Source organism: Burkholderia sp. BCC1985 (assembly GCF_905339915.1).
Taxonomy (GTDB): Bacteria; Pseudomonadota; Gammaproteobacteria; order Burkholderiales; family Burkholderiaceae; genus Burkholderia.
Genome location: NZ_CAJPGY010000013.1, coordinates 55,721 through 113,391, shown reverse-complemented (window position 1 = coordinate 113,391; position 57,671 = coordinate 55,721). Strand labels below are relative to the sequence as shown.

Below are 57,671 nucleotides of genomic sequence, written 5' to 3'. Positions count from 1 at the left end.
AGCGGCGCGAAGGCGCGTGTTTACCCGCACGAATTGCGGCCCGGCGGGGTTTCGGCGGGCAAGGTGGACGCGTTTTGGGAAACCGGGTATCCTTGCGGTCTTGTCAATGGTGGGCGGCCAGTTTATTGGGGTCGTTTCACTGTCGTCACTGTCATATGCGCCCGTAGCTCAATGGATAGAGTACTGCCCTCCGAAGGCAGGGGTTGCTGGTTCGATCCCAGCCGGGCGCGCCATCTGGTCCTCCGCTAAATTCTCCTGAAATCCTGAAAAGCCGCTCCGGATAAGACGTTGCGGGAAATTTGCGTCCGGGGAGCGCCGAAGAATTCCCGCGAAATCCGGCGTTTGCATGTACCTGAAGTTGTACCCAAAATGGGTGTTCCTGGATTTTGCCTTTTTGGGTACAACATCATGGGACAACTCACCGACTTGCAGGTCAAGAACGCGGAGCACCGCGCGAAGGAATACTTTCTGGCGGATGGCGATGGGTTGTACCTGCGCGTACGTCCGACTCGCAAGGTCTGGGTCTATCGCTACATGCGAGACGGGAAAAACATCAAGCTGACGCTTGGTCGTTATCCTGTTGTATCGCTGGCGGCGGCGCGCCAGAAGGCCCGCGAGGAAATGGAGCGGCGGGCCGACGGGATCGACCCCAAAGCGGCTCGACGTGAGAAACAGGAGCGGGAGCAGGCGACTCGGCTCAACACGTTTGAATTGGCGGCGCGGGCATGGCATAAAGCGTCAGAGAAGGATCGCCAATGGTCTGCCGGTTACGCTGAGAAAATAATCCGCTACCTGGAACTGCATGTGTTTCCTTGGGTGGGTCAACTTCCGGTGGGAGATATCAAGCCGACCGAAGTTGTGCGTTGTCTGCACCGAATCAAAGAGCGCGGCAATCTTGAAACCGCGATGCGGGTACGCGAGACGATTCAGCACGTGTATCAGTACGCCGTGGATACCGGCGTTCTGGAACCCGCCAGAAATTTTGTGAATGACCGTACCGGCGGACTCCCTGCTGTACGTAGCCGCCACTATCCGGCTATCACCGATCCGGGGCAGCTTGGGCAACTGCTGCGCGATATTCGAGCCTACAACGGCCATGTTATTACCCGTGCGGCGCTGCAGCTTGCTCCATTGCTGTTCCAGCGACCCGGCCAGTTACGTTTCGCCCACTGGGAAGACATCGATCTTGACGACGGGATCTGGAACTGCCCGCCGGAAAAGATGAAGATGCGGGAATGGAAGAAGCGGGATAGCCGCACGCCTGCACATTTGGTGCCGCTTCCGTCACAGGCCATAGAGATCTTGAGAGATCTGCATCCATTGACTGGGCCGAGCGGGCCGATCTTCCGCAGTATCGCCAAGCGCTCCGAGGCGACGCGCTACATGAGCGAGAACACGATCAACAGTGCGCTACGTACGCTGGGTTACGACACTAAAGAACAGATCACCGGCCATGGTTTCCGCGCGACGGCTCGGACGTTGATCCGGGAATATCTCGGGTGGGACAAGGAGGTGATCGAGCGTCATTTGGCTCACGCGTCGAGCGAGGAACTGGGCGATAGTTACGATCGCGCAACGTTTCTTGAGCAGCGCCGCGAGATGATTCAGTGCTGGGCTGATTTTCTCGATGAACTAGCGGCGGGAAATATTCCGAAGCCTGTTAGAACGCTGAAATTGGTGACTAGGGCCGCATGAGGCGGCGCGAATTTTTATCACCTCGAAGGGGGGAGGCGGTGAGGGGTTCCGGTGCCTAGAGGTCTTCGGTGTCCGGGCTGATGGGAAATCCGAGAAAGCCTCGAATCGGTGCTGATACCGCTGCCGTCCCAGTTGCTCGAGATGGCATCTTGTCACGCGTGATGCCAGCCTGACCAGGCTTCCTTGCATGAGGCCGGGCGTTGGTCTTGGCAGTCGCCGCTATCGTCCGGCCTTTATCAGCCTGTACGGGCTGCCCACCCTCGAGAGCACGTCGCATGGCATATCTCAACGTGCTAGCGCTGATTTCGACGCCATCCCGAGCAAATTGCTGCACGATTTCTTCCAGCGTGTACCCCTTGTTCTGAGCACCTTTGATCTGAGCGTGCATTGCCTTGATTGCATCCTGAACATTGACGCGATGCTCATGCGCTGGCTTGTCCGGCAGATCATCGAGGCGACGCGAGGCCGCGTCCCATTGCGCTTGGGTAAAACTCTTCACCATTGGCATGATTTGCTCCAGCCTATTGCCTCCATGGCATCTTGCAAACGGTTCCCGGTGGTCGTCAATACCCATCATCCGGCTTGAACCAACGCACGGGAACGCTTCGGAATACGGAGGAATTGACCGGAATAGAAAATTTTTTTATGTCACCGGGAAGAGCAAATAACTAGAGTTCGTGCGACAGAAGGTACATTCGGTAGGACTATCGAGGGAAGTCATCAATGCTTCCGCGCTGAGGAAAACCTCGTTTCTGCATGTCGCGCCGAACAGTCGCGGGATTCGTATTGGCTGCTTTGCTGAACAGTGTGTTTTCTGCGCCGCTCATCGATACTCTGCATCTTCAAGTAGCGGTAACAACAACTATCGCACTCTTCGCCTTTTCCATGAGCACCTAATTTTGTTGCGCGGCGCAGATCGTCTTTCTGCGGCAATGCATGGTCTTTCTTGCGCTGAATCATCGTGGTTTTTGCTTGGCAGGGGGCCGCCCACACACGGGATTTGCGGGCACCAAACTGAACGGCATAGAAAACAAGGTAACGCAGGATAGGCTTGCGCCGGTTATGGGCGCCATACGTATTTTCATCTTCCAATGTCGCTGGGATGGGGAGGGCGCTGCACGGATTTCGTTACCGGATGCAACGCAATTCGATCTCGACAGGCTCGCCGCTACCGCGTAAAAACGATAAGTCGGAGGTCTCCGACTCATTGGGAACTTCAGGGGCCTCACGGCGATATGCGGCGACCGTCAGAGGAGAGGGACAAATCCGGGGTTGAACGCGGACAGATCCGTCGGATTGATTGTTGCCGTACGCTCGTCGAGAGCACGCAGATCCACATCGAGCGACTCATGCAACATGCCGCCGTGGAGTAAGCGCAGAAGCTCTGACACTGCGAGCGTAGCCGCGAAGCATCCGACAAACGCTGCACCCACAGCTTTTCCTGCAAGCGTGGTCATGCCGCACTGATCCAGCACACCGGTGTCTCTGAGTCGTCGGTACTCGTCAGGCACGGCTTCATCACCCGGCTCTCTGGATTTCGTCGAAGCAGCATCTTTCCAGATTTCATCCGCCGTGCGCCGACTTGGCAGACTATGCACGCGCAGTGAGCGAAAATCATCGTGTCGGCTTCCGAGGCCCGATTCGATGACGAGGCCGAAACCGACCTTGTCGAGTGCGCATCGTCCCGGCAGGTTGTCCAGACCGCAAAGCGCGACCGCCGGATCGTGTTCCGAGACGCGAAAGCGGTCGTCGAAAAGCCGCTCGATGAGCGAAGCCTGAAAGCCGCGTTGTTCGCACCAGCCGGCCAGCATACGGGTCTTGTACTGGCCTACCATCTTGGCGGAAGAGAGGATTGACGTGCTCGGCGTTGATCGGCCGATTTTGTCGACATCCTGCAGTACGAGCTCCAACGGCGCAGTCGAAGCGTAGGGCAGCACGCCTAGGCACCACAAGTAAGCCTGGCCGATGTGTCCGAGGCCGATGAGCCAGAGCTTTTCAGGCAGCAGCGAGAGGGGCGGTGCATCCTCGCGTGCCGTGAGCCAGTTGCGCTGGTTTGGAGCCCACAGTGACATGCCGACTGGAAAATGACCAGCGGTGACTGCGGAGGTCCTAGCGAATTCGAAGGCTTCCGTGACCGCTATCGCGGCAGCCAGAACAGGGGCAAGAGGCATAGCAACGGGCCGCGCGGGCTCGGAGAGGGCGTCCCTGAAATCAGCCGGTACAATGCCGCCGCGCCAGCCGTCGAAGACCGTGCGAACATGAAAACGCCCGCGACGATCGCGCGCACTTCCAATGCTGATGCGTGGCACTGCCTCCGGGGCCGCATCGAACCTGCCACCGCATGCGAGAACGGCCGCCTGAAGGGTTGATCCGAGGGGGAGGGGCACCAGTAACGGTCCCTGCCTGCAGCCCTCAACATACACGCCACCGTGGAAAACACGCGACGCAAGCGTTACCAGCGTGAGCAGAGCCGCCTGGCCGTCCTCGCGCGCTAGGTTCGCGGCGTCGATGTCGATGATGAGCCTGTAGCCCGCAAAGATAGCGTGCGCCTCGGCGATAGTCGCTTCGCCGCTGTCGACCAACTGCTTTATCGTCCGGTCGAGCGTTTCGGGTCCGACGTCGTTCATAACTCTCACCATCCAATGTAGAAAACGCGGTTGCGGTCGCGAGCATTGATCGTGTCCCATCCGCCGTCGTGCCGGTACCGGTAGATGCCAATTTCCCTGAGCCGCACGGGCGTGCGTGCGAAATGCGGAATGATCAGCGAGAAATGACCCGCTACCGAGAGCATCGGATGGTCGCGATCTGACTGGCTCTGATGAGACAGGCCCGGGTGAACGTGCACGTCAGCGACAACGCTTTCTTGCCGCTCGCGGCAGATCGCCCAGAGCTTGCCGTAGTGCTGTCCGTTAAAGGTCACGATGCCGGTATCCAGACTGTGCGGATCGAGATCGTCGTAGAGGACGTAATGCTTGATGTGTCGGCGTTCGCCATCCTTCAGACCGAGGAGAAATGCGCCGCTTTCGCGGCGACCGCCACCCCTCGCGCGCAGATCGCGGAGCAACTGTTTCCAGAGACGCGAAGAGCAGGAAAGCCGGTGATCAGGCGCCAGCAGGTGGCGCATAGTCCGGGCAATTGAGAAGCTCATGAACAAGTTCCAGATAGTGTGTAATGCCGACTGACGGTTGCCATGCCTTAGACGGCATCTGTTGAAGCCATGAGTCGTGTCCGGCGAGGGCGACGCGATCGCACGGCAGGTACAGCGCCTGGCCCGTCATCCAGTCGGTGCGAAAGACGTCCTTTATACGACCGCTCCCATTCCTGCTCGTGGGGAAGTGGGCGTGAGGAAGTGCGGCATTTCCGTCCCGGCTCCACAGGCGGGATGTTGGAGGAGAGGCCGGGTAGTTGGTAAGATCGAATCGCAGACGGTATGGCAATCCGTCGCGCGCAGTGACATCAATCAGGGCGATCGGCCATTCGAGCGACACAAGCTTCCAGCGCCCTTCAAGCTCTCCGAGCATGAAGGGTGCCTTCACCAGGTCAGCGCGAACCGCCTTTTCATCGGGCGTCATCACGAGGACCTCCGACGGCCTAACCCTGGATGCGATGGGCCGGCAGCAGATCAAACGCCACCGAGCATTCGCGTTCACGCGTGAGCGCGCCCAGATGCGTCGTCACGACCGGACGATCACTGGTTCCCACGAGTTGCAACTGCAGGTGGCCCTTCTCCGTCTCGGCGATACCAAACTTCGACTCCGCCCAACGGAGCACCTTGCCGACCGTTGTTGCTGGCGAGAATTTATGGTGTTCCGTGCGCACGTCATAGTGCACGGTAACCTCGACGTGGCGGCAGTGGTGCGCGTGCAGCTTGTGATGCTGACCTTCCACGAGAGTGATTTCGAGCAACTCGGATGTGAGTGGCTCGTCGCCGTTCTCGACGAAAACCAGCAGTTCCCCGAGGGCGATGGCTCCACCGCCCATTGCTGACTTGAGCGATTCGAGAGTGAGCTCGACAGCCTCGTCGAGAACCTGGTAGTCGCGCTGGCCAGCGCGCTGAAAAAAGATCGACATAGCGTGGGTCCTAAGGTGTTGGGAGCCGTCTAGTGCGATGCGCGCTACTGCGCTCCCTTATCCTGTAAACCACGCGGCGACTATGAAACCTGCAAGCCGTTTTCAGATTTTTTCCGGATCGATTTCTCCACCGGGAGATGCGTCGCAAATAAAGAAGTGCGGGCAGCGTGGACAACGCATCACGTCCTGCTCAGCCGGAAACTCGCAGCGACGCATCGCAGCAAGCATGGTTTCGCATTTCGCGATCTGCCCGCTGAGCTTCCTGTCGGTGGTCTTGAGAATCCTGCGCTCAGTCGTGGTCAGCGACACCACCTCAACAGCGTAGCGTGCTCCATATTGCTGTTGTCCGGCCAAGTGATACATCGTTGCATCCAGCGCGTCGTCCTCTTCCTTCGGGATGCGCTTGGTAAGCACGTATCGGATGACGTTGGGATCGCTTCCGGTCTGCGTTATGTCGTGACTCCTGATTCGCACGCTGCTTGCGGAACTGGGAAACTGCACGTGTACATCTTGTGCGACGGACACGCCCGTATCAGCCTTGAATGCAAGGAGCTGCTTCGCCATCCGGTGGGCCAGTGCGTTATAACGGGCTGCATAGGCGTGTTCTATGGGCCCCCGCTCCGCCCAGAGGCGCTCGAACTCGGCGGCGACGACTGCCTCGTCGGCCGGCCCGAGTGTTGGCCGCTCGCTGACCCAGTCAATTAAGCGGTGTACGCAGTCGTGAGTGCGTGCAAACGCGCTGTTTCGCTGAGCTGTCAGAATGCCGACGACATAGCTATAGAAAAAGCGTCTCGGACATTTGTCGTACGCACGTAACCAGGTTTGGGTCACGATCAGCTGTGTGGGCCAGCGCACACGCGGTTGTTCGTCCGTCGAAGCAGTAATGCCGTCATTGAACGTGCCGGCCGCCTCCGTCCTGACGTGGCTTCCAAGGCGTTGGAGATAGGGCGAGGCCGCTCTAGCCACCGTTTTCTGCGTCTCCGAGCGGTACAGGTGGAGCCGACGGCGAGCACGAGAGAGCGCCACGAAGAACAGGCACTCTTCCTCGTCCTTATGCGACGCTTCCTTCGCCTCTCTTGCCGAGAGCCCGGCGTAACCGGCAATCATGCCGTCGGGCGGTGGACATTTATCCGCCTGTCTGTTTGCCGGAACGCTTGCCTTTGAAAGTCCGGGCAGGTGAACCACGTCGAACTCCAGACCCTTGCTTCCGTGGGCGGTCAGGAGACGGGTGGCATCGAGATGTGCCGCCTCGTCGGGCACAACACGCAGGTCGCGCTCCTCGGTCATCAGCACCAGTTGCCTGATGCGATCGAGCAGCTGCTGCATGGGATGACCTGACCTCTTCCGCGTCGGTTGGTTGAGAAAGTCGAGAAACTGCCAGATGGCAACAGCCCGCATGCGGGCTGGCACGGAGTCCGATGCGGCGAGGTCACGGGCAATGGTCGATCGCTCCAGAAGATAGCTGCTCAGGAACTCCCACGGCGAGTGGGAAGTGAGACCGGCCAGGTCCTGCCTCAGCACGGAAAGCGCGGTCTGCCCTATGGCAGAGAGTCCTTCGATTTCAGCATCTGGCTCCAGCCACGCAAGTGGCGCCATGTTCTGCAGCCGGGCGTGCCGGATGATCGCCGTCGCATCTTCCAATGACATCTTGTATCTCGGCATCGTAGCGACTCGAATCAGACCGCCCGCGAATTTCTCGACAATGAGACTCATGAGGGAAAGCAGATCACGGATCTCGCTGCGCTCGAAGAGGCTTCCCAAGTAGAGGACCGGGATACCGCGCGCTTCGAGCCGATTCGCTATCGAGGCCAGCCGCGCATTTGTCCTGCAGAGCACAGCCTGCTGGGAGTAACTAAATCCGTCACTGCGACGCGCCAGAATGCTGGCGGCGATGGCATCTGCCTCGGCTTCCAGCGTAGGTGACGCACTAAAGAATACTGGCGTGTTGCCGGCCCCCGCCTGGGCCGTGAGCGAAAGGGACAGCGTGCCTTGCGACGCCCCCATCTGGGCAGAGAAATCCACAAAGGCGTCGACGATCTCGGTCGTGGAACGATAGTTGATTTCGAGTCGCGACTGGTCCGCGTTCGGAAAGTCAGAGCCGAAATTTGCCATGTTGGCGGGAGCGGCGCCCCGAAACCGGTAGATCGACTGACGCGGATCACCCACGACCCAGAGACGGGTCCCATCACCCGCGATGCCCCCCAGAAGTTGAACACTGGCGTAGTTGACGTCCTGGTATTCATCTACGAGCACGTGTCGATGGCGCTGCCGGACCTGCTCTCTGACCTCCTCATCGCGCTGGAGCAGTAGAGCTGGACGCATGACCAGATCGCCGAAGTCGACCGCGCCATGATTCTGCAGCATTCGCTGGTACTCGTCGTAAACGACGGCTACCTCGAGACTCTTTTCTGCCGCCTCCTGTGCCGTAGCGTCAGCGCAGGCCGCTGCTGCGTCCCGCATCTGCTCGCCGAGCCGACGGTAGGTATCGGGGTCGATAAGCTCGTCTTTGGCTCGCGAGATGGCGACGAGAACATCCTTCAGAATTCTCGCCGGATCCGAGAGGCTGTAATAATGGCGCAGCGGCAGTACTGGCAGAAGCTCTTCGAGCGCAACAATGGAGTCACTGCGATCATAAATGGGTGGGTCCGACGGTAGTCGAAGCCGATCGTAATAACGACGCACTAGATCCAGCCCAAAGGAATGGAAGGTGCCAACCCAGACCTGCCGGGCGCGCTCGCCAAGCGCGGCTTGCAGTCTCTCCGTTATCTCGCCGGCGGCCTTGTTCGAGAAAGTGAGCACCAGAATAGAGTCAGGCGTTTCTCCTTCTACGACGAGATCGACGATGCGCGCGATGAGCGTGCGGGTCTTCCCGGTTCCTGGACCGGCGATCAACTGAAACGGCGTCGAGCGATGGTTGACCGCTGCCTGCTGGGACGGATCAAGTCCAGCGGGACCGGTAGCGCTGGTTTCCTGCGAAGGAATGGGCTGCGGAGGCAGGAGAAGCACGTCCAGTAGCTGCTGTTTTACAAACCTGTCGGGTAGACCTGTTGCGGAACAGATGCCCGCCACGTTCATTGCCTGATCGAGATATAGGCGCGCGCACAACGCACGAGGCAACAGCAGTTCCCTGGCAAAAACGTTGGCCTCCAGTTCGCGTCTTTCATGCGGACCGTAGTCTCCAACCTTGCCGGGTGCTGTCGGACCGGGTTGTGCGGTTGCACCGGCGGTGTCCGTCTCATTGCAGACGAGCGGCTCGACGTGAAGACAGGCGTGGCCGATCTCGTGCGCCGTCACAGCGGCCATATCCATCGGCGATGATCCCGTCTCGACGTAGATATCCCCGCTCTGGGGATCGAGCACGCCTTTTGCGCCCTTGAGCTGCTTGTGTCCCGAAGGCAATGGGACGATCTGGAGATCGAGATCTTTCGCCGCAGCTGCAATCATGGCGTTGATATCGAGCGGGTTCACTCCGGTCGCAACCAGCTTCGTATGTAGTTCGGTAGCCCGTTGCCTCGCACCGCGAAACGAACTCATGATTGTCCTCAGTCGAGAAGAGACCTGATTTGTTCTTCACTCAGTCCTGACTGAACCAGAGCTTCCTTAAAATTTTCTTTCGAACCACTCTGAGGTTTGTCGTCGGACCGGAAACTAGCCATCTGCGATACCCCAGGTGGCAAATTGAGAAAACTCACAACTACTTCCACTGTCGCGTTGAATTCATGTGCGAGACGCTCCATAAAGCGTCGGGGAACCGTCCTGGCATCTATTTCCCGGTCGCGAAGCTGGTTGAGTACCAAAGTATTTATGCCGAGCCGGGACGCTAGGCTCCGATAGCTTGATCGGTCAAGAGAGTTCAATCGGGTTTCTATTCTTTTCCCACTTTCGTGAGAGTCCCCGAAGACGCGTCCAGTCTCTTCAAAGTACCGGTTCTGGAATGCGCTCGCGTACACCGACGCCTTCTCGATATCGCAAGAGTCAATCGCATCCATCTCGTCCACGCACTCGCTCTCGGACAGGCTTCCGTCCATGAGCTCTGACGCAAGGTTCCTCAATTGCGACTCAAACTGGGGATACCGTTCGACATAAGAGTCCAGCAGTTGCTGGTCCGGGACGTCCTGTTCAACGGAAAATTGTATTAATACTTCTCGCAGCACAGGAGTCGGTTTTCTGGTGGGATTCATTTACGCTCCTCGAATTTCGACAGCTTCTTCCCAGCGCTTTTGATGCGGTAGTGGACGGTCCGCTCGCTGAGTTGAAGCGTTTTGACGATGGTGGGCTCCGTCCCGTCTTTCGAATTGATTTTCATCCCTTTGAGGAAGTACAGATCCACAATCTGATGTTCTTCGTCCGTCAGGAGATGAAGTGCATCGTTGATCTCGGTGGCGAGCGCAGCTCTTTCAGGATCGGTCAGATCGTTGTGATCCGGCAGGACACGGTCGACGGCACCGTCATCATCAGTGGAACCGTCCACTGATTGATGCAGCGAATACCAGCGACTGTCCTCTGCGAGTCGGTGCAGCACAAAATAGTGCAGCGCCGGGACGAAGCGCACCTCGAAAAAATCCAGCTCGTCTTCGGCAGGATTTGCTGCGTCCTCAGCAAGCCGCAACGCGAGAGCGGAGCAGGTTTCGTCGAGCAGTACGTCGAGGTCGCCCTGATAGCGACCAGACCTCTGTCGTATCAGCGCTCTGACGCGCGCCATGAACACGGGGAAGAGTGCATAAAAGTCGCCGCCCCGGCCATCTTTGCTGGCGCTGCGTAACAGGCTGAGCAGTACTTCCAGCTTGACGTAGCTGCTGGAACGATAGTCAAGACTGGTGGCGGCGCCAGCAACCAGCTGTGCCTCGACTGACTCCCAGCGTTCGATACCGCGCTCAACGACTGGAAGGCGTACGTAAGTTTCGCCATCTGCGTTTTTTCGAGTTAAGGGTCTTGGCAAGATGTCCTCCACTGACGGTCGCCATGACAGTAAACCAGCCGGGCACGCTAAACCTGCAAAGTTTTTTCATACGGCGTCTGACACGTGCCCTGATTTATTTATGCAATACCATAATTTCCTTGCTCGCAATCCCGATTCATGGGTTACCGCCACGAACGGATCGGCTTCGCTGGTTGTCAGTTTTGAGTCGGAACTGAACATCCCGTCGGGAACAACGACAGAATGTTACGGCAGGTACTAGCCCCCCACGCGGAATGTAGGCAAGGTCGGTGAGTTCGGACGTTTGATATCTGGTCCCACCGGAAGCCGTAACGTCTCCTGTGAATTGCGGATTCAACCCGTCGATCGCGTCGGGCGGAACCCGGCCACTTACAGCCGCTCGACCAGCCGACCTGAATCGTCGACAATCATGGCTCCAGCTTGGATGGAAAACTTGACGGCTACGCTCAAGCAACCGAAAAGCCAAACCAGCACGCCTCTCACGGTAGCGGTTCCTTCGAGAGGGTCGTCAGCCATAAGCTTGTTAGACAACGTAATGAACTTCAAAGAATTAATCAGAAAGACAACAAGTTGTGTCGATTTCGGCACTAGGGAGCAGGCGCTAACATCTGTGAAAGCTTGGTTCGGAGAGAGCTACACGCTGTATGTGACTGATGGTGAAAATTACCTCCAGTGCTTAGAGGATATTTACGACGCAGATAAATTGATCGCCGAAAGGTTCAGTCGGGAGACTATTTACAAATTTATAAATAAACGTGTAGCTGAAATTAAGCTATCGGGTGAAGAATTCAATCAAGAATTGAACGATTTTTTCAAATTTTTCTATAGCATCACGCCCAAGACAATATCTGTTGTCGCCCCAATATCCGGTATTCGCTTAGATGGCGGAGCGCGAAGTTTTGATTTATCGATTTTTCGATTTGGCCACCTCGCCGATCTCTCTTTACCGATCGCCAATCAAGACGGAATGTACGTTTCTGTTGGCATCAGCGAAATCTACGACAATACGATTGCAATCGCTAAGGCTGAGGTTGCATTCTTAGATTTCGCTCGCTTAGTTGTCTTTTTCTCCGGTAAGCTCGATCAAAGCATACGGATAAGGACTGGCCTGCCTTTATACGTGGACCTCTCGCACGAACAAATGTATGTTAACACCAGTTCGTATCAGATCTTAGACAAAGCTGGCAATCCGGAATCCTCCAGCTTTACCAACAAGCACTTTGAAAAAATACCCATCAACAATGATTTCTTTCGCGCAAACGAGCAATTTGGAAAACTTTGGAGTTTGTACGAGACGAGGCACAAAGGAGGCAAGCTAACAGACATTGAATCTAGAATTTTGAACTGTGCCTTGGCGCTCGGCGAGTCAGCAATGACGTCCGATACGAGAAATTCGATAATATACACGTGTATTTCCCTTGAAATATTGCTGTCTTTTGATGAGGGCAGCCTTTTTCAGAAAAGCATCGGCGAAAAGCTATCTGATCTATTCTCTTTCATTGTCGCTAAGGATAGAGATTCTCGATTGTTTGTAGGGAAATTGTTGAAAAAAGTTTATGGCATGAGGTCGGCCATTGTTCACGGCGGAGAGAAAAAATTGTCAAACGAGAATCTCTCCATCAATATGCTTGTGCGGGCCGGGATCAATGACCTACTGAACGGCGACAGGTTCGTGAACGTTACTAAGATATCGCAACTGTATGAGCAGTTGAAGATCGCGCAAAATTCCTATTGAGGCCGCTAGCTAAAGTGTACCTTGCAAATCGTTGGCAAACGATCCGACTCCATCTCCCAGGACGGACCGGATCGAAGCTTTGAACATTGTGCTCCTTGACAGAGGGTCGAAGGCGAGATCGAAGGCCTTGTGATTTGCCTAGGCGAAACGGTCAGATCATTTTTGCGTTGTACTTGGCGGACGTCCGCTTTCCGCTGTCGTGGATGTCCCTTAGGGGTCGTGACGCACCAGTCGCGTTTGGCTCTAGCCGGGGCGTTTACCGCCTTTGAGTATTTTGCAATATTTTGTTACAAATAACCGTGGCGACAATGCTGCTGTACCCAAGGTCGTACCCACAAGGATGTAGGCCTCATTGAACGTCTTATTGGGCGCGGCTTTCCCCGATTTTTTCGATCCCAGCCGGGCGCCAAGCCTGATCGAGCATTCTTCGTTTCGATTCCCTTTTTTTGATCGTTCATCTCGCGTGCCTGACCAGGGCAACGTGAGGGCAACGCGCGCCGGTTGGCTCGGGCATCGACAGCGCGCGAGTCACTGATACGGCAGCTTGCGCCGCGCCGCTAGCCCGTGCGCGAGCGATCCAGACGCTTCCGCCGCTTCACTTCAACACAAGCCTGCGCACGCAGCCACCCGCCGACGCCGGGTGCGAAATGGCCGTCACGCGCTCGTGAAATCTTTCAGAACGCATTCAAATCCTGCCGCTGCATCGGCAGCGTCTCGCGCATGTCCCGGTGACATGCGATCGATCGCCTGATCTATCTAAAGTTTGTCGCTCCATGGTCGTTAATCAGTCGGGTGCAGGATAGGGCCAAATCAAAGTAAAGCGTCGGCTGACGGGGGGCAGTCTCGGACATGCCGCTTCTGAACAACGAACTTGGAAAGGATGAAGCATGACTTCGATCGTAACGGGCATGTCTACGGCGCAAATCGCGGCGCTTACGACGGCGCAGGCGCACGCGCTTACAGGGACTGACATCGGTGCAATGACGACCGACCAGGTCAAGGCGCTGACGACCGACTCGGTGGCTGCGCTGACCACGTCGGCAGTCGTCAGCCTCAGCACGACGGCTGTCGCGATTCTCAGCTCCGACCAGCTCGGCTCGCTGAATACGGCGGACATTGCCGCGCTCAAGACGAACCAGATTGCAGCACTCACGTCCGATCAACTCTCGAAGCTGAGCGCGCCCCAGGCCGGTGCGCTGTCGAGCGCTCAAGTGGCGGCGCTGACGACCAGCCAGGCACAGAACGGCCTCACGACGGACCAGATTCACGCGCTGACGACGGCGCAGGCCGCTGCCTTGTCGACGGCCGACGTCGCGGTGCTGACGACGGCGCAAGTCACGGCGCTGACGACGGCCGATGTCGCGGCGCTGAAGACGAACCAGGTCGCTGCGTTGACGACGACGCAGGTGCAGAAACTGACGACCGATCAGGTCAAGGCGCTGACGACCGCGCAGGCGGCCTCGCTGACGACGGCGCAAGTGGCGGCGCTGACGACCGACCAGGTGAATGCGCTGACGACGGCCGCGTTCGCGGCGCTGAAGCCGACGCAGGTCGCGGCACTGACGACGGCGCAGATCGCCAATCTGAGCGCGGCGCAGGAAGGTGCGCTGACGAGCGCGCAGGTGGCGGCGCTGACGACGAATCAGGTGCAGAACGGCCTGACGACCGACCAGGTCAAGGCGCTGACGACGGCGCAGGCCGCGGCGTTGACGACGGCGCAGGTCGCCGCGCTGACGACGGCGCAGTCGAGCGCGCTGACGACGGCCGATGTGGTCGCGTTGAAAGCGACTCAGATTGCGGCGCTGACGACGGCCCAGGTGCAGAACCTGACGACCGCTCAGGCTGCGGCGCTGACGAGCACGCAAATCGCCGCGCTGACGACGGCGCAGGTGCAGAACGGCCTGTCGACCGATCAGGTCAAGGCGCTGACGACGGCGCAGGCGTCGGCCATGACGACGGCGCAGATCTCGGCGCTGAGCACGGACCAGGTGAACGCACTGACGACGGCCGCATTCGCCGCGCTGAAGCCGACGCAGGTCGCGGCGCTGACGACGACGCAGATCACCAACCTGAGCGCGGCGCAGGAAGGCGCGCTGACGACCGCCCAGGTCGCGGCATTGACGACCGCGCAGGTGAAAAACGGCTTGACGACCGATCAGGTCAAGGCGCTGACGACCGCGCAAGCCGCGGCGCTGACGGCGGCTGACGTGACGGCGTTGTCCACCGCGCAAGCGACCGCACTGACGACGTCCGCCGTGGCCGCGCTGAAGACGGGCCAGATTGTGGCGCTGACGACGGCCCAGGTGCAGAACCTGACGACCGATCAGGTCAAGGCGCTGACGACCGCGCAGGCGCAGTCGTTGACGACGGCGCAAGTGGCGGCGCTGACGACGGACCAGGTGAACGCGCTGACGACGGCCGCGTTCGCGGCGCTCAAGCCGACGCAGGTCGCGGCGCTGACGACGGCGCAGATCACCAATCTGAGCGCGGCGCAGGAAGGTGCATTGACGACCGCGCAGGTGGCCGCGCTGACGACGAGTCAGGTGCAGAACGGCCTGACGACCGATCAGGTCAAGGCGCTGACGACCGCGCAGGCCGCGGCGCTGACGGCCGCTGACGTAACGGCGCTGTCGACGGCGCAAGTCACGGCGCTGTCGACGGCGAACATCGCGGCGCTGAAAACGCCCCAGATCGTCGCGCTGACGACGACGCAGGTGCAGAACCTGACGACCGATCAGGTCAAGGCGCTGACGACCGCGCAGGCGGGCGCGCTGACGACGGCGCAAGTCGCGGCGCTGACGACCGACCAGGTGAACGCGCTGACGACGGCCGCCTTCGCGGCGCTGAAGCCGACGCAGGTCGCGGCACTGACGACGGCGCAGATCGCCAATCTGAGCGCGGCGCAGGAAGGTGCGCTGACGAGCGCGCAGGTGGCGGCGCTGACGACGGCTCAGGTGCAGAACGGCCTGTCGAGCGATCAGGTCAAGGCGCTGACGACGGGGCAGGCAGCGGCACTGACGGCGGCTGACGTCGCGGCGTTGACGACCGCGCAGGCGTCGGCGTTGACGACGGCCGACGTCGCGGCGCTGAAGGCGACGCAGATCGCAGCGTTGACGACGACGCAGGTGCAGAACCTGACGACCGACCAGGTCAAGGCACTGACGACCGCGCAGGTGACGTCGCTGACGACTGATCAGGTCAAGTCGCTGACGACCGACCAGGTGAACGCGCTGACGACGGCCGCCTTCGCGGCGCTGAAGCCGACGCAGGTCGCGGCACTGACGACGGCGCAGATCGCCAACCTGAGCACGGCGCAGGCCGGCGCGCTGACGACCGCACAAGTGGCAGCGTTGACGACGAATCAGGTGCAGAACGGCCTGACGACCGACCAGGTCAAGGCGCTGACGACCGCGCAGGCGGCCGCGTTGACGACGGCCGACGTCGTGGCGCTGACGACGGCGCAATCGAGCGCGCTGACGACGGCTGACGTGGCCGCGCTGAAGACGAATCAGGTCGCGGCACTGCGCACGGATCAGCTGCAGAACCTGACGACGGCTCAGGCGGCAGCACTGAGCTACACGCAGATCGCGTCGCTGACGACGGCCCAGGTACAGAACGGCCTGTCGACCGATCAGGTCAAGGCGCTGACGACGGGGCAGGTGGCGGCACTGACGACGGCTGACCTCGCGGCGCTGACGACGACGCAGACCGCGGCGCTGTCCACGGCGTCGATCGTGGCGTTGAAGACGAGCCAGGTGATTGCGCTGACGACGGCCCAGGTGCATAACCTGACGACCGATCAGGTGGCTGCGTTCACGACGACCCAGGTGCATGCGCTGACGTCGGCGCAGGTGGGGGCAATGACGACCGATCAGATCCAGCAGCTCCACTTCTGATCAGTCGCGTTGCATGGCGCCGGGGTTCCCGGCGCCATCCCGCCTCGCCGGCATCGGGCAAGGCGTGAGTACTGGCAGGTTAAACTGCCGGCCACGCGTGACGTGGCGGCAGCCGCCCGTCACGGGCAGGCGAGGAGGCGGCGCGCCGTCGTGCCCGCGCGGCGGCTGACGGGCAGCCGTCCGGCGGACTGCCGTACTTTACGGTATTGCGTATGAGTGAAGTCATGGTTTCGTCTGAAGAAAATTTTGCTGCCGATCTTCTGCTCGCGTGGCACGGCAAGATCGACATGACGGGTCTCTTCGAGCGCGCGGGCGCGCTCGAAGCGAACCGGCAGTTCGAGCTGGCGGCGGTCCTTTACCGGACCTGGCTCGAGCGCAACGTCGCGCCGTTCAATCATTTCGTGTACTTCAACCTTGGCGTCGCGCTTTTCAACGCCAATGACATCGAGGCCGCGAAAAAGGCACACTACACGGCCATCGAGCTCGCGCCCGATTTCATTCATCCGCATTTCAATCTGGGTGTCATGTGCGAGCGCATCAACGAGCTCGACACGGCGATCGCGGAATGGACGTGGGTCGTGGAGCACGCGTCGGCTGATCATCCCGAGCAACGGCCGCTGCGGCTGTCCGCGCTCAACAACCTCGGGCGCGTCCATGAAAACCAGCGGCGTTACGCCGATGCGCTGGCGTGCCTGACGGAAAGTTTGCGGATGGAGCCGAACCAGCCGGACGTGCTGCACCACTGGGTGTTCCTGCGGGGCAAGCAGTGCGAGTGGCCCGTGTTTGCGCCCGTCGAAGGCGTCGATCCGGACCTCATGCGACAGTCGACTTCCGCGCTGGCGATGATCAGCCAGTCGGACGATCCGGCGGAGCAATTGTCGGCGGCCCGGCATTACGTCGACACCAAGATCAACGTCGACGTGCCCGCGTTGTCCGGCAACAAGGCATATGGTCACGAGAAGATCAGGATCGCGTATCTTTCGTCGGATTTCTGCCTGCATCCCGTTTCGATGCTCACGGCCGAGCTGTTCGAATTGCACGACCGGCGGCGTTTCGAGGTGTACGGCTATTGCTGGTCGCGCGACGACGGCTCCGCGCTGCGCAAGCGGATTATCCAGTCGATGGATCATTTCCATCGCATCGACGCGATGAGCGACGAGGCCGCCGCTCGGCTGATCCGTGAACACGAGATCGACATCGTCGTTGACCTGCACGGGCAGACGCTCGGCGCACGCACGGACTTGCTTGCCTATCGGCCGGCGCCCATCCAGATCACGTATCTGGGCTTGCCGGCCACGACCGGCCTGCCGTACATCGATTATGTGATCGCCGACCGGTTCCTGATTCCGGAAGCGTACGCGCACTTCTACTCGGAGAAGCCGCTGTACATGCCGGACATCTACCAGGTCAGCGATCGCAAGCGGGTCAGTGCGCCGGCGCCGTCGCGCGCAAGCTGCGGCCTGCCGGAAGACGGCTTCGTCTTTTGTTCGTTCAACAACAATTACAAGTTCACGCCCGAGGTGTTCGGCGCCTGGATGCGGATCCTGCAGCGGGTGCCGGCAAGCGTGCTCTGGTTGCTTGCCGACAATCCATGGGCCGAAGCCAATCTGCGAAAGGAAGCGGCCAGGCACGGCATCGACGGCGGACGCCTCGTGTTTGCGTCTCGCGTCTCGCCGGAGAATTATCTTGCCCGGTTTGCGGTCGCGGATCTGTTCCTCGATTCCTTCCCGTTCAACGCCGGCACGACGGCGAACGACGCGCTCTGGATGGGGCTGCCGGTTCTGACGCTCTCGGGCAGGAGCTTCGCATCGCGGATGGCGGGTGCGATGTTGTCCGCCGCGGGCATCGAGGAATTGATCACCTACGATCTGCAGGCATACGAGGAGAAGGCGGTGGCGCTCGCCAGTGCGCCGGATGAGTGCGAGCGCCTGCGAAAGGTGCTGAACGCCGAGCGCAGGGATGGCGTATTGTTCGACACGCCGCGATTCGTCAACAATCTCGAGGCGCATTTTTCGCGTCTCGTCGGCGCGCTGGACTGATCGGCGCGCCGGTCGGCCGCCTCCCCGGGCAGGCCGACCGCCGGATCGCGCCGCAGGTCAGAAGTGGTCGAGATCCAGCACGATGCCCGCCGAGGCCATCAGCCGCTGGCGGTTCAGGCGGACGTCCGTATTGGGGGCTGGATGCCGCTGGTAAAGCGCGAGCATCGTCGAGGCGATCAGGTCGTCGCGTGTATTGCCGCGTCGCATATTCTCCTGCGCGCCGGCCGGGCTCTTGTGAATGACGACTGAGCTGAGCGGGACATGAACCATTGCGCGTCCGGAAAGACACGCGAGCAGGAAGTCCCAGTCTTCGTAAATCTCGAGATCGGTCGCATATCGGACGCGCGCGACGACGTCGTCGCGATACGCGATGCAGCTGTTCGGCACGCGATTCAGCACGTAGACGCTGTCCGCGTCGACATCGCCGATGCGCACCGTTTCGATCGAGGTCGTGCGTGGCGGATGCGTCGTGCGATCCTCGTAACACACCTTGAAATCGCAAAACAGGATTTCCGGCTCGTCGGCGCCGATGCTTCGGGCCAGCGCGTCGAGGTGCGTCGGCTCAAGCGTGTCGTCGTCGTCGAGGAACATGACGTAGCGCGATTTGCCGAGCGAGAGTCCGATGTTGCGGCTTTCGGCCGGCCCGGGCGCGCCGCTGCGGATCACGTGGACGTAGCGCCCCTGCAATGCGGAAAGCTCCTCGAATGGCGGCATGTATGTCGCGCTATCGGAGACGACGATGACGGTGAAGTCCTGCCACGTCTGGTCGATCAGGGACTGCAACGTCCGGCGCAGCAGCAGTGGCCGGTCGTGGGTGGCGATGATGACGGTAAACACGATGAACCGGTAATGAGTGGAATCCGCTCGCCCGGCGAGCGATTCCCGCCGGGCGATGACGCGAGATCATCAGGCGCGGCGGGCACCGGGGCGTTCGTTCAGAAACCCGCGATCCGCTGATATTGCAGCGCTGCTTCCGTGCGGCCGATAGCCGTCTTGAACTCGGCCTGCAGCTCTCGTTGTGTCGTTTGTGCGTCCGCCATCACGGCCGCGTCGATCGCCTCGATGCGCTTCAGGATCGCCAGCGCGTCGGGCGATTGCGGGGCGGCCAGGGACATCAGCAGCGGCGAGCGCTGTTCGACGAGGCTCGCCGCGCCCGGCCAGTCGGCCATCGATGCCGCATGTTCGATTGCCTGCGTGAGCGACCACACGCGCTCCAGCAGAGTGATCGGGTCCGTCGTCATGTTCTCTCCCATGTTGATCCGGCCGCGGCAACGCCTGCCGCTATGCCTTGTTCGTGGCCAGCGCGCCCGCGCTGTTGGTGCCGCCGAACAGTTGCGTCAGGTACTGCGAATTGTTTTGCATCTTTGCCATCAGCGTATTGAGCGCGGTGAATTGCGTATTGTACTGATCGGTGAGCTGGCTGGCGTATGCCTGCAGCGCCGTGGCCTGCGTTTTCGCAGCGGCGAGATCCTGGTTCAACGCCGTGACGCGCGTGTCGATGATGCCGCCCGTCTGCAGGAATGTCGTGATGTTGCTGTTGAGCGTCGCGCCTACGCCGTTGGTCGCGTTGAACGCGGTCGCCACGGATGACGGATTGTTCGCCAGCGCCGACGACAGGGCCGCGCTGTCGACGCTGAGCGTGCCGTCCGGCTGAAGATTGAGGCCGATCGCGCTCAGGCTGATCGTGCTGCCGCCGCTCGTTACGCCCTGGGCCACCTTGGTGGCCAGCGTGTTGACGATCGAATTCAGCATCGAGTCGCCGATGAGCGGGCCCCCCTGGCTACCGGCGGCTGCGCTCGAATTGAAGCTCGACAGCGACGATGCGGTGCTGACGAACGAGTTGTATGCGGAGACGAACGCGTTGATCGTATTGGTGGCGGAGGTGTTGTCCGGCGAGACCGAGAGCGTTTGGGTCGTCTTGGCCGACGAAGCAGACAGGTTGATCGTCACGCCCGTAATCGCGCCCGTGATGGTGTTGCTCGCGCTAACCACGCTGGTGCCGTCGATCGAAAGCTGCGCGTCCTGCGCGGGGATCGTCTCGTTGTAATTGTTTGTCGCTGCACCCGTGTTATCGACGGTTGCCAGCGCAGCCAGCCCGTCCGTCGAATTGGTCGACACCTTGATGGTGTTCGCCGCGCCCGTGACGTTGGACGTCAGCACGAGGTGCGAGCCGTCCGTGCCGGTGACGACCGTGGCGGTCACGCCCGGATTGCCGCTTCCCGTGTTGATCGCATTTGCGATGTCGGCGAGCGTGTTGGTGCCGGACTTGATCGCGACTGTCATCGGCGTGCCGCTGCCGAGCTGGATCGTCAGGTTGCCGGTGCCGACCTGGTTCGTCGATGGAATTCCCGTGATCGACGAGAGCTTTTGCGCCGTCGCTACCTGCGTCACTGCGACCGAATAGCTGCCCGCGACCGCCCCCGTCGACGTCGTGGCCGTGAGGCCGCTGCCGCTCGCGGATGCCGTGAATTTTGACAGCGCCGAGCCGTCCGTAAGGCCGGACAGTGCGCTTTGCAGCGACGAAAGCGACGACTTGAGCGAACCGATCGCGGACAGCGTCGTGTTGTCGAGCGTTTGCCGATTGGTGTTCTGGGTCGTTTGTGCGGCCGTCTTCGCTGCGACCAGCGCGGACACGAGCGACGAGACGTCCGTATTCGAATTCGTCACACCGCTGATGATCGATTGGGCGGCTGCCGCCAGTGCGCTGTTCGCCGATGTGGTGGTAGTCGTCGACATGTAGGACTCCATTCGATGAGATTAGTCCTGCGCAACGGTCGGGCAGGGCGACGTAATGCGCGAAGCACGAAAAGCAAAATGCTTACCCGACGTGATCGGATAAGCATTGGGAGGAAGGGCATTCCCGTTCCGATGGCGCCGCCGCGTCGATCGCGATCTCGCGGCGCGCGCCGTCCGGCTTGCTTAGCCCAGGAGCTTCAGCACTTGCTGCGGCATCGAGTTCGCTTGTGCGAGGACCGAAATGCCGGCTTGTTGCAGCACCTGTGCCTTCGACAGGTTGGCGGTCTCCTGCGCGAAGTTCGCGTCGGTGATCTGCGCGCTTGCTGCGTTCAGGTTCGTCGATTGCGCCGTGGTCTGCGAGATCGCTGCCTGATAGATGTTGATGTCGGAACCGAGCTGAGCTTGCGCGGTGTTGACGGTGCCGAGCGCGGTGTCGATCGTGTTCATCATCGCTTGCGCGTTGGCGACGGTCGTCACGCTGCCGGTCAGGCCGAGCGTCGCCGTATCGTACTTGCCGCTCAGGTCGAGCGACAGTTGCTGGCCGGACTTTTCGCCGATCTGGAAGGTCAGCGGCGTGCCTGCGGCGTTCGCGCTGCCGTCGAGCAGGTTGATGCCGTTGAACGTCGTTTGGCTCGCGATACGGCCGATTTCGGTGATACGCGCTTGCACTTCGGTGTCGAGGTTGCTTGCAGCAGCGGTGCCGATCGACGAATCGGATGCCTGAACAGCGAGCTGGCGGATACGCTGCAGGTTGGCGGTGATTGCCGACAGGCCGCTCGATGCGGTCTGAGCCATCGACACGGCGTTGTTCGCGTTCGACACACCCTGCGTGTATGCGTTGATCGACGCTTGCATCGTCGTCGAGATCGCGAGGCCTGCCGCATCATCTGCCGCGGAGTTGATGCGCTTGCCCGACGACAGGCGGTTGATCGCTTGCGACAGCGCGTTCTGCGTCGACGAGAGGTTCGTTTGAGCGGTCTGCGAATAGATGTTGGTGTTGATGTTCAGCATTTGGATCCTCGTTTGGAAAACGCCGTTTGATTGACTGGATTCGGGGTTCGGCGTCGCGCTTTCCGTGTCCCGCGCTGCCCGCCTTTCCTGGTTGTCGGCGCTGATTCGGGGAAACTTTAGGGCCGCATCGAACACTATTCTTGCGGCGCGATGCCGCGCATGTGTCTCGTGCGTGTCGCCTCGGTGGGGTGCGGCGCATCGTGGCGCGGCAATGCGCTTCGTCGGGCAGTGAGGTCGGCCCTCATGGGAGGGGCGCGCCTGGCCTTCGCCGATCGGACATGGCGAGCGGCTCGTGCTGAATTGCAACGGAAAAGCGGTAAACCTGTAGGCGAAGCTGCGTTTAACTGGTATGATGGCGGGCTGAATTGAGATTTTCTGTCACGCCTATGCCGTCTCGGCATTCCTGCTGGCAGTCAAACGCGGCGCTGCACGCGGCTTGTGAAGCGTACCCGCGGTGCTTTGTGCCTCTCTTTTCCGGCCTCCGAGGCCGTATTTCCGCTCGTTTCGCCTGTTGTGGGGACGCCCGGATGGCCGGTGCGTGGCGCTTGGCCGCTACGTTTTTGACCGTTTAAGCAATTTAGGAACGACATGACGACGATTCTTCTGAAGGAAAACGAGCCGTTCGAAGTGGCGATTCGCCGCTTTCGCCGTGCTATCGAAAAAAATGGCCTGATCGCTGAACTGCGCGAACGCCAGTCCTACGAAAAGCCGACCGCAGTCCGCAAGCGCAAGAAGGCAGCAGCCGTCAAGCGCCTGCACAAGCGCCTGCGCAGCCAGATGCTGCCGAAGAAGCTCCACTAAGAGCGTCTACGGTTCGCCGCGAAACGGCGGAGCGTGCTTCGAAAGAAGCCGCTCCGCCGTTTTGCTTTTCGGGGCCGGAAAAGGTTGCAGATCGTGGCGGAAAAGTGGCCGATCGACTGCCGGACGGTCGAATGGCCGCACGGCGGTTCCGCCGGCAGCCAACGGGCAAGGCCGCCGACGTGTTCACCGGGAAATCGGCGCCGCGTTCGGGTTCGCCTTGCGCGGATCACCTGGCGGCGCGTGCTGACGTGCCGGTGCGGCAAGCCGACCAGCCCGTGAGCTTCGCCGTCAGCCCGCCTTGCGGCGCCGTGCCGGCTGCTGCTTGCCGCCGAGCGCCGCGCATTGGGCGTGACACGGGCAACCGGTCTCATGGTCGTTGACCATCCCGGTTGCCTGCATCAGCGCATAGCAGATCGTCGAGCCGACGAACTTGCAGCCGTATTCCTTCAGCGCCTTGCTGAGCGCATCCGACTGGGCAGTCGACGCGGGCGCGTCGCGATACGACTGCCATGCGTTCTGGACCGGCGTGTGGTCGACGAACGACCACAGGAATTGCGCGAGCGATCCGTGATCCTCGCGAATGCGCTGCACGGCCCGTGCATTGGTCACCGCGGATTCCACCTTCGCGCGATTGCGGACGATGCCGGGGTTCTCGAGCAGCTTCTCGATGCGCTTCGGCGTGAAGCGCGCGACCGCGTCGACATCGAAGTCGGCGAACGCCTCGCGATAGCCGGCGCGCTTGTTCAGGATCGTCGACCACGATAGCCCCGCCTGCGCGCCTTCCAGAATCAGCATTTCGAACAGATGGCGATCGTCATGCGACGGCACGCCCCACTCGGTATCGTGATAGTGAGCATCCGCTTCCGTCTTTACCCAGTTGCACCGCTGCGACATCGCCGGCCTCGTTCCAGTGTCGATTCGATCGTGCCAGCATAGCGGAAGGCCCATTCACGGTATAGCTGGCCGAACGGCAGATGGGCGTGCGGCGCCGATCCGGTTAAGCTTGGCGCCTGTTCGAATCAGCAGGATCAACGCATGACGGCATTCCTTTTTGCGATCGGCATCGACGGCGGCGGCACGGGTACCCGCGCGGTACTCGCCGACCGGCACGGGCGCGAACTCGCGCAGGGGCGCGGCGGCCCGTCGGGGCTCGGCCTCGGCATCGAGCGCGCGTGGGCATCGATCGGCGCGGCCTGTGCCGACGCATTCACGCGGGCGGGGCTCGCGTTCGACTGGTCGCAGTGCGCGCTCGGCTGCGGGCTCGCGGGCGTCAACAATGCCGCGTGGCTCGCCGCGTTCCGCGCGCAGGCGCCGCTCGACGCACTGGCGATCGAAAGCGACGCTTATACGACCGCCGTCGGCGCGCACGGCGGTGCGCCGGGGCTCATCGTCGCGCTCGGTACGGGCAGCATCGCGGCGGCGCTCGACGCCGCGGGCGACTGCCGCATCGCGGGCGGCTTCGGCTTTCCGTCCGGCGATGAGGCGAGCGGCGCGTGGCTCGGCATGCGCGCGCTCGCGTACGCGCAGCAGGCGCTCGACGGCCGCGTGCCGTGTGACGCGTTTGCCGGCGCGCTGCTCGCGGAAACGGGCGCGCACGATCGCGACGCGCTCGTCCAGTGGTCGTGCGATGCGAACCAGACGATCTACGCGCGCCTCGCGCCGATCGTGTTCGCGCACCGCGACCATTCTTATGCGGCGGCGCTGATCGCGCAGGCCGGCGACGAGATCGGCAAGATGATCGACGCGCTCGATCCGCAGCAGGCGCTGCCGGTCGCGCTGTGCGGCGGGCTGGCCGACGCGCTGGCACCGGCCGTGCCGGCACGCCATGCGGCGCGGCTGCGCGCGCCGCTCGACGATTCCGCGCACGGCGCGTTGCGGCTCGCGCTGCAGGCGTTGAGGGCGGCTGAAGCGGGGTGAAAGAGGCGCGTGGGCGGCGTGCGGCGAGTGGGCCGAGCTGGCCGGGCGGGTCGATCAGGTAAAGCGACGGGCGGGCACGTTGAGCGGACAAACTGGACCGAGCTGACGGAGCAAACCGAGCAAACCGCCTGCCCCGGCCGAACCAGCGACGCACGGAAACCCGAACGCCCTGAAACCCGCCCCCATTTCCCGACCACCCGGCGCGCCCCCGGGCACGACGTTAAAATGGCGGCTCCGCAGCGTCCTGCGCGCCACTCCCCCATCCCCATGTACAAAGTCATCGCCACTGATCTCGACGGCACCCTGCTGAACAGCGACCACCAGCTCGATCCGTACACGATCGAGACCGTCCGCCGGCTCGACCGCGACGGCCTGCAGTTCGTGATCGCGACGGGGCGTCACTACGCGGACGTCGCCGGCATCCGCGACGTGCTGGGCATCCGGCCGTACCTGATCACGTCGAACGGCGCGCGTGTGCATGCGCCGGACGACACGGCGATCCATGCGCAGGACATCGATCCCGCGATCGTCCGCGGCCTCGTGCAGCCGGGCGTGACCGGTGCGCACGGGCGCGTGATCGTCAACCTGTTCACCGATCGCGGCTGGCTGATCGACCGCGACGCGCCGCACCTGCTCGAATTCCACCAGGATTCGGGCTTCCGGTACGACGTGATCGACATGGCCGCGCACGACGGCGCCGACATCGCGAAGGTGCTGTACATCGGCGAGCCGGCCGATCTGGCGGTGGTCGCGGAGCAGATGCGCGTGCGGTTCGGCGATGCGCTGTACGTCACGTACTCGCTGCCCGACTGTCTCGAAGTGATGACCGCCAACGTGTCGAAGGGCCGCGCGCTGCGTACGGTGCTCGCGCGACTCGGCGTCGACGCCGGCCACTGCATCGCGTTCGGCGACAACATGAACGACATCGACCTGCTCGAAACGGCCGGCCACGCGTTCATGATGAACAACGCGAACCCCGACCTGATCGCGCACCTGCCGCACATCCCGCGGATCGGCAACAACTTCGATGCGGGCGTCGCCCGCCACCTGCGCACGCTGTTCGCGCTCGAAGGCACGCGCGACGGCGTCGCCGCTTCCTGAGCTGAGCGGCAATGAAAAACGGGCGCCAGCGGCGCCCGTTCAAATTACCTGCCTCGATGTTGTTCGACAGCGTGAGGCTCGCTGCTCTGCTCGCGTGACCCCGTAGTGTTTTATTCGCTAGTGCGAGCGGATGCGGGCACGAGGCCGACGGCATCGTCGCGCCCCGCGATCAGCGGGTAGACGATCCCCGCAATTGCCGCGCCGATGATCGGCGCGACCCAGAACAGCCACAGCTGGCCGATCGCCTCGCCGCCCACGAACAGCGCGGGGCCGGTCGAGCGGGCCGGGTTCACCGACGTGTTGGTGACCGGGATCGAGATCAGGTGGATCAACGTCAGGCACAGGCCGATCGCGATCGGCGCGAAGCCGGCCGGCGCGCGCTTGTCGGTGGCGCCGAGAATCACGAACAGGAAGAAGCCCGTCATCACGACTTCGCAGATGAACGCCGCGCCGAGCGAGTAGTGGCCGGGCGAGCGCTCGCCGAAGCCGTTCGTCGCAAAGCCGCTGCCGACGACGTCGAAGCCCGGCTTGCCGGTCGCGATCAGGTACAGCACGAACGCACCGAGCGTCGCGCCGACGACCTGCGCAACGATATACGGCGCGAGATCGCGTGCCGGGAAGCGGCCGGCGACCGTCAGGCCCACGCTGACGGCCGGATTCAGGTGGCAACCCGAAATATGGCCAATCGCGAATGCCATCGTCAGCACGGTCAGGCCGAAGGCGAGCGCGACGCCGGCGAAGCCGATGCCGAGGCCCGGAAAGGCTGCGGCCAGCACGGCGCTTCCGCACCCGCCGAGCACCAGCCAGAACGTGCCGAATACCTCTGCAGCCAGACGCTGAGAAAGATTCATGTAAGGATCCCGTTCAAGTGGGTTGAAGACAAACGGATGACCGGATGATTTATTCCGTCACCCCGAATTGGTCTGGATTATAGGAAATGAATCGGCTGGGTGAGGGTCAACGATTGTTAAATTCGAATGGCTGACGAATGGTTTTTATTAGAATAAGTCCGCATTCTCGATATAGCCGATTCGGTTAAAGATGGCAGCATTAATTTTGAAGGGCAGGGCGGCAGTGCGGATGACGTAACGGGTGTTGGCGTTCCGGCCGGAACTGCCGGCGCCGCATCATGGAAAAGGGAGCCGAAAAATGTCTCAATACGCGAAACTCAAGGCGCAGATCGCCGATCTGCAGGCCCAGGCGGATGACGTGCGTCGCCAGGAAGTGGCGGCGGTGATCGCCGACGTCCAGCGAATGATTGCCGAATATGGCCTGACGGCCCAGGATCTGGGCTTCGCGGAGCGAGCGCGGCGCGGCCGTCCGCCGAAAAAGGCACCGCTCCCCCCGAAATACCGCGACCCGAAGTCGGGTGCAACCTGGAGCGGGCGCGGCAAGCCGCCGAATTGGATCGTCGGGAAAAACCGCGATCGTTTCCTGATCGAATGAGCGCGCAAAAAGAAAGAGCCGCATCGACTGCGGCTCTTTGGCGCCTTTGGGTTTTACGCGCCGATTTCGGCGCGAATTTCACCGAATATTTCTGACGAATTTCGCCGTCACGCGCTCGCGACGCGACGCAAGGTCGGCCGCTTTGCCGTCGCGCAAAGCGATTCGTAAGTTTCGACATAGCGCCGTGCCATCGCTTTCGAGCTGAAGCGCGTATCGAAGCGCGCGCGGATCGCGTCGCGCGACAGGCTGTCGATCCGGTGCAGTGCACCGACCGCGCCCTGGACGTCCTCGACGATGAAGCCGGTCACGCCGTCCTCGATCACTTCCGGCACCGAGCCGCGGTTGAACGCGACGACCGGCGTGCCGCAGGCCATCGCCTCGATCATCACCAGGCCGAACGGTTCCGGCCAGTCGATCGGGAACAGCAGCGCCTTGGCGCCGGACAGGAACGCTGGCTTCTGCGCCTCGTTGATCTCGCCGATGAATTCGACATGCGCCTCGCCGAGCAGCGGCTCGATCACTTCCTTGAAGTAGTCGGCGTCGGCCTTGTCGACCTTCGCGGCGATCTTCAGCGGCAGCCCGCTTTGCGCGGCGATCCGGATCGCGGTGTCGACCCGCTTTTCGGGGCAGATCCGGCCGAGGAACGCGAGATATTCGGGCTTCACGTCCGGTTGCGGCGTGAGCAGCGTGTCGGGCAGCCCGTGATACACGGTGCCGGCCCAGGCGGCTTGCGGCAGCGGCTTGCGCTGGTTGTTCGAGATCGACACGACCGGCGCGTCCGGGAACGCGTCGAACACCGGTTGCAGCTCCGGCAGGTCGAGGCGGCCGTGCAGCGTCGTCACGTACGGCGTGTCGAGGCGCGACATCAGCGGAAATGGCAGGTAGTCGAGGTGGAAGTGCAGCACGTCGAATTCGTGCGCGACACGGGCGACCTGCTCGATCAGGCGCATATGGGGCGCCATCGAGTCGCGGATCGACGGGTCGAGCCGCAGTGCGCGCGGCCATGCCGCCTCGAGACGGGCGGACGTGACGGAGTCGCCGCTCGCGAACAGCGTCACGTCGTGCCCCAGCTCGACGAGCGCCTCGGTGAGGTAGGACACGACACGCTCGGTGCCGCCATAGAGTTTCGGCGGGACAGCTTCGTAAAGCGGCGCGATCTGGGCAATACGCATGGACGTTCTCCGGTGTCGACCAGCGCAAAGCGCTCGAGCGCGCATGCTGGTCCGCTGCAGGGTTGCGGAACTCGCCGACGCACGCTGTCTGCGGTGCGTGGCCGGGTCCGTGGCGGGGTGCGCGGGACGCCGGGCGGCAAGCTGCGGGGCGGGCCGGCGCGGCTCCCGCCGCCGCCCATTTGAGTCCATTATCGATATCGCCTTCAGGGGTTCGAGTGTTTTTTCAAACACTTAAGGCTTGTTACACCATGAAATACGAGAAAACCCCGATAAAAAGGGTGCGAAAACATAAAACGAGATAGCCACCACAATTGTTGCGCTATCATGAAAAACCACTATAATTTTTACCGATTCAACTTCCGGCAGCCTTGCCGGATGGCCTTCAGCCGGATTCGTCCCATGCGGACCGCATCGCCGACGCATTCGCGCCCCATTCGCCCCCGCCGTTCGTTCCCTTTCAATTCGCCTTGTCGGAAAAATTCCTACACGGTTTACAGACAATTCCTGCGTGGCGTGCGCCACTTCGCTGATACCGGCATAAATGCCGTTTGGCCAGAATTCGCCCTGTAAGACTATAAACGTGCCGGCAGCGCGTCAGCAGGCGCCCGATCGAGCAAACGTTTTCACAATGAAAGGCCAAAGCAAAAGCTCTTAACGGGGGAATCATGAGCGCCACCAGCGAAATGCTCAGTGAGATCAAAGAGGTCAACCTGTCGTACCTCCTCCTCGCGCAGCGCCTGCTGCGGGAAGACAAGGCGATGGGCATGTTCCGCATGGGAGTTTCCCAGGAACTGGCCGACGTGCTCGCGAACCTCACGCTCGCCCAGACCGTGAAGCTCGCGGCATCGAACCAGATGTTGTGCCGTTTCCGCTTCGACGATCACGCGCTGCTGTCGTCGCTCGCCGACAAAGGCCGCAGCGACGTCGTCACGCATGCGCATTCCGCGATCCTGATGGCCGGCCAGCCGGTCGAAAGCGTCCGCTGATCCCTCCCCGCCTTGCGTTCGTGCCGGCGCGCCGCGTCGGCGGGCGGCGTATTGGCGATTCATCCGAACAACGTCAAGCGGACGGTTATTCACCATGGCAAGCAAAAGCGTCGTGATCGAGGTGAAGGAAATCACCCTCGCCATCGAACTGATCGAACTGGGCGCCAGACTGCAGCTGCTGGAGGCGGAGACGAGCCTGTCGCGCGACCGCCTGATCAAGCTGTACAAGGAACTGAAGGGCGCGTCGCCGCCGAAGGGGATGCTGCCGTTCTCGACCGACTGGTTCATGACGTGGCAGCCGAACATCCACTCGTCGCTGTTCTACAACATCTACCGGTTCATGCAGGACCACGGCCGCTGCGAGCCGATCCAGTCGATCGTGAAGGCGTACCGGCTCTATCTGGAGCACGTGAACCTGTCCGGCGACGAGGCCGCGCTGAGCCTCACGCGCGCGTGGACGCTGGTGCGCTTCTTCGACTCGGGGATGCTGCAGATGACGCCGTGCACGCGCTGCGGCGGCCATTTCGTCGCGCATGCGCATGATCCGCATCAAGGTTTCGTGTGCGGCCTGTGCCAGCCGCCGTCGCGCGCGGGCAAGACCCGCAAGGCGGCCGCCGCGCGCGCCGGGCTGACCGCCGCCGCGGCCTGAGCGCCGCCGGGCGGGGCCGGGCGGGAGCTGCACGCCTTCCGCACGCCTGCCGCGCGCCGCGCGAACCGGCCGGGGCCTGCTGGTAAACACCGCCGCGCGGTCGCGGCGCGACCGCCAAAGTTTTCCTGCCGACTGCCGTAAACCTGATTAACGGCGGTCTCCCCGCCGGTCTTTCGTGAGGGACAGGCAGTGCTGATTATCGTGGGAACACTCGTGACGCTGTTGTCCGTCTTCGGCGGTTACGCGCTGGCAGGCGGGCATCTGGGCGCATTGGTCCAGCCGCTCGAGATCCTGATGATCACCGGCGCGGGCGTCGGCGCGTTCATCCTCGGCAACGGCATGAAGACCATCAAGGCGACGCTGCGCGTGCTGCCGACGCTCTTCAAGGGCTCGAAGTACACCAAGGACGTCTATATGGAACTGATGGCGCTCCTGTACGTGCTGCTCGCGAAGGCCCGCAAGGAAGGCACGCTGACGCTCGAGGCCGACATCGACGATCCGGACAAGAGCCCGATCTTCACGCAATACCCGAAGATCCTCGCGGATCGCCACATCGTCGAATTCCTGACCGACTACCTGCGCCTGATGGTGGGCGGCAACATGAACGCGTTCGAGATCGAGAGCCTGATGGACGAGGAAATCGAGACGCACCACGCGGAAGGCGAAGGCCCCGCGCACGCGCTGATGCGCGTCGGCGACGCGATGCCGGCGTTCGGGATCGTCGCGGCGGTGATGGGCGTCGTGCACACGATGGCGTCGGCCGACAAGCCGCCCGCGGTGCTCGGCGCGATGATCGCGCAGGCGCTGGTCGGCACGTTCCTCGGGATCCTGCTGTCGTACGGGCTGATCGGGCCGCTCGCGAGCCTCGCGGAGCAGCGCGTCGCCGAGTCGACCAAGATGTTCCAGTGCATCAAGGTGACGATCCTCGCGAGCCTGAACGGCTATGCGCCGGCGATCGCGGTCGAGTTCGGCCGCAAGGTGCTGTTCTCGACCGAGCGGCCGTCGTTTACCGAGCTCGAAGAGCATGTGCGCCGCGTGAAGGCGAAGTGACGCGGAGCATTCGATGAGCAAGAGCAAGGATCGCGCGATCGTCGTCAAACGGGTGGCCCCGCAGAAGAAGGGCCACCACGGCGGCGCCTGGAAGCTCGCGTATGCGGACTTCATGACCGCGATGATGGCGTTCTTCCTGCTGATGTGGCTGCTGAGCTCGGTCACGCCGGTGCAGCTGAAGGGGATCGCCGAGTACTTCAACACGCCGCTGAAGGCCGCGCTGTTCGGCAGCGGCGATCGCAGCTCGCAGGACTCGAGCATCATCAACGGCGGCGGCCGCGACCTGTCGAGCCTCGATGCCGGCACGCTGCGCCGTACCGACGGCACGACGTCGCTCGCCGATCGCGTCGCGAAGGCCGGCGACGACAGGACGCGCTCGCAGGCGCAGGGCGCACAGGACCGGCTCGAGCAGGCGCGCCTGCACGACCTGCAGATCAAGCTGATGGCGGCGATCGAGGCGAATCCGACGCTGCGCCAGTTCAAGCAGCAGATCCGCATCGATTCGACGCTGATGGGGCTGCGCATCGAGATCGTCGATTCGCAGAAGCGGCCGATGTTCGCGATGTCGAGCGACCACGTCGAGCCGTACATGCGCGACATCCTGCGCGAGATCGGCAAGACGCTGAACGACGTGCCGAACCGGATCATCGTCCAGGGCCATACCGACGCGGTGCCGTACGCGGGCGGCGAGGGCGGCTACAGCAACTGGGAACTGTCGGCCGATCGCGCGAACGCGTCGCGCCGCGAGCTGATCGCGGGCGGCATGGACGAGTCGAAGGTGCTGCGCGTGCTCGGCCTCGCGTCGACGCAGAACCTGAACAAGGCCGATCCGCTCGATCCGGAAAACCGCCGGATCAGCGTGATCGTGCTGAACCGCAAATCCGAAGACGCGCTGATGCGCGACGACACGACGACCACGACGCTGTCGGCCGACGCCGCGGGCTCGAAGCAACTGGCCCAGCAGCTCGACGGCACGGCGCCGGCCGCGCGACCGGTGCTCGCGAGCGCCGTCGCCGTGGTGCCGAAACCCTGACGTTTCCAAGATTTCGAGACGCGTATGAAACAACCTTCACGCTCACTTCGTTCGCTGCCCCCCGAGGGGGCGGTCAGCCACCCTGGAGCGGTCCTGCGGAGCCCGACATGATCCGAACCATTCTCGCCATCGACGACTCCGCGACCATGCGTGCGCTGCTGCAGGCGACGCTTGCGCAGGCCGGCTACGACGTGACGGTGGCGCCGGACGGCGAAGCCGGCTTCGACATGGCGGCCACCGTGCCGTACGACCTGGTGCTGACCGACCAGAACATGCCGCGCAGGAACGGCCTCGAGGTGATCGCCGCGCTGCGCAAGCTGACGGCGTATGCGGACACGCCGATTCTCGTACTGACGACCGAAGGCAGCGATGCGTTCAAGGACGCCGCGCGCGACGCGGGCGCGACCGGCTGGATCGAAAAGCCGATCGACCCGGCCGTGCTGATCGACCTGGTCGCGACGCTGTCCGAGCAGACCGCCTCCTGACATGAACGCGACGAATCCAACCGGTGACCGGGCATGACTCTCGACATCACGCAGTTCTACCAGACCTTTTTCGACGAAGCGGACGAGTTGCTCGCGCAGATGGAGCAACTGCTGTTGAACCTCGACGTCGGCTCGCCGGACCCCGAGGACCTGGCCGCGATCTTCCGCGCCGCGCATTCGATCAAGGGCGGCGCGGCGACGTTCGGCTTTTCCGCGCTGACCGAGACGACCCACATCCTCGAGTCGCTGCTCGACCGCGCGCGCAACCATGAGCTGACGCTGACCAAGGAAATGGTCGACGCGTTCCTCGAGACCAAGGACGTGCTGTCCGACCAGCTGGTCGACTATCGCGCGAGCGCGGAACCGGACGCGGCGGCTGCCGCGACGATCTGCGCGAAGCTCGAACGCCTGAAGGCCGAGAGCGGCGCGGGCGCGCCCGCGGACGTCGCACCTGCCGCGCCTGCCGTGGAGACTGCACCGGCACCGGCGCCGGCCGCCGCTACCTCCGCCAGCGACCGCGCGCCCGATCACGTGGTCGAACAGGCGGTCGCGGCCGCGCATCCGGCGGCGGCTGCCGGCACGGACGGCCCGCACCTGAAGATCACGCTCCTCGGCGTCGACGCGAAGGACCAGGCGCTGCTCACCGAGGAGCTCGGCAATCTCGGCCGGATCGTCGGCCGCGAGGAAGCGGGCGCCGACCTGACGCTGTGGCTCGAATCGGACGTGCCGTCCGACGACATCGTCGCCGTGTGCTGCTTCGTGATCGACGACAGCCAGATCCGCATCGCGCGCGGCACCGCGCCGGCCGCACCGGCGGCGCCTGCCGCCACGCCGGCCGCCGCCGAACCGGCCGCCGCGCCGGAGCCGGCCGCGCGGGTCGAGGTCTTCGCGCAAGCCCCCGGTGCCGCCCCGGCCGCCGCCGCACCGCAGGCGCAGCCGAGCGCCGTCGCGCAACCGGCGCCGCAACAGGCATCGCAACCGGCATCGCAACCGCACGCAGAACCCGCCGCGCAGGCTGTCCAGGCTGCCGCGCACCACGACGACAAGCGTCCGCGCCCGGCCGCCGCCGCATCGGGCGCCGAAGGCAGCTCGATCCGCGTCGGCGTCGAGAAGGTCGACCAGCTGATCAACCTGGTCGGCGAGCTCGTGATCACGCAGGCGATGCTCGCGGAAACCGCGAGCGCGTTCGATCCGGCGCTGCACGACCGCCTGTTCAACGGGATGGCGCAGCTCGAGCGCAACGCGCGCGACCTGCAGGAAGCGGTGATGTCGATCCGCATGATGCCGATGGACTACGTGTTCAGCCGCTTCCCGCGGCTCGTGCGCGACCTCGCCGGCAAGCTCGGCAAGCAGGTCGAGCTGGTCACGTTCGGCCAGGCGACCGAGCTCGACAAGAGCCTGATCGAGCGGATCATCGACCCGCTCACGCACCTCGTGCGCAACAGCCTCGACCACGGGATCGAGACGGTCGACAAGCGCGTCGCCGCCGGCAAGGACGGCGTCGGCCAGCTGGTGCTGTCGGCCGCGCATCACGGCGGCAACATCGTGATCGAGGTCAGCGACGACGGCGCGGGCCTGAACCGCGAGCGGATCCTCGCGAAGGCCGCGAAGCAGGGCATGCAGATTTCCGAAAACATCAGCGACGACGAAGTCTGGCAGCTGATCTTCGCGCCGGGCTTCTCGACCGCCGAAACCGTGACCGACGTGTCGGGCCGCGGCGTCGGGATGGACGTCGTGAAGCGCAACATCCAGTCGATGGGCGGCCATGTCGAGATCACGTCGCAGGCCGGTCGCGGCACGACCACGCGGATCGTGCTGCCGCTCACGCTGGCGATCCTCGACGGGATGTCGGTGAAGGTCGGCAGCGAGATCTTCATCCTGCCGCTGAACTTCGTGATGGAGTCGCTGCAGCCGTCGAACGACGACATCTACACGGTCGGCAACGGCGAGCGCGTGGTGCGCGTGCGCGGCGAATACCTGCCGCTCGTCGCGCTGCACGAGGTGTTCTCGGTCGAGGACGCGCGCACCGATCCGACCCAGGGCATCGTCACGATCATGGAAACCGAGGGGCGCCGCTTCGCGATGCTGATCGACGAGCTGGTCGGCCAGCAGCAGGTGGTCGTGAAGAACCTCGAAACCAATTACCGCAAGGTGCACGGCATCTCTGCGGCGACCATTCTCGGCGACGGCAGTGTCGCGCTGATCGTCGACGTCGCGGCGCTGAACCGCGAAACCCGTGCGACGCACGGCGCCCGAGCCGGCGCCGAGCTCGCCATTTTCTGACTCTCGCCATTCAACCGATTGGGGGCAAACGTGTCCGCTGAAGTCCAAATGATCAATCCGGCCGCGGCGAACGCGGCAACCAGCCGCCGCGATGCGGAGCAGGGCGATGCGACGGGCCAGGAATTCCTCGTCTTCACGCTCGGCGACGAGGAGTACGGGATCGACATCCTGAAGGTGCAGGAAATCCGCGGCTACGACAGCGTCACGCGCATCGCGAACGCGCCGGACTTCATCAAGGGCGTGATCAACCTGCGCGGGATCATCGTGCCGATCGTCGACATGCGGATCAAGTTCCATCTCGGCCGCGTCGAGTACGACCACCAGACGGTGGTGATCATCCTGAACGTGTCGAACCGCGTGGTCGGGATGGTGGTCGACGGCGTGTCGGACGTGCTGACGCTGCAGACCGACCAGATCATGCCGGCACCGGAATTCGGCGCGACGCTGACGACCGAGTACCTGACGGGCCTCGGCACGGTCGACGGCCGGATGCTGATCCTGATGGACATCGAGAAGCTGATGTCGAGCCGGGAAATGGCGCTGATCGAGACGCTCGGCGGGTAAGCGCGCCGCGCGCGCAGCAATTTCGGGAGAATCTGCAATGTTGCATAACTGGTCGATCCGCACGACGCTCACGGCGGTCGGACTCATCCTCGTGGCGCTGGCCGCAGCCGTCGGCGGGCTCGGCCTGTACGCGCTGAATCACGCGAGCCGCTCGCTCGACGAGATTGCGCACGTCGACCTGCCGGCGATCCACACGCTCGACGACACGTCGTCGTACCTGCTGCGCGCGCGCGTGTCGCTCGACCGCTTCCGCTCGCTGACCGAAGCCGGCAACACGGCCGACGCGGGCAAGGTGCTCGACCGCGCGCAGGAGCTGTACGCGAAGTCGAACCAGAACTGGCAGGCGTTCCAGGCCACGCCGAAGCTCGGCATCGAGCAGGCGCTCGTCGACGAGCTCTCCGCACGCTACGCGACGATCGTGAAGGAAGGCGTCGAGCCGGAATTCGCGGCGGCGCGCGCGGGCGACATGGCCGCGTATCACGCGGTCGCCGACACGAAGATCAGCCCGATGTTCGTCGCGTACGACCAGGCGGCATCGGCCGTGGTCGCGTCGCTGCAGAAGCGCGCGGAGGAACGCCAGACCGCGACGCAGTCGCAGATCTCGCTGATGATCGGCCTGATCGCGGCCGGCATCGCGATCGCGTTCGTCGTCGTGATCGCGATCCGCTTCGTGCTGCGCGGGCTGATCGTGAAGCCGCTCGAGGACGCGATCGCGCACTTCGAGCGGATCGCCGGCGGCGACCTCACGCAGCCGGTGAACGTGTTCAGCAACAACGAGATCGGCCGCCTGTTCGGCGGCATCAAGCGGATGCAGGACGCCGTGACGGCGATGGTGCAGGCCGTGCATCGCGGCACCGAATCGATCGACGTCGGCGCGCGCGAGATCTCGACCGGCAACACCGACCTGTCGCAGCGCACCGAGGAGCAGGCCGCGTCGCTGCAGGAAACCGCATCGAGCATGGAGCAGCTCACCGGCACCGTGCGGCAGAACGCGGAGAACGCGCGGCAGGCGAGCCAGCTTGCTGTGAACGCGTCCGACATCGCGACGCACGGCGGCGAGGTGGTCGGCCAGGTCGTGTCGACGATGCAGGACATCGCGGCCAGCTCGGGCAAGGTCGTCGACATCATCGGCACGATCGAAGGCATCGCATTCCAGACCAACATCCTCGCGCTGAACGCGGCGGTCGAAGCCGCGCGCGCCGGCGAGCAGGGCCGCGGCTTCGCGGTGGTTGCGGGCGAAGTGCGCTCGCTCGCGCAGCGCAGCGCGAGCGCCGCGAAGGAAATCAAGCAACTGATCGGCGATTCGGCCGAGAAGGTCGACAGCGGGTCGGCGCTCGTCGCGCGGGCCGGCTCGACGATGGACGAGATCGTGCAGGCCGTGCGCCGCGTGACCGACATCATGGGCGAGATCAGCGCCGCGTCGGACGAGCAGTCGACCGGCATCGAGCAGGTCAATCGCGCGGTCGGCCAGATGGATTCCGTCACGCAGCAGAACGCGGCGCTCGTCGAGCAGGCCGCGGCCGCCGCCGCGTCGCTCGAGGAGCAGACGCGCCAGATGAAGGCGGTCGTGTCGGCGTGGCGCGTCGCGGGCGGCATCGCGCTCGCGCCGGCGCGCGGCGCCGCACGCCCGGCCGCGCACGCAGCGGCACCGGCGCTGGCGTCGCCGTCGGAACGCCGCCATGAAACCGCGCCGGCCGCATTGCCGGCACCGCAGGCGGCCGCTCAGCCGGCGCGCCGCGCGTCGCCTGCGCCCGCGTCGCATACGTCACATGCATCGGCACCGGCCGCGAGCCACGAAACGAAGCGTGCGCCGGACGCCGCCGCACGCGCGGCGAAGGAAGCGCCGGCCGCGGGCGGCTACGGCCCGCGTCTCGCGAAGGCGGCCGCCGCACCGGCGCACAAGCCGGCCGACAAGCCCGCGCTCGTGCGTCCGGCGCTGAGCAGCGAGAAGCCGGCGCTGGCCGCGGCCGGCACGTCCGATGACGACTGGGAGACCTTCTAAGCCATGCCGTCCGCGCGCGCACCGTTTCGACCCGATGCACCGGATGCCTCGCCCCGCGCGGGCGAGCCGGGGCGCGACTTCGCGTTCACCGGCGCGGATTTCGCACGCATCCGCGCGCTGATTCATCAACGCGCGGGCATCTCGCTGTCCGAGCACAAGCGCGACATGGCGTACAGCCGGCTCGCGCGCCGGCTGCGCGCCCGCGGCCTCGACACGTTCCGCGACTACCTCGACCTGCTCGAGCAGGAGGACGATCCGCTCGAGTGGGAGGCGTTCACCAACGCGCTGACGACGAACCTGACCGCGTTCTTCCGCGAGTCGCACCATTTCCCGATCCTGGCCGACTTCGTGAAGGGGCGCGCGGCGCCCGTGTCGGTGTGGTGCTCGGCGGCGTCGACCGGCGAGGAGCCCTATTCGATCGCGATTACGCTGATCGAGGCGCTCGGCGAATCGGCCGCGCGCGGCGCATCGATCCTCGCGACCGACCTCGACACGCAGGTGCTCGCGAAGGCCGAGGCCGGCATCTATACGTACGACCAGGTCAAGCACCTGAGCCCGGAGCGGCTCAAGCGCTTCTTCCTGAAGGGCACCGGCGCGCAGGCCGGCCGCGTGAAGGTGCGCCCGGAGCTGCGCGCGATGATCCGCTTCGAGCAGCTGAACCTGACCGATGCCGACTACGGGATCGCGAAGCCGTTCGACGCGATCTTCTGCCGCAACGTGATGATCTATTTCGACAAGCCGACGCAGGGGCAGGTGCTGTCGCGCTTCGAGCCGCTCGTGAAACCGGGCGGGCTGCTGTTCGCCGGGCATTCGGAGAATTTCACCTACGTCTCGCAGGCGTTCCGGCTGCGCGGGCAGACGGTGTACGAGCTGACGCGCGCCCCGAAGGAAGTGCCCTTGGGGCACGATGCCGCGCCGGGCCTGCGCCCGCGCGGCGCGGCGCCGGCCGCGGCGGCGCCGCCGCGCGCCCATGCGCGTGCCGCGGGCGTCGCGCCCGCTTACGGAGAACGCGGATGAGCGCGCTGCCGATCGCCACCAATCGTTACTTCGACAACCACTTCGAACGCCCCGGCGTGAAGCTGCTGCCGAACGAGTTCTACACGACGTCCGAGGACATGGTGCTGATGACCGTGCTCGGCTCGTGCGTCGCCGCGTGCCTGCACGACCCGATCGCGGGCATCGGCGGAATGAATCACTTCATGCTGCCCGACGACGGCGCTGACGCCGGCGCGGCCGCATCGGAGTCGATGCGCTACGGCGCGTATGCGATGGAAGTGCTGATGAACGAACTGATCAAGGCCGGCGGGCGCCGCGAGCGCCTCGAGGCGAAGGTGTTCGGCGGCGCGGCCGTGCTGGCAGGGATGACGACCATCAACATCGGCGACCGCAACGCGGATTTCGTGCGCCGCTATCTCGCGCTCGAGCGCATCCGCATCACCGCGGAGGACCTGCAGGGCGTGCACCCGCGCAAGGTCGCGTTCATGCCGCGCAGCGGGCGCGCGATGGTGAAGAAGCTGCGGCTGCAGGTGCCGGGCGTGACCGAGCGCGAAGCCGCGCTGGCGCGCGAGGCCGACCGCGTGCACGCCGCCCGGACGCGCGCGCACGTCGAGCTGTTCGCGGCGAAGCGCCCGGCCGCGCCGCCGCCGGCGCGCCCGCGCATCGAGCTGTTCGGCGCACGCGGCGGCGCGGGCGCACAGCCGGCGAACGCGAAGGCCACCAGCCCGAACGCCGGCAGCCCGTACGCGGCCAACCATTCGAGAAAGCAGGAGGCATGACCGCAGTGCAGAAGATCAAAGTGTTGTGCGTCGACGATTCGGCGCTGATCCGCAGCCTGATGACGGAGATCATCAACAGCCAGCCCGACATGACGGTGTGCGCGACCGCGCCCGATCCGCTCGTCGCGCGCGAGCTCATCAAGCAGCACAACCCGGACGTCCTGACGCTGGACGTCGAAATGCCGCGCATGGACGGCCTCGACTTCCTCGAGAAGCTGATGCGCCTGCGGCCGATGCCGGTCGTGATGGTGTCGTCGCTGACCGAGCGCGGCTCCGAGATCACGCTGCGCGCGCTCGAACTCGGCGCGGTGGATTTCGTCACGAAGCCGCGCGTCGGGATCCGCGACGGCATGCTCGACTACGCGGAAAAGCTCGCCGACAAGATCCGCGCGGCGTCGCGCGCCCGCGTGCGCCAGGCACCGCAGCCGCAGGCGGCCGCCGCGCGCACCGCGAGCGGCCAGCCGGCCGCGCCGATGATCAACAATCCGCTCGTCAGTACCGAGAAGCTGATCATCATCGGCGCGTCGACGGGCGGCACCGAGGCGATCCGCGAGGTGCTGACGCCGCTGCCGCCGGATGCGCCGGCGGTGCTGATCGCGCAGCACATGCCGCCCGGCTTCACGAAGTCGTTCGCGCAGCGGCTGAACGGCCTGTGCCGGATCGCGGTGAAGGAAGCCGAGCACGGCGAGCGCGTGCTGCCGGGCCATGCGTACATCGCGCCGGGCCATGCGCACCTGCTGCTCGCGCGCAGCGGCGCGAACTACATCGCGCAGCTGTCCGACGAGCCGCCGGTGAACCGCCACCGGCCGTCGGTCGACGTGCTGTTCCGCTCGGCGGCGCAGCACGCGGGCAAGAACGCGATCGGCGTGATCCTCACGGGGATGGGGCGCGACGGCGCGGCCGGCCTGCTGGACATGAAGCGCGCGGGCGCCCACACGTTCGCGCAGGACGAGGCGAGCTGCATCGTGTTCGGGATGCCGCGCGAGGCGATCGCGCTCGGCGGCGCGGACGAGGTCGCGCCGCTTGCCGAGATGAGCCGGCGCGTGATGGCGCGGCTGGCGACGATGGGTGACCGCGTGCAACGCGTCTGAATGAAATGTCACGGGGCGCGTGCGAAGCCGCGGGCCCCGACGGTAACGAATCTGCAAAGGAACGACGATGGACAAGAGCATGAAAATCCTGGTGGTGGACGATTTCCCGACGATGCGCAGGATCGTCCGCAACCTGCTCAAGGAACTGGGCTACACGAACGTCGACGAAGCCGAGGACGGCGCGGCCGGCCTCGCGCGCTTGCGCGGCGGCGGCTTCGACTTCGTGATCTCGGACTGGAACATGCCGAACCTCGACGGCCTCGCGATGCTGAAGGAAATCCGCGCGGACGCGACGCTCACGCATCTGCCGGTGCTGATGGTCACGGCCGAGTCGAAGAAGGAGAACATCATCGCGGCCGCGCAGGCCGGCGCGAGCGGCTACGTCGTGAAACCGTTCACGGCCGCGACGCTCGACGAGAAGCTGAACAAGATCATCGACAAGATGGCCAAGGCCGGGAGCTGACGTGAACGAGCCGATCCATGCGGCGCTCGCCGGCGCTGCGTTCAGCGCCGACGGCCACGCCGAAGGCGCCGATTACGCGAGCGACCGGATCCTCGCGCGCATCGGCCACGTCACGCGCACGCTGCGCGATTCGATGCGCGAGCTCGGGCTCGACAAGCATGTCGAGCGCGCGGCGGAAGCCGTGCCCGATGCACGCGACCGGCTGCGCTACGTCGCGACGATGACCGAGCAGGCGGCCGAGCGCGTGCTGAACGCGATCGAGGTCGCGAAGCCGGTGCAGGCGCGCATCCAGAGCGAGGCCGAGGCGCTCGACGCGCGCTGGGCGCAGTGGTACGCGGCGCCGATCGAGCATGCGGACGTGCGTGAGCTGATGGACGACACGCGCACGTTCCTGCGCGCGCTGCCCGAAGCGACGTCCGCGACCAGCGCGCAGCTGCTCGAGATCATGCTTGCGCAGGATTTCCAGGACCTGACCGGGCAGGTGATCAAGAAGATCATGGACATGGTCTATCTGATCGAGCAGCAGCTGCTCACCGTGCTCGTCGAGAACATCGCGCCCGAGCGGCGCGAGCAGTTCGCGGCGACCGCGGCCGCGCTCGCGGCCGAGCAGATCAGCGCGACCGGCAGCCCCGAGTCGCTGCTGAACGGGCCGCAGATCGCACCGGAAGGCAAGTCCGACGTCGTGCAGGACCAGGCGCAGGTCGACGACCTGCTCGCGAGTCTCGGCTTCTGACCGTGCCGCACCGCACGCCACCGGGCCGCTTCCGTTCGCGGAGCGCCCGGTGTGCGGGGCTTTCACCCTGCCTCTCCCGCCGAGCCCCCCGCGCGCGGGTCGTGCCGCTCGTCATGCTGCGCCGCGTCATGCATCGTTGATTTGACACTCCGACACACTCCGCAGGCATACTACGCATCAGCAGCAACGAAGCGTCATTCTTAAGACTTTGATTTGTTGGCCCGCGGCGCCGTGCCTGATGGCGGCACCGCCGGCAACGAAGCCAGTCCCTTTGGGGGGGAACGTGAAGCTGAAACGCTTGGGCTGGGCCGCCGCGCACGCGACGGCTGCAATGGGTGTGCTGTGGGCCGTCCACGCACAGGCCGAACTGGGCGGCGCACCGATGTCGCCGCCGGCGGACGATCACGCCGCCACGGTGCGCGCGCTGCAGCGCGCGATGCGCTCCGCCGACGGCGCGCAGGCGAGCGCGGCCGCCTACACCGTCCGCGAGATCACGCTCGGATCGGGCACCGTCATCCACGAATACGCGAGCGCGGCCGGCACCGTGTTCGGCCTCGCCTGGCGCGGGCCGAGCATGCCGGATCTCGAGTCGCTGCTCGGCAGCTATTTCCCGCAGTACACCGCCGGCGTCCAGGCGGCGCATGCGGCGCGCGGCTGGCGCGCGCCCGTGTCCGTCGACACGAGCGGCCTCGTGATCCGCACGGGCGGCCACATGGGCGCCTTCGCGGGCCAGGCATGGCTGCCGGCGGCGCTGCCTGCCGGGCTGACCGGCAACGACATCCAGTGACAGCGGGAGAGCGATCTTGAGAATTCCTCGTACCTTCAGGCGCTGGCTCGGGCTGCTGAGCGTCGCGGCCGTGACGGCCATGCTCGTGACCGCCTGCGGCGGCGGCGATGACAACGGCGGCGGCAGCGGCGGCGGCAATGGCTCCAACGTATCGGACGGCAATACCGCGAACACGGCCGTGATCACGGTCGGCACCGGCGTCGCCCACGTGATCAACATCCCGACCGTCAACGTGAAGATCTGCGTGCCGGGCACGACGAACTGCCAGGTGGTCAACAACGTGCTCGTCGACACCGCGTCGTACGGGCTGCGGCTCGTCAGCAGCGCGCTGTCGTCGGGCGTGTTGAACAACCTGCCGCAGACGACGAGCGGCGGCGCGCCGGTCGCCGAGTGCGGCAAGTTCGTGTCGAGCTTCACGTGGGGCTCGGTGCGTACCGTCGACCTGTCGATCGGTACCGAGCAGGCGGGTTCGCTGCCGGTGCAGATCATCGGCGATCTCGGCACGACCAACGTGCCGAGCTCGTGCTCGAACAACGGCGCCAGGACGTCGGCCAACACGGCGAGCGACCTCGGCGCGAACGGCATCCTCGGCATCGGGCCGGCGCCGGTCGATTGCGGCACGAGCTGCGCGACGTCGACGTCGGCGACGTCCAACAACTACTACGCGTGCCCGAACGGCAATGCGAGCTGCGCCGTGGCGCTGGTGCCGGTCGCGCAGCAGGTGGCCAACCCGGTCCATCGCTTCGCGACCGACAACAACGGCGTGATCGTGCAGATGCCGAACATCTCGAGCAGCGGGCAGGGCAGCGCGACGGGCCTGCTGACGTTCGGGATCGGCACGCAGGGCAACAATGCGCTGGGGGCGTCGACGGTGCTGACGTCGACGACGACGGGCGACGTGAGTGCGACGTTCCTCGGCGGCAACGTGACCGCGTTCTTCGATACGGGCTCGAACGCGTACTTCTTCAACGATTCGGCGCAGAAGGCCTGTACGACCAACACGCAGTTCTACTGCCCGTCGTCGACGACCACCTATACGGCGACGCTGACCGGCCAGAACGGGAAGTCGGGCGGCGTGTCGATGCCCGTCGCGAACGCCGATTTGCTGTTCGCGAATGCGTCGACGTTCGCGTTCAACGACATCGCCGGCCCGTTCGGCGCGGCCGGCTGGCTCGATCTCGGCATGCCGCACTTCTACGGCAAGACGATCTACTTCGGGATGGACCGGACCGCGACCGGCGGCGCGCAGCCTTACGTCGCGTTCTGATCGCGCACGGACGGCAGCAGCAGGAAGGGGGCGAGCGATCGCCCCCTTTTTTTTAGGTTCGTCGCGGATTCCCGGGGAACGCCGCGCCAGCGCCTACGATATAAGACCGGCACCGGTGCCGGCACGACATCGAGGAGACAGCGCCATGAGCCAGCGTATCCAACGCATCACGCCGTTTCTGTGGTTCGACCACGACGCCGAGGCGGCCGCACGCTTCTACGTGTCGGTGTTCGACGACGCGCGCATCCTGCACGTCGCCCGTTACGGCAAGTCCGGCGCGCAGGCGTCGGGGCAGGCGGAGGGCGCGGTGATGACGGTGTCGTTCGAACTGGACGGGCAGGCGTTTCTTGCGCTGAACGGCGGCCCGGCGTTCCCGCTCACACCGGCCGTGTCGTTCGTCGTCAACTGCCGCGACCAGCAGGAGATCGACCGCTACTGGGCGGCCCTGGCCGAAGGCGGCGACGAGCGCGCGCAGCAGTGCGGCTGGCTGCGCGACCGCTTCGGCGTGTCGTGGCAGGTGGTGCCGGTGCAGATGCCCGAACTGATGGCGGGCGACCCGGCACGCGCCGAACGCGTGATGGCGCAGGTGATGAAGATGAAAAAGCTCGATCTCGGCGCGTTGCAGCAGGCGGCGGCCGGCTAGCGAACGCCGGCCGGGACGTGCCGTTTTCGACGTGCGCGCGCGACGTCCGGCGATATTCCCGGCCGGTCGGTCAATCAGCGCAGAACGAACGTTTCGATTATCGATCGAGATGCGTTTCACGCTGGTGTAATCAAGTCGTGGATTATCTTGCCGCTATTTATGTCAGGTCGCCGCGATTATAAAAATGACGTGACATGCGCGTTGGCGATACGGCACGCCGCCGCTGCGGCCGCTCCAGTAATGCGAAAGACGGCGTGAGAGACGGTCAACATGCGAAAGGAGATGCGATGCGAAGAAATTCAAACTTATAATGCCCGCGTTGTTTCCGAGGTCGTCGATATAAAACATGAGGGCAATAAGATGAGTTTCAGTGAAGCCGTTCGTGCCGCACTCAATCAATACGCGAAATTCGAGGGCCGCGCGCGCCGCGCGGAATACTGGTATTTCGCGTTGCTCACGAGCGTCGTGTCGATCCTCTGCCAGGCGATCACCATGGTGGGGCGCGACACGAGCGCGATCTCGCTGCTGCTGATGATCGTCGCGGCCGTCGTGTCGCTCGCGCTGGTGCTGCCGAGCCTCGCGGTCACCGTCCGCCGCCTGCACGATACGGGCCGCTCGGGCTGGTTCCTGCTGATCGCGCTCATTCCGCTCGTCGGCGGGATTCTGCTGCTCGTATGGATGTGCTCGCGCGGCACCAACGGCCCGAATCGTTTCGGCTCGGATCCGATTCCGGCGATCTGAGCGCCGCCCGCCCCGACGCGCGACGCGCGACGCCGTCGTGTCGGGGCGGGCCGACGATCGCTTCACGGCTGCCTTGCTTCGCTGCTTGGCAGATCCCACGCTTCCCCGTTTCCCCGTTTCCCCGTTTCCCCGTTTCCCCGCTTCGCCGCTTCGCCGCTTCGCCGCTTCACACCTTCATCCACATCACCACATCGCCACGTCACCACGTCACCACGTCACCACGCCACCGCGCCACCGCGCCACCGCGCCACCGCGCCACCGCGCCGCCGCGCCGCCGTGCCCGCGAACGCGGTTTCCATCGTCTCCCCGCGCGCCGCACCCGCCCGCCGGCTGCCCGCCGGCTGTCCGCCGGCTCTCCGCCGCCCCCGCTCGCCCGATTCCTCGAAATACCCCCCTTTCCCGGCTTTGCTCGACCGATCGGCGTTTGACGGGCGCATGAATAATCGGTGTCACTGGAGAACGGCATTTCGCCGTACCCGACTGGAGGCCCCGTGGCAGACGAGAGCGATCTCGACAGAACCGAAGCCGCCACTCCGAGGCGCCGCGAGAAGGCGCGCGAGGAGGGGCAGGTCGCGCGTTCGCGCGAGCTGGCTTCGTTCGCGCTGCTCGCGGCCGGGTTCTACGGCGCGTGGCTGCTCGCGGGTCCGTCGGGCGCCCACCTCCAGGCGATGCTGCGCGGTGCGTTCGCGTTCGATCGCGCGACCGCGTTCGACACGCACCGGATGCTGTCGGCGGCCGGCAGCGCGAGCCTCGAGGGTCTCGCCGCGCTGCTGCCGATCCTGGCGCTCACCGGCCTCGCCGCGCTGCTCGCGCCAATGGCGCTCGGCGGCTGGCTGATCTCGCAGAAGACCTTCGAGCTGAAGTTCGACCGCCTGAACCCGATCTCGGGCATGGGCCGGATGTTCTCGATCCAGGGGCCGATCCAGCTCGGAATGTCGCTCGCGAAGACGCTCGTCGTCGGCGGGATCGGCGGGATCGCGATCTGGCGCAGCAAGGACGAGCTGCTCGGTCTCGCGACCCAGCCGCTCGGCTCGGCGCTCGCCGATGCGCTGCATCTGGTCGCCGTGTGCTGCGGCACGACGGTCGCCGGGATGCTGGTGGTCGCCGCGCTCGATGTGCCTTACCAACTCTGGCAGTACAACAAGAAGTTGCGCATGACGAAGGAAGAAGTGAAGCGCGAGCATCGCGAGAACGAAGGCGATCCGCACGTGAAGGGCCGCATCCGCCAGCAGCAGCGCGCGATCGCGCGGCGCCGGATGATGGCCGCCGTGCCGAAGGCCGACGTGGTCGTCACGAACCCGACGCACTTCGCCGTCGCGCTGCAGTACACGGACGGCGAGATGCGTGCGCCGAAGGTCGTCGCGAAGGGCGTGAACCTCGTCGCCGCGCGCATCCGCGAACTCGCGGCCGAACACAACGTGCCGCTGCTCGAGGCGCCGCCGCTCGCGCGTGCGCTGTATCACAACGTCGAACTCGAACGCGAGATTCCCGGCTCGCTGTACTCGGCTGTCGCCGAAGTGCTCGCGTGGGTCTACCAGCTCAAGCGTTTCCGCTCGGAAGGCGGCGCCTTCCCGGCCGCGCCGGTCGATCTCGACGTGCCGGCCGACCTCGACAAGGGGTCGTCGGTCGCCGCCGACGACGAGCGTGAAGAAGCCGAAGACACGCTCGGCAAGCAAGGGAACGCAGCATGAGCACCCCGACCACCGGCCTGTTCGCCAAACGCCCGAACCCGTTCGCGGGCACCAACCTGCGCGCGCTCGCGGGCCCGATCCTCATCTGCATGATCCTGGGGATGATGATCCTGCCGCTGCCGCCGCTGCTGCTGGATCTGCTGTTCACGTTCAACATCGCGCTGTCGGTGATGGTGCTGCTCGTCAGCATGTACACGATGAAGCCGCTCGACTTCGCGGCGTTCCCGAGCGTGCTGCTGTTCTCGACGCTGTTGCGGCTGTCGCTGAACGTCGCGTCGACGCGCGTCGTGCTGCTCGAAGGCCACACCGGCCCCGACGCGGCCGGCCAGGTGATCGAGGCGTTCGGTCACTTCCTCGTCGGCGGCAACTTCGCGGTCGGCATCGTCGTGTTCGTGATCCTGATGATCATCAACTTCATGGTGATCACGAAGGGCGCGGGGCGGATCGCCGAAGTGTCCGCGCGCTTCACGCTCGACGCGATGCCCGGCAAGCAGATGGCGATCGACGCCGACCTGAACGCCGGCCTCATCAACGAGGAGCAGGCCCGCAAGCGCCGCCTCGCCGTGTCGCAGGAAGCCGAGTTCTACGGGTCGATGGACGGCGCGTCGAAGTTCGTGCGCGGCGACGCGATCGCGGGCCTGATCATCATGGCGATCAACGTGATCGGCGGGCTGATCGTCGGGATGGTGCAGCACGACATGAGCTTCGCCGCGGCCGGCACCAACTACACGCTGCTGACGATCGGCGACGGCCTCGTCGCGCAGATCCCGTCGCTCGTGATCTCGACCGCTGCCGGCGTGATCGTGTCGCGCGTCGCGACCGACGAGGACATCGGCACGCAGATCACCGGCCAGCTGTTCACCAACCCGCGCGTGCTCAACATCACCGGCGCGATCATCGTGCTGATGGGGCTGATCCCGGGCATGCCGCACGTCGCGTTCCTCGCGCTCGGCGGCGGCGCGATCTGGCTGGCCCGCACGCAGACGCGTCGCGCGGCGGCCCGCGTGGCGGCCGGCGACGTGACCGAGATCGCACCGCCCGCCGCGCTGCCGGGCGACAGCCACGAGGCGACCTGGGACGACGTGCAGCTGATCGATCCGCTCGGCCTCGAAGTCGGCTACCGGCTGATCCCGCTCGTCGACAAGAACAGCGACGGCGAGCTGCTCAAGCGCATCAAGAGCATCCGCAAGAAATTCGCGCAGGAAATCGGCTTCCTGCCGCCGGTGATCCACATCCGCGACAACCTCGAGCTGCGGCCGAACGCATACCGGATCGCGCTGAAGGGCGTCGAGATCGGCACGGGCGAAGTGTTCCCGGGCCAGTGGCTCGCGATCAACCCGGGCCAGGTAACGGCCGCGCTGCCGGGCGCCACGACGCAGGACCCGGCGTTCGGGTTGCCGGCCGTGTGGATCGACGTCGCGATGCGCGAGCAGGCGCAGGTGTACGGCTACACGGTCGTCGATGCGAGCACGGTCGTCGCGACCCACCTGAACCATCTGGTCGTGCAGCACGCGGCCGAGCTGCTCGGCCGCCAGGAAGTGCAGTCGCTCGTCGAGCGCACCGGCAAGGATGCGCCGTCGCTCGTCGAGGACCTCGTGCCGAAGACGATCTCGCTGACGACGCTGCAGAAAGTGCTGCAGAACCTGCTCGAGGAAGGCGTGCCGATCCGCGACATGCGCACGATCCTCGAGGCCGTGTCCGAACACGCGGGCCGCGGCGACGCGTACGAGATCACCGCCGCGGTGCGGCTGTCGCTCGGCCGGGCGATCACGCAGCAGTGGTATCCGGGCGCGGGCGAGATGCAGGTGATGGGCCTCGATTCGAATCTCGAGCGCGTGCTGTCGCAGGCGCTCGCCACCGGCGCGAACCCGGGCCTCGAACCCGGCCTCGCGCACAACCTTCTGACCGGCACGCAGCAAGCGATGCTGCGTCAACAGAATCTCGGGCTGCCGCCCGTGCTGCTGGTGCAGCATGCGCTGCGCGCGATGCTCGCGCGTTTCCTGCGCCGCAGCCTGCCGCAACTGAAAGTGCTGTCGTATGCCGAAGTGCCGGACACGCGCACGATCAAAGTCGTTAACGTCATCGGGGGTTCCGCTTGAACATTCGCAAATTCACCGGCGCGACCAGCCGCGACGCGCTCCGCCTCGTGCGCGAGGCACTGGGTGCCGACGCCGTCGTGCTGTCGAACCGCACGCTCGATGATGGCAGTGTCGAAATCGTCGCGCTCGCCGATTCGGATCTCGCCGCGGTCGCGCCGCCGGCCGCGGCCCGGGCGCGCAGCCTTCCGCCGCGCACGCCGGAATCCGTGCCGGCCGCAGCCGTGCCGGGCATCGTGTCGCGCCCGGGTGCCGGGCTCGCGCGCCCGGCCGTCAATCCGTATGCGGCAGGCGAGGGCGGGCTCCCGGACGTGTTTTCCTCGGTGTTCGGCGCGCGCGCCGAAGCGACGGAGCCGGCCGCGGAACCGACCGCCTTCGACGCGGATGCCGACGCGCACGCAATGGCCGCGGCATCGGCTGCGCCGGTTGCGCCCGTTGCGCCGATCGCCGCTGCCGGCACGCCGGCGGCAGCGTCCGAACCCGCGCCGTGGCTCGTCGAGCACGCGAAACGCCTGACCCAGCAGCGCGAAGCGCTGATCGCCCGCGCACAGGCCGCCCCGCAAGCGCCGGCCCGCACGCAGCAGGACGCTGCACCCGCGACGCCGGCCGCCTGGGCGCGCGACATCGTGCGCGACGCCGAGCGCCGGATGCCGCCGGCCGCCGCTGCGACGGCCCGCCAGGGCGAAACGGGCGCCGTGAAGCCGGCCGAACGCACGCGCCTGTCCGCCGAGGCTGCCGCCGCGGTGGCCGACGCGGTGAAGGCGCGCGTCGAGAGCATCGTCAACGACACGGTGATGCACGAGCTCGGCGCGATGCGCGGGATGATGGAAGCGCAGTTCGACAGCCTGATGTGGCATGACCGCCAGCGCCGCAGCCCGGTGCACGGCGCGCTGACCCGGCACCTGTTCTCGGCCGGCTTCTCCGCGCAGCTGGTGCGCATGCTGGTCGACAACCTGCCGTCCGGCGACGGCGCGCAGACCTTCGAGCAGGCCGCCGACTGGGCGCAGTCGGTACTCGCGGCGAACCTGCCGGTGCTCGGCAGCGAAGACGCGCTGATGGAGCGCGGCGGCGTATTCGCGCTGATGGGGCCGACCGGCGTCGGCAAGACGACGACCACCGCGAAGCTCGCCGCGCGCTGCGTGATGCGCTTCGGCGCGAGCAAGGTCGCGCTGCTGACCACCGACAGCTACCGGATCGGCGGCCACGAGCAGCTGCGCATCTTCGGCAAGATCCTCGGCGTCCCCGTGCATGCGGTGAAGGATGCGGGCGATCTCGAGCTCGCGCTGTCCGAGCTGCGCAACAAGCACATCGTGCTGATCGACACGATCGGCATGAGCCAGCGCGACCGCGCGCTGTCCGACCAGATCGCGATGCTGCACGGTGCGAACGCGCCGGTGCAGCGCCTGCTGCTGCTCAACGCGACGAGCCACGGCGACACGCTCAACGAGGTCGTCCAGGCCTACCGCAGCGCGGCCGACCATCCGCACGCGGCACATCCCGATCTCGCCGGCTGCATCCTGACCAAGCTCGACGAGGCGACCCACCTCGGCGGCGTGCTCGACACGGTGATCCGCTACAAGCTGCCGGTCCACTACGTGTCGACCGGCCAGAAGGTGCCGGAGAACCTGTACGTCGCGTCGACCAAATTCCTGCTGAAGAGCGCGTTCTGTGTGCCGCGCGACGGCTCGCCCTTCGTGCCGCAAGACGAAGACATGCCGACGCTGCTGTCCGCACTGACCGCACGTTCCACCGCCGAGCTGCACGAGGTGCGATTTGGATAAACGGATCATCGATCAGGCCGAAGGGCTGCGGCGCCTGCTGGCCGGGCGCGCGTCGCGCATCGTCGCGGTGACGGGCGGGCCGGCGGGCGTCGGCTGCACGTCCACCGTCGTGAACCTCGCGGCGGCGCTGACCGCGCTCGGCAAGGACGTGCTCGTCGTCGACGAGCGCGCCGACGTGCACTCGGCCACGGCGACGCTCGCGGGCGCGTGGCTGCGCGACGGCGAACGCACGCGCGTCGCCACCGGCTTCGGCCTGTGCGCGGCCGCGCGGCTCGCACGCGACGGCTACGACGATACGGAACTGAGCGACTTCGTCGACGGCCAGGCCGACATCGTGCTGGTCGACGCGCAGCTCGGCGCCGACGGCGGGTTCTCCGCGCTCGCGCGCGAGGCGCACGACGTGCTGATCGTCACGCGGGTCGCCGCGCAGGCGATCACCGAGGCGTACGCGTGCATGAAGCGGCTGCACTTCGCGCACGCGGTCGCGCAGTTCCGCGTGCTGACCAATCACGTCGGCAGCCACGCCGACGCGAGGACCGCATTCGACAACCTCGCGGGCGTCGCGAGCCGCTACCTGACGGTGTCGATCGCCGACGCCGGCTGCGTGAACGCCGATCCGCTCGTCGAGCATGCGCGCGACCTGATGCATACCGCGGTCGACGCGTTTCCGTCGTCGGCCGCCGCGCGCGATTACCGGCAGATTGCCGCCGACCTGCTGTACTGGCCGATGCGCCCGGGCACGGGCGCGGGGCGCGCCGTGCATGCGGGCGGCAAGCCGTCTTACGAGGCGGGTGCGGCGCACGCCGCGTGAGCGCCACCGCAAGGAGAGAGCCATGATGTACAACGCTCAGGGAAAGATGACCCAGGCCGACGTGCTCGCGCAATACGCGCCGCTCGTGCGGCGCCTGGGGCTGCAGCTCGTCGCGAAGATGCCGGCGAGCGTCGACCTCGACGACCTGATCCAGGCCGGCATGATCGGCCTGATGGACGCGGCCGGCCGCTACAAGGAAGACCAGGGCGCGCAGTTCGAGACCTACGCGACCCAGCGCATCCGCGGCGCGATGCTCGACGAGCTGCGCAGCAACGACTGGCTGCCGCGCAGCCTGCGCAAGACGTCGCGCGAGGTCGAGCACGCGGTGCACCAGGTCGAGCAGCAGCTCGGCCGCTCGGCGAGCGAGACCGAGATCGCGCAGCACCTGAAGATGCCGCTCGACGAATACCAGGGGATGCTGCAGGACCTGCACGGCAGCCAGCTCATCTATTACGAGGATTTCGACCGCGCGGCCGACGACGAGCCGTTCCTCGACCGCTATCGCGTCGATCATGCCGATCCGCTGTCGGCGCTGCTCGACGACCACCTGCGCGAGGCGCTCGTCGACGCGATCGACCGGCTGCCCGAGCGCGAGAAGCTGCTGATGTCGCTGTACTACGAGCGCGGGCTGAACCTGCGCGAGATCGGCGCGGTGCTCGAGGTCAGCGAGTCGCGCGTGTGCCAGCTGCACAGCCAGGCCGTCGCGCGCCTGCGCGCGCGGTTGCGCGAACAGGCGTGGGTCGGCGCGGAGAACTGACCCCTTTCATTGCGCCCACGCGCGCCGATGCCGCGCGCGGCGCGCATTTCCCGCGCCGATTTGCTACAATCCCTCCCGTTTTCCGAGGAGCGTTGCGACGGACCATCCTGCGTCCGCCAGGCTCGGAAAGCTTCACCAAGCAGCCGTGCGGCGATATTTGCACCGGCCCCGCTTCCTGAACGGCGCTCACGTCACCAATTTCTAGAACTTTTTTAGAAAGGAGGGCGTGATGAACGCCATTATCGATTCCCAGGCTTCCAAGGATTACATCGTCGCCGACATGGCGCTTGCCGGCTGGGGCCGCAAGGAACTGAACATCGCCGAGACCGAAATGCCGGGCCTCGTGCAGATCCGCGACGAATACAAGGCGCAGCAGCCGCTGAAGGGCGCGCGCATCGCCGGTTCGCTGCACATGACGATCCAGACCGGCGTGCTGATCGAGACGCTGAAGGCGCTCGGCGCGGACGTGCGCTGGGCGTCGTGCAACATCTTCTCGACGCAGGACCACGCTGCAGCGGCGATCGTCGAAGCCGGCACGCCGGTGTTCGCGTTCAAGGGCGAGTCGCTCGACGAATACTGGGAGTTCTCGCACCGCATCTTCGAATGGCCGAACGGCGAATTCGCGAACATGATCCTGGACGACGGCGGCGATGCAACGCTGCTGCTGATCCTCGGCTCGAAGGCCGAGAAGGACCGTTCGGTGATCGCGAAGCCGACCAACGAGGAAGAAGTCGCGCTGTACAAGTCGATCGCGAAGCACCTCGACGCGGACCCGACCTGGTACTCGACGCGCCTCGCGCACATCAAGGGCGTGACCGAGGAAACCACGACCGGCGTGCACCGCCTGTACCAGATGGAAAAGGACGGCCGCCTGCCGTTCCCGGCGTTCAACGTGAACGACTCGGTCACGAAGTCGAAGTTCGACAACCTGTACGGCTGCCGCGAATCGCTCGTCGACGGCATCAAGCGCGCGACCGACGTGATGATCGCGGGCAAGGTCGCGGTCGTCGCGGGTTACGGCGACGTGGGCAAGGGCTGCGCGCAGTCGCTGCGCGGCCTGGGCGCGACCGTGTGGGTCACCGAAATCGACCCGATCTGCGCGCTGCAGGCGGCGATGGAAGGCTACCGCGTCGTGACGATGGAATACGCGGCCGACAAGGCCGACATCTTCGTGACGGCGACCGGCAACTACCACGTGATCAACCACGATCACATGAAGGCGATGCGCCACAACGCGATCGTCTGCAACATCGGCCACTTCGACTCGGAAATCGATGTCGCGTCGACCCGCCAGTACCAGTGGGAAAACATCAAGCCGCAGGTCGACCACATCATCTTCCCGGACGGCAAGCGCGTGATCCTGCTGGCCGAAGGCCGCCTCGTGAACCTCGGCTGCGCGACCGGCCACCCGTCGTTCGTGATGTCGAACTCGTTCGCGAACCAGACGCTCGCGCAGATCGAGCTGTTCGTGCGCGGCAACGAGTACGAGAACAAGGTGTACGTGCTGCCGAAGCATCTCGACGAAAAGGTCGCGCGCCTGCACCTCGCGCGCATCGGCGCGAACCTGTCCGTGCTGTCGGACGAGCAGGCTGCGTACATCGGCGTGCAGAAGGACGGCCCGTTCAAGCCGAACCACTACCGCTACTGATGCGCCGCCGCCGCCGTGCCGCGTGCGTCCCGCATCGGGCGGGGGCGGTACGGCGGCACGGTGCCGGATCGCCGGCCGTCGCGTCATGTCCGCCGCTGCGCGGGCACGCGTGGCGGCCGGCGGCGGTCACCGAGCATTGACCGACCAGATCGACCAGATCGACCACCGAACCGGAGCCCTCCATGAGCGTCATCCTCACCTGGGTCATCAACGCCCTCGCGCTGCTGATCATCACGTACCTCGTGCCGTCGATCCACATCAAGAGCTTCGGCACCGCGCTGATCATTGCGGTCGTGCTCGGCCTGATCAACACGGTGATCCGGCCGGTGCTGATCCTGCTGACGCTGCCCGTCACGATCGTCACGCTCGGGGTGTTCATCCTCGTCGTGAACGCGCTGTGCTTCTGGTTCGCGTCGTCGCTGCTGAAAGGGTTCGAGGTGTCGGGTTTCTGGTCGGCGTTCTTCGGTTCGATCCTGTACAGCATCGTGTCGTGGCTGCTGTCCGCGCTGATCTTCGGGCAGCGCGACATCGGCTGACGGCCGGGCCCACTCTTGCGAATCATGAAACCGATCGAACTCTCGTTTGAATTCTTCCCGCCGAAGACGGCGGAGGGCGTCGAGAAGCTGCGCGCGACGCGTGCGCAGTTGCTGCCGCTGAAGCCGAAATTCGTCTCCGTGACGTTCGGCGCCGGCGGCTCGACGCAGCAGGGCACGCTCGATACCGTGCTCGACATGCAGAAGGACGGCCTCGAGGCCGCGCCGCACCTGTCGTGCATCGGCTCGTCGCGCGACAACCTGCGCGCGATCCTCGACCAGTACCGCTCGCACGGCATCCGGCATATCGTCGCGCTGCGCGGCGACCTGCCGTCGGGGATGGGCGCGGTCGGCGAGCTGCGCTATGCGTCCGAGCTCGTCAGCTTCATCCGCGCCGAGCATGGCGACTGGTTCCACATCGAAGTCGCCGGCTATCCGGAATACCACCCGCAATCGCGCTCGCCGAAGGCCGATCTCGAGAACTTCGCGCGCAAGGTGAAAGCCGGCGCGAATTCCGCGATCACGCAATACTTCTTCAACGCGGACGCGTATTTCCGCTTCGTCGAGGATGCGCGCAAGCTGGGGGTGGACGTGCCGATCGTGCCGGGCATCATGCCGATCACGAACTTCTCGCAGCTGATGCGCTTCTCGGAAATGTGCGGCGCGGAAGTGCCGCGCTGGGTCGCGCGCCGGCTCGAGAGCTTCGGCGACGATCGCGACGCGATCCGTGCGTTCGGCGCGGACGTCGTCACGAGCCTGTGCCAGCGCCTGATCGACGCAGGCGTGCCGGGCCTGCACTTCTATACGCTGAACGCGGCGGCCGCGACGCGGACGATCTGCGAACGGCTGTCCATGTAAGCGTCATCACGCGCTTGCATGCGTCAAAGCCCCGCCGGCAAAACCGGCTGGGCTTTTTTTTCGCTGCCGGTCGGCCGGTCCGCCCGCCGCGCCGGCGTCAGCGCTGCGCCTGCATCAGCGGCGGCCGCCGGTCGAACCACGGCCGCGCCTGTTCGAGCTGGCGCGCGAGTCTCAGCAGCAACGCATCGTCGGCGTGGCGCGCGACGAACTGCACGCCGATCGGCAGCCCGCGCGCGTTCCACCAGAGCGGCACCGACATCGCCGGCTGGCCCGTCAGGTTGAACAGCTCGGTGCAGCCGGCCCACGCGAAGGCCTTTTCCGACGCCTTCGCGAGCATCTCGCGCAGCAGCGGTTTCACCGGCAGCGCGCCGAGCAGCTTCATCTGCGCGGCTTCGAGCGGCGTCGGCTGCAGCTCGCCGATCTTGACCGGCGGCCCCGCGAGCGTCGCGCACAGGATCGCGTCGTAGCGCGACACGAGGCCCGCGACCTGCACGGTGAGCTGGCGCTGCCATTCGAGCACGTCCGGCAGGCGCGCGCGGGCGACGCGCCTGCCGACGACGGCCATCGCCCACGTCGCCGGCTCGAACTCCGCGCGCTTCGGCGTGCGTCCGGTCAGCGCGCGCGCACCCAGCACCAGCTCCTCGGCGATCGTCGCCCACAGCGTGAGAAAGGTTTCGGCCGCGCGCGCGTAGTCGATGTGCAGCGTCGCCGGTTCGATGTGATGGCCGAGCGATTCGACCAGCGCGGCCGCGTCGTCGAGCGCCGCGCGCGTGTCGCCGGCGAGCGCCGGCGCGAGCATCGGGTCGACGACGAGGCCGATCCGCAGCGGGCCGGGCGGCGCGTCGAGCGCGCCCAGAAAGGTGCCGGGTGCGCCGGGCGGCAGCGTCTGGCCGGTCGTCACGTCAAGCAGCAGCGCACTGTCGCGCACGCTGCGCGACACCGCATGCTGGACGACCAGCTCGCCGTTCGAAGGCAGGTCGACCAGCACCGGATTGCGGCTCGGCTTCAGGCCGAACAGCCCGCAGCACGACGCGGGGATCCGGATCGAGCCGCCGCCGTCGGACGCATGCGCGAGCGGCACGATGCCGGCCGCGACGGCCGCGGCCGCGCCGCCGCTCGAGCCGCCGGGCGTGTGATCGATGTCCCACGGATTGCGGCACGCGCCGAACAGCTCGGGTTCGGTGTACGGCATCTGGCCGATTTCCGACGTGTTGGTCTTGCCGAACACGTTGAGCCCGGCCGCGCGGCTGCGCGCGATCAGCGGCGAATCGTCGGCGGGGGCGAAGTAGCGGTAGTGCCGGCTGCCCATCGACAGCGGCAGCCCGGCGACCGCCGCGCCCAGATCCTTGACGAGATACGGGACGCCCGCGAACGGCGCGTCGGTGCCGGTGTCGCCGGCCTGCTCGGCCCGCTTGCGCGCGGCGTCGTAGTCCTGCAGCACGATCGCGTTGATCGCGCCGTTCACCGCTTCGGCCTGGCCGATCGCGGCGTCGAGCAGTTCGCGCGGGCTCGCCTTGCGTTCGCGCACGAGCGTGGCGAGGCCGATCGCGTCATGCGCGAGATAGTCCGAGTGCATCGCGGTCACCCCCGTTGTGACTCGTGGCGATGAAAGGAGGATAACGCGGGCCCGGCGCGCCGGACCCGCCGCCGGCGGCCTTTACAGGTGTTCGGCGAGGAACGTCAGCGTGCGGCCGTGCGCGAGCGCCGCGGCGCGCTGGTTGTACGACGCGCGGTCGGTGCAGTTGAAGCCGTGTTCGGCGCCCGGGTACAGGTGGAACGACGCATTGTGGCCGCCCGCGAACGCGGCCTTCACCTGCTCGACGGCGGCGAGCGGGATCGCGTGGTCGTTCTCCGCGTAGTGGAACAGGATCGGCTGCGTGATCTTGCCGGCGAGGTCGAGCGCATTCTGGATGCCGCCGCCGTAGTAGGCGACCGCCGCATCGACCTTGCCGGCCGCGGCCGCGCGGTACGCGAGCTGGCCGCCGAAGCAGTAGCCGATCGCGGCGACCTTGCCGGCGACTTCGGGGCGCGCGCGCAACGCGTCGGCGGCCGCGCCGATGTCCGCGACCGCGAGGCCGACGTCGGTCTTCTTCATCAGCTCGATGCCCTTGTCGCGATCGGCGCCTTCGTAGGTCAGTTCGACGCGCGGCTGCGTGCGCCAGAACACGTCCGGCGCGAGCGCGACGAAGCCGTCGGCCGCGTACTGGTCGGCGACCGCGCGAATGTGCGCGTTCACGCCGAAGATTTCCTGGATGATGATGACGGCGGGGCCCTTGCCGCGCTTGGGTAGCGCGAGATAGCCGCCGAAGCTGTCGTTACCGGTCGGGATGTCGATCCATTGGGCTGTCACGTTTGAACTCCTGGCGAACGGGCGCGCGACATGCG

The 57,671-nt window shown here is 65.1% G+C and carries 51 protein-coding genes, 1 tRNA gene and 1 riboswitch; of the genes, 34 read left to right on the top strand and 18 right to left on the bottom strand.

The genetic code is table 11. From position 1 onward, the window contains the following. Positions 1-157: 157 nt before the first annotated feature. Positions 158-233: transfer RNA gene (locus U4Z31_RS15775), tRNA-Arg, on the top strand. 175 nt (positions 234-408) lie between these two features. Beyond that, positions 409-1,695: a tyrosine-type recombinase/integrase gene (locus tag U4Z31_RS15770; RefSeq protein ID WP_321810761.1), complete on the top strand. Its 1,287-nt coding sequence runs from the start codon at positions 409-411 to the stop codon at positions 1,693-1,695. A 55-nt stretch (positions 1,696-1,750) separates the two neighbouring features. On the opposite strand, the gene U4Z31_RS15765 is transcribed toward U4Z31_RS15770, so the two are convergent. The 9 genes from U4Z31_RS15765 to U4Z31_RS15725 all read right to left on the bottom strand — a co-directional run bounded on the left by U4Z31_RS15765 (position 1,751) and on the right by U4Z31_RS15725 (position 10,717). Beyond that, a complete protein-coding gene (locus U4Z31_RS15765; protein WP_321810760.1) occupies positions 1,751-2,203 on the bottom strand; it encodes a hypothetical protein in 453 nt (150 codons plus the stop codon). 212 nt (positions 2,204-2,415) lie between these two features. Next, positions 2,416-2,787 carry a hypothetical protein gene (locus U4Z31_RS15760; protein ID WP_321810759.1) on the bottom strand — a complete coding sequence of 124 codons (372 nt, stop codon included), beginning with the start codon at positions 2,785-2,787 and terminating at the stop codon, positions 2,416-2,418. 155 nt (positions 2,788-2,942) lie between these two features. Beyond that, positions 2,943-4,322, bottom strand: a complete 1,380-nt coding sequence (locus U4Z31_RS15755) for a hypothetical protein (protein ID WP_321810758.1) — start codon at positions 4,320-4,322, stop codon at positions 2,943-2,945. A 5-nt stretch (positions 4,323-4,327) separates the two neighbouring features. Then, complete coding sequence (locus U4Z31_RS15750; RefSeq protein ID WP_321810757.1) at positions 4,328-4,843, bottom strand: hypothetical protein; 516 nt, start codon at positions 4,841-4,843, stop codon at positions 4,328-4,330. Continuing rightward, the gene (locus tag U4Z31_RS15745) at positions 4,797-5,270 is read right to left on the bottom strand and encodes a hypothetical protein (RefSeq protein WP_321810756.1); all 474 of its coding nucleotides are present in this window, start codon (positions 5,268-5,270) and stop codon (positions 4,797-4,799) included. The genes U4Z31_RS15750 and U4Z31_RS15745 overlap by 47 nt, the downstream gene beginning before the upstream one ends. Positions 5,271-5,286: 16 nt before the next feature. Next, positions 5,287-5,766: a hypothetical protein gene (locus tag U4Z31_RS15740; RefSeq protein WP_321810755.1), complete on the bottom strand. Its 480-nt coding sequence runs from the start codon at positions 5,764-5,766 to the stop codon at positions 5,287-5,289. 102 nt (positions 5,767-5,868) lie between these two features. After that, complete coding sequence (locus U4Z31_RS15735; protein ID WP_321810754.1) at positions 5,869-9,300, bottom strand: ATP-dependent helicase; 3,432 nt, start codon at positions 9,298-9,300, stop codon at positions 5,869-5,871. Between the two features lie 8 nt (positions 9,301-9,308). Beyond that, on the bottom strand, positions 9,309-9,947 hold the full coding sequence (locus U4Z31_RS15730) for a hypothetical protein (protein ID WP_321810753.1): 639 nt from the start codon (positions 9,945-9,947) through the stop codon (positions 9,309-9,311). Further along, positions 9,944-10,717 carry a hypothetical protein gene (locus U4Z31_RS15725; protein WP_321810752.1) on the bottom strand — a complete coding sequence of 258 codons (774 nt, stop codon included), beginning with the start codon at positions 10,715-10,717 and terminating at the stop codon, positions 9,944-9,946. The genes U4Z31_RS15730 and U4Z31_RS15725 overlap by 4 nt, the downstream gene beginning before the upstream one ends. A 523-nt stretch (positions 10,718-11,240) precedes the next feature. On the opposite strand from U4Z31_RS15725, the gene U4Z31_RS15720 reads away from it, so the two are divergent. From U4Z31_RS15720 to U4Z31_RS37190, 3 genes are all read left to right on the top strand, one after another. Beyond that, complete coding sequence (locus U4Z31_RS15720; protein WP_321810751.1) at positions 11,241-12,440, top strand: HEPN domain-containing protein; 1,200 nt, start codon at positions 11,241-11,243, stop codon at positions 12,438-12,440. Between the two features lie 980 nt (positions 12,441-13,420). After that, the gene (locus U4Z31_RS15715; RefSeq protein ID WP_321810750.1) at positions 13,421-16,336 is read left to right on the top strand and encodes a heme utilization protein; all 2,916 of its coding nucleotides are present in this window, start codon (positions 13,421-13,423) and stop codon (positions 16,334-16,336) included. Between the two features lie 212 nt (positions 16,337-16,548). Then, positions 16,549-18,375: a tetratricopeptide repeat protein gene (locus U4Z31_RS37190; RefSeq protein WP_415750285.1), complete on the top strand. Its 1,827-nt coding sequence runs from the start codon at positions 16,549-16,551 to the stop codon at positions 18,373-18,375. Positions 18,376-18,432: 57 nt separating this feature from the next. Here the strand turns inward: U4Z31_RS37190 and U4Z31_RS15700 are convergent, their stop codons facing one another. The 4 genes from U4Z31_RS15700 to U4Z31_RS15685 all read right to left on the bottom strand — a co-directional run bounded on the left by U4Z31_RS15700 (position 18,433) and on the right by U4Z31_RS15685 (position 22,122). Continuing rightward, a complete protein-coding gene (locus U4Z31_RS15700; protein WP_321810749.1) occupies positions 18,433-19,212 on the bottom strand; it encodes a glycosyltransferase family 2 protein in 780 nt (259 codons plus the stop codon). 98 nt (positions 19,213-19,310) lie between these two features. Further along, on the bottom strand, positions 19,311-19,616 hold the full coding sequence (locus U4Z31_RS15695) for a flagellar protein FliT (protein WP_044849186.1): 306 nt from the start codon (positions 19,614-19,616) through the stop codon (positions 19,311-19,313). A gap of 40 nt (positions 19,617-19,656) precedes the next feature. Further along, positions 19,657-21,123 carry a flagellar filament capping protein FliD gene (gene fliD, locus U4Z31_RS15690; protein ID WP_044849185.1) on the bottom strand — a complete coding sequence of 489 codons (1,467 nt, stop codon included), beginning with the start codon at positions 21,121-21,123 and terminating at the stop codon, positions 19,657-19,659. Between the two features lie 171 nt (positions 21,124-21,294). Next, positions 21,295-22,122, bottom strand: coding sequence for a flagellin (locus U4Z31_RS15685; protein ID WP_321810799.1), 828 nt, complete (start codon positions 22,120-22,122; stop codon positions 21,295-21,297). Between the two features lie 588 nt (positions 22,123-22,710). Between U4Z31_RS15685 and rpsU the strand changes: the two genes are divergently transcribed. Then, positions 22,711-22,923 (top strand): 30S ribosomal protein S21, encoded by a 213-nt coding sequence (rpsU, locus tag U4Z31_RS15680; RefSeq protein WP_006401410.1) that lies wholly within the window; start codon positions 22,711-22,713, stop codon positions 22,921-22,923. Positions 22,924-23,211: 288 nt separating this feature from the next. Here the strand turns inward: rpsU and U4Z31_RS15675 are convergent, their stop codons facing one another. Next, positions 23,212-23,817, bottom strand: a complete 606-nt coding sequence (locus U4Z31_RS15675) for a DNA-3-methyladenine glycosylase I (RefSeq protein WP_124486856.1) — start codon at positions 23,815-23,817, stop codon at positions 23,212-23,214. 141 nt (positions 23,818-23,958) lie between these two features. Between U4Z31_RS15675 and U4Z31_RS15670 the strand changes: the two genes are divergently transcribed. Beyond that, positions 23,959-24,840, top strand: coding sequence for a BadF/BadG/BcrA/BcrD ATPase family protein (locus tag U4Z31_RS15670; protein WP_321810748.1), 882 nt, complete (start codon positions 23,959-23,961; stop codon positions 24,838-24,840). A gap of 267 nt (positions 24,841-25,107) precedes the next feature. Next, positions 25,108-25,941 carry a Cof-type HAD-IIB family hydrolase gene (locus U4Z31_RS15665; protein ID WP_321810747.1) on the top strand — a complete coding sequence of 278 codons (834 nt, stop codon included), beginning with the start codon at positions 25,108-25,110 and terminating at the stop codon, positions 25,939-25,941. Between the two features lie 110 nt (positions 25,942-26,051). Here U4Z31_RS15665 and aqpZ read toward each other — a convergent pair whose 3' ends face one another. Beyond that, positions 26,052-26,792: an aquaporin Z gene (gene aqpZ / locus U4Z31_RS15660; protein WP_044849180.1), complete on the bottom strand. Its 741-nt coding sequence runs from the start codon at positions 26,790-26,792 to the stop codon at positions 26,052-26,054. A gap of 298 nt (positions 26,793-27,090) precedes the next feature. On the opposite strand from aqpZ, the gene U4Z31_RS15655 reads away from it, so the two are divergent. Continuing rightward, the gene (locus U4Z31_RS15655; protein WP_006489320.1) at positions 27,091-27,387 is read left to right on the top strand and encodes an H-NS histone family protein; all 297 of its coding nucleotides are present in this window, start codon (positions 27,091-27,093) and stop codon (positions 27,385-27,387) included. A gap of 107 nt (positions 27,388-27,494) precedes the next feature. Here U4Z31_RS15655 and U4Z31_RS15650 read toward each other — a convergent pair whose 3' ends face one another. Further along, a complete protein-coding gene (locus tag U4Z31_RS15650; protein WP_044849179.1) occupies positions 27,495-28,559 on the bottom strand; it encodes a glycosyltransferase family 4 protein in 1,065 nt (354 codons plus the stop codon). A gap of 665 nt (positions 28,560-29,224) precedes the next feature. Between U4Z31_RS15650 and flhD the strand changes: the two genes are divergently transcribed. From flhD to metF, 25 genes are all read left to right on the top strand, one after another. After that, the gene (gene flhD, locus U4Z31_RS15645) at positions 29,225-29,545 is read left to right on the top strand and encodes a flagellar transcriptional regulator FlhD (protein ID WP_014895554.1); all 321 of its coding nucleotides are present in this window, start codon (positions 29,225-29,227) and stop codon (positions 29,543-29,545) included. Positions 29,546-29,639: 94 nt separating this feature from the next. After that, the gene (gene flhC, locus U4Z31_RS15640) at positions 29,640-30,194 is read left to right on the top strand and encodes a flagellar transcriptional regulator FlhC (RefSeq protein WP_044849178.1); all 555 of its coding nucleotides are present in this window, start codon (positions 29,640-29,642) and stop codon (positions 30,192-30,194) included. 189 nt (positions 30,195-30,383) lie between these two features. Continuing rightward, the gene (gene motA, locus U4Z31_RS15635) at positions 30,384-31,244 is read left to right on the top strand and encodes a flagellar motor stator protein MotA (protein WP_044849177.1); all 861 of its coding nucleotides are present in this window, start codon (positions 30,384-30,386) and stop codon (positions 31,242-31,244) included. 13 nt (positions 31,245-31,257) lie between these two features. Then, positions 31,258-32,277 (top strand): flagellar motor protein MotB, encoded by a 1,020-nt coding sequence (gene motB, locus U4Z31_RS15630; RefSeq protein ID WP_044849176.1) that lies wholly within the window; start codon positions 31,258-31,260, stop codon positions 32,275-32,277. A gap of 107 nt (positions 32,278-32,384) precedes the next feature. Next, positions 32,385-32,762, top strand: a complete 378-nt coding sequence (locus U4Z31_RS15625) for a response regulator (protein WP_044849175.1) — start codon at positions 32,385-32,387, stop codon at positions 32,760-32,762. 33 nt (positions 32,763-32,795) lie between these two features. Then, entirely contained in the window at positions 32,796-35,045 is a 2,250-nt protein-coding gene (cheA, locus tag U4Z31_RS15620) for a chemotaxis protein CheA (protein WP_321810746.1), read from the top strand. A 48-nt stretch (positions 35,046-35,093) separates the two neighbouring features. Next, positions 35,094-35,609, top strand: coding sequence for a chemotaxis protein CheW (cheW, locus tag U4Z31_RS15615; protein ID WP_031397017.1), 516 nt, complete (start codon positions 35,094-35,096; stop codon positions 35,607-35,609). A gap of 37 nt (positions 35,610-35,646) precedes the next feature. Next, complete coding sequence (locus tag U4Z31_RS15610; protein WP_321810745.1) at positions 35,647-37,611, top strand: methyl-accepting chemotaxis protein; 1,965 nt, start codon at positions 35,647-35,649, stop codon at positions 37,609-37,611. 3 nt (positions 37,612-37,614) lie between these two features. Beyond that, complete coding sequence (locus U4Z31_RS15605; protein ID WP_321810744.1) at positions 37,615-38,628, top strand: CheR family methyltransferase; 1,014 nt, start codon at positions 37,615-37,617, stop codon at positions 38,626-38,628. Continuing rightward, a complete protein-coding gene (gene cheD, locus U4Z31_RS15600; protein ID WP_124520477.1) occupies positions 38,625-39,386 on the top strand; it encodes a chemoreceptor glutamine deamidase CheD in 762 nt (253 codons plus the stop codon). Before U4Z31_RS15605 ends, cheD begins: the two co-directional genes overlap by 4 nt. Further along, positions 39,383-40,477, top strand: a complete 1,095-nt coding sequence (locus tag U4Z31_RS15595) for a protein-glutamate methylesterase/protein-glutamine glutaminase (protein WP_044846376.1) — start codon at positions 39,383-39,385, stop codon at positions 40,475-40,477. Before cheD ends, U4Z31_RS15595 begins: the two co-directional genes overlap by 4 nt. Positions 40,478-40,544: 67 nt before the next feature. Continuing rightward, on the top strand, positions 40,545-40,940 hold the full coding sequence (gene cheY / locus U4Z31_RS15590; RefSeq protein WP_006754880.1) for a chemotaxis response regulator CheY: 396 nt from the start codon (positions 40,545-40,547) through the stop codon (positions 40,938-40,940). Between the two features lies 1 nt (position 40,941). After that, positions 40,942-41,673 (top strand): protein phosphatase CheZ, encoded by a 732-nt coding sequence (gene cheZ, locus U4Z31_RS15585; protein ID WP_124486865.1) that lies wholly within the window; start codon positions 40,942-40,944, stop codon positions 41,671-41,673. A gap of 283 nt (positions 41,674-41,956) precedes the next feature. Next, positions 41,957-42,460: a DUF2844 domain-containing protein gene (locus U4Z31_RS15580; RefSeq protein WP_124486866.1), complete on the top strand. Its 504-nt coding sequence runs from the start codon at positions 41,957-41,959 to the stop codon at positions 42,458-42,460. 16 nt (positions 42,461-42,476) lie between these two features. Next, entirely contained in the window at positions 42,477-43,727 is a 1,251-nt protein-coding gene (locus tag U4Z31_RS15575; protein ID WP_321810743.1) for a DUF3443 domain-containing protein, read from the top strand. A gap of 145 nt (positions 43,728-43,872) precedes the next feature. Then, positions 43,873-44,370 (top strand): VOC family protein, encoded by a 498-nt coding sequence (locus U4Z31_RS15570; RefSeq protein WP_044846372.1) that lies wholly within the window; start codon positions 43,873-43,875, stop codon positions 44,368-44,370. A gap of 360 nt (positions 44,371-44,730) precedes the next feature. Beyond that, positions 44,731-45,111: a DUF805 domain-containing protein gene (locus tag U4Z31_RS15565; RefSeq protein WP_321810742.1), complete on the top strand. Its 381-nt coding sequence runs from the start codon at positions 44,731-44,733 to the stop codon at positions 45,109-45,111. Positions 45,112-45,602: 491 nt separating this feature from the next. Then, complete coding sequence (gene flhB, locus U4Z31_RS15560) at positions 45,603-46,802, top strand: flagellar biosynthesis protein FlhB (protein WP_321810741.1); 1,200 nt, start codon at positions 45,603-45,605, stop codon at positions 46,800-46,802. Next, entirely contained in the window at positions 46,799-48,901 is a 2,103-nt protein-coding gene (gene flhA, locus U4Z31_RS15555) for a flagellar biosynthesis protein FlhA (RefSeq protein ID WP_044846369.1), read from the top strand. Before flhB ends, flhA begins: the two co-directional genes overlap by 4 nt. Further along, positions 48,898-50,679, top strand: coding sequence for a flagellar biosynthesis protein FlhF (gene flhF / locus U4Z31_RS15550; RefSeq protein WP_321810740.1), 1,782 nt, complete (start codon positions 48,898-48,900; stop codon positions 50,677-50,679). The genes flhA and flhF overlap by 4 nt, the downstream gene beginning before the upstream one ends. Beyond that, a complete protein-coding gene (locus U4Z31_RS15545; RefSeq protein ID WP_321810739.1) occupies positions 50,672-51,490 on the top strand; it encodes a MinD/ParA family protein in 819 nt (272 codons plus the stop codon). Before flhF ends, U4Z31_RS15545 begins: the two co-directional genes overlap by 8 nt. A gap of 22 nt (positions 51,491-51,512) precedes the next feature. Beyond that, complete coding sequence (locus tag U4Z31_RS15540) at positions 51,513-52,247, top strand: RNA polymerase sigma factor FliA (protein ID WP_044846366.1); 735 nt, start codon at positions 51,513-51,515, stop codon at positions 52,245-52,247. A 78-nt stretch (positions 52,248-52,325) separates the two neighbouring features. Beyond that, positions 52,326-52,442, top strand: a riboswitch (S-adenosyl-L-homocysteine riboswitch). A gap of 34 nt (positions 52,443-52,476) precedes the next feature. Further along, on the top strand, positions 52,477-53,895 hold the full coding sequence (gene ahcY / locus U4Z31_RS15535; protein ID WP_124486873.1) for an adenosylhomocysteinase: 1,419 nt from the start codon (positions 52,477-52,479) through the stop codon (positions 53,893-53,895). A gap of 182 nt (positions 53,896-54,077) precedes the next feature. After that, positions 54,078-54,431 carry a phage holin family protein gene (locus U4Z31_RS15530; RefSeq protein ID WP_006477367.1) on the top strand — a complete coding sequence of 118 codons (354 nt, stop codon included), beginning with the start codon at positions 54,078-54,080 and terminating at the stop codon, positions 54,429-54,431. 24 nt (positions 54,432-54,455) lie between these two features. Then, positions 54,456-55,286: a methylenetetrahydrofolate reductase [NAD(P)H] gene (metF, locus tag U4Z31_RS15525; protein WP_044846364.1), complete on the top strand. Its 831-nt coding sequence runs from the start codon at positions 54,456-54,458 to the stop codon at positions 55,284-55,286. Between the two features lie 97 nt (positions 55,287-55,383). Here metF and U4Z31_RS15520 read toward each other — a convergent pair whose 3' ends face one another. Beyond that, positions 55,384-56,862 carry an amidase gene (locus tag U4Z31_RS15520; RefSeq protein WP_321810798.1) on the bottom strand — a complete coding sequence of 493 codons (1,479 nt, stop codon included), beginning with the start codon at positions 56,860-56,862 and terminating at the stop codon, positions 55,384-55,386. 81 nt (positions 56,863-56,943) lie between these two features. Continuing rightward, complete coding sequence (locus U4Z31_RS15515; protein WP_044846363.1) at positions 56,944-57,636, bottom strand: dienelactone hydrolase family protein; 693 nt, start codon at positions 57,634-57,636, stop codon at positions 56,944-56,946. Positions 57,637-57,671 lie beyond the last annotated feature (35 nt).

Excerpts from the sequence above, each read along its gene's own strand:
- U4Z31_RS15770 (WP_321810761.1), top strand. The coding sequence starts at position 409 with ATGGGACAACTCACCGACTTGCAGGTCAAGAACGCGGAGCACCGCGCG.
- U4Z31_RS15765 (WP_321810760.1), bottom strand. The coding sequence starts at position 2,203 with ATGCCAATGGTGAAGAGTTTTACCCAAGCGCAATGGGACGCGGCCTCG.
- U4Z31_RS15755 (WP_321810758.1), bottom strand. The coding sequence starts at position 4,322 with ATGAACGACGTCGGACCCGAAACGCTCGACCGGACGATAAAGCAGTTG.
- U4Z31_RS15750 (WP_321810757.1), bottom strand. The coding sequence starts at position 4,843 with ATGAGCTTCTCAATTGCCCGGACTATGCGCCACCTGCTGGCGCCTGAT.
- U4Z31_RS15740 (WP_321810755.1), bottom strand. The coding sequence starts at position 5,766 with ATGTCGATCTTTTTTCAGCGCGCTGGCCAGCGCGACTACCAGGTTCTC.
- U4Z31_RS15735 (WP_321810754.1), bottom strand. The coding sequence starts at position 9,300 with ATGAGTTCGTTTCGCGGTGCGAGGCAACGGGCTACCGAACTACATACG.
- U4Z31_RS15730 (WP_321810753.1), bottom strand. The coding sequence starts at position 9,947 with ATGAATCCCACCAGAAAACCGACTCCTGTGCTGCGAGAAGTATTAATA.
- U4Z31_RS15720 (WP_321810751.1), top strand. The coding sequence starts at position 11,241 with ATGAACTTCAAAGAATTAATCAGAAAGACAACAAGTTGTGTCGATTTC.
- U4Z31_RS15715 (WP_321810750.1), top strand. The coding sequence starts at position 13,421 with ATGACGACCGACCAGGTCAAGGCGCTGACGACCGACTCGGTGGCTGCG.
- U4Z31_RS37190 (WP_415750285.1), top strand. The coding sequence starts at position 16,549 with ATGAGTGAAGTCATGGTTTCGTCTGAAGAAAATTTTGCTGCCGATCTT.
- U4Z31_RS15695 (WP_044849186.1), bottom strand. The coding sequence starts at position 19,616 with ATGACGACGGACCCGATCACTCTGCTGGAGCGCGTGTGGTCGCTCACG.
- fliD (WP_044849185.1), bottom strand. The coding sequence starts at position 21,123 with ATGGAGTCCTACATGTCGACGACTACCACCACATCGGCGAACAGCGCA.
- U4Z31_RS15685 (WP_321810799.1), bottom strand. The coding sequence starts at position 22,122 with ATGCTGAACATCAACACCAACATCTATTCGCAGACCGCTCAAACGAAC.
- rpsU (WP_006401410.1), top strand. The coding sequence starts at position 22,711 with ATGACGACGATTCTTCTGAAGGAAAACGAGCCGTTCGAAGTGGCGATT.
- U4Z31_RS15675 (WP_124486856.1), bottom strand. The coding sequence starts at position 23,817 with ATGTCGCAGCGGTGCAACTGGGTAAAGACGGAAGCGGATGCTCACTAT.
- U4Z31_RS15670 (WP_321810748.1), top strand. The coding sequence starts at position 23,959 with ATGACGGCATTCCTTTTTGCGATCGGCATCGACGGCGGCGGCACGGGT.
- U4Z31_RS15665 (WP_321810747.1), top strand. The coding sequence starts at position 25,108 with ATGTACAAAGTCATCGCCACTGATCTCGACGGCACCCTGCTGAACAGC.
- aqpZ (WP_044849180.1), bottom strand. The coding sequence starts at position 26,792 with ATGAATCTTTCTCAGCGTCTGGCTGCAGAGGTATTCGGCACGTTCTGG.
- U4Z31_RS15655 (WP_006489320.1), top strand. The coding sequence starts at position 27,091 with ATGTCTCAATACGCGAAACTCAAGGCGCAGATCGCCGATCTGCAGGCC.
- U4Z31_RS15650 (WP_044849179.1), bottom strand. The coding sequence starts at position 28,559 with ATGCGTATTGCCCAGATCGCGCCGCTTTACGAAGCTGTCCCGCCGAAA.
- flhD (WP_014895554.1), top strand. The coding sequence starts at position 29,225 with ATGAGCGCCACCAGCGAAATGCTCAGTGAGATCAAAGAGGTCAACCTG.
- flhC (WP_044849178.1), top strand. The coding sequence starts at position 29,640 with ATGGCAAGCAAAAGCGTCGTGATCGAGGTGAAGGAAATCACCCTCGCC.
- motB (WP_044849176.1), top strand. The coding sequence starts at position 31,258 with ATGAGCAAGAGCAAGGATCGCGCGATCGTCGTCAAACGGGTGGCCCCG.
- U4Z31_RS15625 (WP_044849175.1), top strand. The coding sequence starts at position 32,385 with ATGATCCGAACCATTCTCGCCATCGACGACTCCGCGACCATGCGTGCG.
- cheA (WP_321810746.1), top strand. The coding sequence starts at position 32,796 with ATGACTCTCGACATCACGCAGTTCTACCAGACCTTTTTCGACGAAGCG.
- cheW (WP_031397017.1), top strand. The coding sequence starts at position 35,094 with ATGATCAATCCGGCCGCGGCGAACGCGGCAACCAGCCGCCGCGATGCG.
- U4Z31_RS15610 (WP_321810745.1), top strand. The coding sequence starts at position 35,647 with ATGTTGCATAACTGGTCGATCCGCACGACGCTCACGGCGGTCGGACTC.
- U4Z31_RS15605 (WP_321810744.1), top strand. The coding sequence starts at position 37,615 with ATGCCGTCCGCGCGCGCACCGTTTCGACCCGATGCACCGGATGCCTCG.
- cheD (WP_124520477.1), top strand. The coding sequence starts at position 38,625 with ATGAGCGCGCTGCCGATCGCCACCAATCGTTACTTCGACAACCACTTC.
- U4Z31_RS15595 (WP_044846376.1), top strand. The coding sequence starts at position 39,383 with ATGACCGCAGTGCAGAAGATCAAAGTGTTGTGCGTCGACGATTCGGCG.
- cheY (WP_006754880.1), top strand. The coding sequence starts at position 40,545 with ATGGACAAGAGCATGAAAATCCTGGTGGTGGACGATTTCCCGACGATG.
- U4Z31_RS15570 (WP_044846372.1), top strand. The coding sequence starts at position 43,873 with ATGAGCCAGCGTATCCAACGCATCACGCCGTTTCTGTGGTTCGACCAC.
- U4Z31_RS15565 (WP_321810742.1), top strand. The coding sequence starts at position 44,731 with ATGAGTTTCAGTGAAGCCGTTCGTGCCGCACTCAATCAATACGCGAAA.
- flhA (WP_044846369.1), top strand. The coding sequence starts at position 46,799 with ATGAGCACCCCGACCACCGGCCTGTTCGCCAAACGCCCGAACCCGTTC.
- U4Z31_RS15540 (WP_044846366.1), top strand. The coding sequence starts at position 51,513 with ATGATGTACAACGCTCAGGGAAAGATGACCCAGGCCGACGTGCTCGCG.
- ahcY (WP_124486873.1), top strand. The coding sequence starts at position 52,477 with ATGAACGCCATTATCGATTCCCAGGCTTCCAAGGATTACATCGTCGCC.
- U4Z31_RS15530 (WP_006477367.1), top strand. The coding sequence starts at position 54,078 with ATGAGCGTCATCCTCACCTGGGTCATCAACGCCCTCGCGCTGCTGATC.
- metF (WP_044846364.1), top strand. The coding sequence starts at position 54,456 with ATGAAACCGATCGAACTCTCGTTTGAATTCTTCCCGCCGAAGACGGCG.
- U4Z31_RS15520 (WP_321810798.1), bottom strand. The coding sequence starts at position 56,862 with ATGCACTCGGACTATCTCGCGCATGACGCGATCGGCCTCGCCACGCTC.